The sequence below is a fragment of the Microcoleus sp. PH2017_12_PCY_D_A genome (assembly GCF_020738565.1).
Lineage (GTDB): Bacteria > Cyanobacteriota > Cyanobacteriia > Cyanobacteriales > Microcoleaceae > Microcoleus.
In genome coordinates this window covers 57,672-105,897 of the sequence record NZ_JAEQCI010000033.1, presented here as the reverse complement: position 1 = coordinate 105,897, position 48,226 = coordinate 57,672, and the positions used below count along the sequence as shown (strand labels likewise).

Sequence of the window (48,226 nt, the reverse complement as noted above, 5' to 3'; positions counted from 1 at the left end):
AACCAACCTACATAAATGCGGTTGTCGGTGCTGGTGACCCAGTTGCAAAACTGCGACCACAGGTTGGCGCTTTCGCGCTGCTGTAAGGTGGCTGTCATGTGTTTATGATTGCTGTATTTGGTTTTCAATGTTCGGATGATGTCTCTATTATTAACGGTATCGTTAAGGTTTGTAAAGGCCTGTAACGACAGCTTAACTGATGGGGGTCATTAGGAAAGCTGATGAAACGATAGAGAGTGCGATCGCCAGGGGTTTTGTTAAGAAAGTTGAGAGTTAGGGCTGCGGCCGATCGACCTATGATACATTTCTGAAACCTGAAAGCGGGAAAGTCCGGTGCAATTCCGGCGCTGTGCCGCAACTGTGAGAGTCAGAATGCCGATTTCAGGGCGCGTTTACTTGTAGGTTCCCTGCGTCGCACGGGGAAGGAGATTATTTGTTAGCTTTGACTGATTTACCGACTTGTCCGGGCTTATTTTACGGTTCCCGAGCCCGAGACGGCGTTTTATCGAGGATGCGGATTCCGGGGGGAATGTTAAATGTACAGCAGTGTTGGTCGATCGCCAATTTAGTCGATCGCTACAGTACCGGCTTTTTGCAAGTCACGAATCGCGCAAATTTGCAAATCCGAGAATTGCACTCGGAAATTCCCCCGTCAATTTGGCAAGATTTGCAAGAATTGGGATTAGCATCTCGCCGCGTTGAAGTTGACCCAATTCGCAATATAATGGCAAGCCCGACAGCAGGAATCGATCGCCAGCAGTTACTCGATACTCGCCCGTTAGTTGCAGCTTGGGATAATTACCTTCAAACCCATCCTGAGTTATCAGAACTTTCCGCTAAATTCAGCATTGGTTTTGATGGCGGAGAATTAGTTTCTATCCGCAATCTACGGAACGATATTTTATTAGCAGCAGAAAGGATATCGACAAATCCTGAAATATTTTTCCGACTGTATTTGAACAGCGATACAGGAATTCTTATCGAACAATCGCAATGTATTGCAGTATTAGCAAGCTTAACTAGCGCGTATCTTGAATATACTAAAAATTCGCCTAGAATTAATCGCAAAAAACCGCGTTTGCGTCATCTACTCGCTGATTGGGGGACTGAAAAATATCTAAAAAAAGTAGAGAAAAATTTGCCGTTTGCATTGCGGCGAGAGTCCAGGGAGCTTTCTGAAACAAACATCTCCCACAACTCTTGTGCAACAGGCATCCTGCCTGTCACTGACGCGATTTTCACCCTCGCGCCCAACGGCAATCTCGGCATTCATCCCCAGCGACAGTCCGATTTTTCATACATCGGCATTGCACTGCCCCTAGGCAAGCTAGAATCAAAGCAACTGAGAAATTTGGCAAATTTAGCCCAAAATCTAGCTAGCGGCACCCTCAGACTCACACCGTGGCAAAATCTGGTGATTTCCGACATTCCCAGCTCCCAGATTTTTGAGGTCAAACAGCAAATCGCCGATTTAGGATTGCACTCATCCGCAACTAATCTAGATTCCTGCTTAGTTGCGTGCGCCGGTAGCAGCGGCTGTGCGTCGGCGGCGACAGATACTCAAACTCACGCCCTAGAAATGGTGAGGGATTTAGCGCAAAAACTGACGATCGACCGATCGATTAACATACATTTCAGCGGCTGCGAAAAATCCTGCGCCCAACACCAGCCAATTGACATCACCCTAGTAGGAACCCAGATTCAGCAGGGATGCGAAACGATCGCAGCTTACAACATTTATGCAGGTAAAAAAGACTTGCCCTTTGGACGGCAAATCTTCCCAGCCGTTAGCGCAGCCCAGATGCCCCGCGCGATCGAGCGAATGCTGCGCGTCTACCAGCAGTTGCGAGAACCTCACGAGTCATTAGGTGAATTTTGCGATCGGTGGGCGATCGACAAATTGCAGAAATTACTTAGCCCAGTAACTCACAATTAAAAGCAAAAAACATCCCATAAAAACAGACAAAATGTCATCATTTCCCCTTCTCTTTCTTCCTTCGCGCCCTTCGCGCCTTCGCGGTTCATTTAAAAAAGCCATTTCATAAATCAAACAAACTTCCCATAGCAGTTGCAAATAAAGTTAAGTACAGTCTCCCAATTCCCAATTCCCGATTCCCAATTCCCAATTCCCAATTCCCAATTCCCAATTCCCAATTCCCAATTCCTAATTATCTTAATGATTGACTACATCCGAGACGGAACAGAAATATACAAAAAATCCTTCGCCACAATCCGCGCCGAAGCAGACTTATCAAACCTGCCATCAGACTTAGAAACAGTTGCAGTGCGACTAATTCACAGTTGCGGAATGATCGATATCGTTAAAGACTTAGCAGCTTCCCCCCTTGCAGCCACCCACGGGCGAAAAGCCCTCGCAGCAGGCGCGCCAATTCTCTGCGATGCCCGGATGATAGCCGAAGGCATCACCCGCAAACGCCTACCCGCAGACAATCCAGTGATTTGCACCCTCTGGCATCCTGAAGTCCCGGAGTTGGCGCGACAAATCGGCAATACTCGATCGGCAGCAGCACTCGATTTGTGGCTAGATAAGTTAGATGGTGCAGTTGTGGCGATCGGCAATGCCCCGACTGCTTTATTTCGGCTGCTGGAAATGCTGGATGCTGGAGCCCCGAAACCGGCCTTAATTCTGGGTTTCCCGGTAGGATTTGTGGGGGCGGCGGAATCCAAAGCCGAACTCGCTGCTAACAGTCGGGGAGTGCCATTTATCGCGCTACAGGGGCGGCGAGGTGGCAGTGCAATGGCAACAGCAGCCGTGAATGCGTTAGCTAAAGAGGACGAACTATGACTAAGACTACTGGTAAATTGTATGGATTGGGCATCGGCCCTGGGGATCCGGAATTGATCACTTTGAAAGCTTATCGGATTTTGCAATCGGTGCCGGTGATTGCGTATCCGGCGATGGAAAATGGTAAGGTGCTGGCGCGGGCGATCGTCGCAGATTACTTGCGCCCGGAGCAAATTGAGATTCCGATGCCGCTGCCTTTTAGCCCGACGCGATCGTCTCAACCGTATTACGATATTGCAGCAGAGAAAATTGCCGCCCACCTCAGCGAAGGGCGCGATGTGGCGGTTTTGTGCGAGGGCGAACCTTTTCTCTACGGCACGTTTATGTATTTGTTCAACCGTTTGTCGGGCAAATTTACTACCGAAGTTGTGCCGGGAATTTCTTCGACGATGGCGAGTGCGAGTGCGCTGGGAGTGCCACTGACTTACCGTAACGATGTGTTAAGCATTATGCCTGCGACGTTGGATGCCTCTGTTTTGCGCGATCGGCTGGCGGTTGTTGATGCTGCTGTGATTATTAAGCTGGGGAGGCACTTTGCGAAAGTCCGAGACGTGTTGATTGAGTTGGGACAGTTCGATCGCGCACTATATATAGAACGCGCAACTATGCCGAATCAGTGCATTCGGGCGATCGCAGATGTCGATCCTGCCGAAGTTCCCTACTGGGCATTGGTGATGATACCCAGCCAGCAAAAGTCTGTATCTTGACCTTATTCAACGTGAGTTCGGGATAAAGATTTGGGCCGTGAAAAGGGCCAACCCGGTAGGCTGAAAATGCTAAAGTCTCACCCTGTTTGCCGGATCGCACTTCTCAATACGCACCACCTGAATCCTTACACTTTTTTATCTGTGGAACAGGCATCCTGCCTGTTTTTCTGTGTGAATTATTCAACCAGCAACAGCAAACTCAACCCTAGCCGGAGCCAGACGATCGACCTAAAACAAGTATCCCGCTTCCAAGTACGATCGTGAGTTGTGATAGATTTGGTTTGTTGCAGGCTGAGGTGAAAAATTGGCCCTAACTAGCCTGTGGTTGTGGAACAGGCGTCCGGCCTGTGGTTGGCGGAGTCAATCTCAAATCTCAAATCTCAAACCTAAAATCGACATGACTTTGACAAATGATTGAAGTAGAACACTTAAGCAAAACTTACGGTTCGACGGCAGCGATCGCGGACGTGTCTTTTTCGGTCGAAGCAGGAGAAATTCTCGGGTTTTTGGGGCCCAACGGCGCCGGCAAAACCACAACCATGCGGATTTTGTCGGGATATTTGCCGGCATCGAGCGGTACAGCCCGCATCGCCGGCCTGGATGTTCACGAAAACTCGATGGCGGTGAGACAGCGCATCGGTTATCTGCCGGAAAACCCGCCGCTGTATCCAGAAATGACTGTGGAAGGGTTTCTGTTTTTTGTGGCGCGGATCAAGCAAGTACCTGCGGGCGATCGCGCGCGACGAGTTACTTCCGCGATCGAACGCTGCGGCCTGGTTGATAAACGCAAAGTTTTAATCCGCAAACTTTCTAAAGGATTTCGGCAACGAGTTGGTATTGCACAGGCGATCGTCCACGATCCCCCCGTCATTATCCTGGACGAACCAACCGTCGGCCTCGACCCGCGACAAATCATCGAAGTCCGCAACTTAATCAAAAGTCTTGCAGGCGAACACACTATTATCCTTTCTACCCACATTCTGCCCGAAGTCAGCATGACTTGCAGCCGCGTCACCATCATCAATCGCGGTCAAATCGTCGCCGCTGGTACTCCCGAACGTTTGATGGGAGAGTTCACCGCTGGGGAAGGTTACGAAGTCGAAGTTGAAGGTGAGGCGGATTTGGTTAACAGTCTGCTGTTGCCTTCTTTGGAAAATGTGCCGGGAGTTCGATCGATCGAATTGATTCCCAGCCAGCAATTTTTAGCCAGTCGCTACCGCCTGCTGGCCTCGTGCGAATCGGACGTGGAACCAGGACGAGAAATCGCCGCAGCTATTATCGCCTCAGGATTCGGACTCTGCGAAATGCGCCGCAATCGGGCTACTTTGGAAGATGTGTTTTTACGGCTGACAGCGGGCCAAAAGAAACCGGAAGAAAGTCTGGTTCACAGCGAACCGGAGGTCGATCGCAATCTGCAAACAGCGACAAAAATTCCAGATTCGATCGCGGATGCTCATCAATCGGAATCACCGCCGATCGCGGATGCTCATCAATTGGAAGCGCCACCGATTGTGGAAAATCTGCCAGTTTCAAATAGGCAAGAGTCGCCCTACGATGCTTGTTCAGCATCCGACGAACCAGTTGTAGAAACAGTAAAATCTTTCTATGATGCTCATTCAACATCCCACGAACCAGTTGTAGAAACAGTAGAGTCGATGGAGCTTGCTGAGCCAGAATCAGAACCAGTGGTAGAAACTGTGGAGTCGATGGAGCTTGCCGATCCAGAATCAGAACCAGTGGTAGAAACTGTGGAGTCGATGGAGCATTCTGAATCAGAATCAGAACCAGTGGTAGAAACTGTGGAGTCGATGGAGTATCACGAACCGGAACCGATTGTCGAAAATCTGGAATTTGCAGAAATCGAAGAGTCGATCGACAATTCTGAACCAGAATCAGAACCACTTGCAGAAACATCAGAGACAATCAATGATATAGAACCAGAAATGCAACCAGTTGCAGCATTTCTGCAAATTGTCGAAAGACAAGAGTCGATCGAGCTTTCTCAAGCAAAAGCCGAACCTGTTATCGAAACCGTAGAGTCGATCGAGTATGGTGAACCGGAACCGATTGTCGAAACAATAGAGTCGATCGAACATCATGAACCGGAACCGATTGTCGAAAATCTGCCTGTTGTCGAAACTGTAGAGTCGATCGAACATCATGAACCGGAACCGATTGTCGAAAATCTGCCTGTTGTCGAAAATGTAGAGTCGATCGAACATCCTCAACTAGAAGCCGAACCAGTTGTCGAAACCGTAGAGTCGATCGAGTATCGCGAACCGGAACCGATTGTCGAAAATCTGCCTGTTGTCGAAAATGTAGAGTCGATCGAGCTTTCTCAACCGGAACCTGTTGTCGAAATCGTAGAGTCGATCGAGCTTCCTCAACCCAAACCGGAACCTGTTGCCGAAACCGTAGAATCGATCGAGTATCGCGAACCGGAACCGATTGTCGAAAATCTGCCTGTTGTCGAAAATGTAGAGTCGATCGAACATCAAGCCGAACCTGTTGCCCAAATTGATCGAACATCAAGCCGAACCTGTTGCCCAAATTGTAGAGTCGATCGAGCATCCTCAACCCAAACCGGAACCTGTTGTCGAAACCGTAAAGTCGATCGAGCTTTCTCAAGCAAAAGCCGAACCTGTGACGCAACCTGTTGTCGAAATCGTAGAGTCGATCGAACATTCTCAACCAAAATCCGAACCTGTTGTCAAAAATCGGCAAGTTAAAAAAAGGCCACAAGCGAGTAGCGATGCTCAAGCAGAACAACCACCCGTTAACAGAAAGCGAAAAATAGAAAGAAAGCAACAACAGAGCAACGACAGCGAAACACGACCCGGAGGCGACTCAGAATGAAGCAATTACCAATACCCAATTACCCATTCCCAATTCCTAAATGTTAGTAATGATTAGTAATATCATCGCCATTTACCGCAAAGAACTGCAAAGCTATTTTGCATCACCATTTGCCTATGCTATCGCAGCAGTCTTTTGGCTGATCGCCGGCTACTTTTTAATCGCCATTCTCCTTGCCCCCGACGGCCTAATTCCTCAAATTACCCAGCGAGATAGAATGGGAATTACCGAACCTGCGATCGACATAGCCTATGAATTCCTGCAACTCTTCCTGCGAATCATGGGTTCCCTTTCACTGTTCGTACTACCAGCACTATCCATGGGACTTTACGCAGAAGAACGCAAGCGCGGCACCTTAGAACTTTTAGCCACATCGCCCTTAACCAACTGGGTCGTTGCTACCGGCAAACTCCTCGGCGTTTTAACATTTTATACCACAATGTTGCTGCCACTACTCTTCTGCGAGGCGATCGCCCTAAGTTCGTCAACGCCCCCCGTACCCTCCAGCGTCGTGCTGCTAGGACACGGCGGCCTAATCTTACTAGCGGCCGGAATATTGTCCCTCGGAATGTTTATTTCATCCCTTACAGACAGCACAATTTTATCCGCCATCCTCACCTTCGCTCTAGTCTTATTTCTGTGGGTAATCGATGCAGCCGCCGTCGGTATCGGCGGGCCCTTCGGAGCAGCATTAGGACAACTTTCACTCCTAACACATTACACTAATCTTGTCAAGGGAGTTTTTGATACTAGCAGTTTAATTATTTTTGCCAGTTACATCATTCTAGGAGTATTTCTCACAGCACAGTCGATCGATGCTTTGCGATATCAGCGTTCTTAAAAACAACGGGCATCGGGCATCGGGCATCGGGCATCGGGCATCGGGCATCGGGGATGGGGCATTAATCTGGCTACTGACTTATTCCTTCTTCCCTCTTCCCTCTTCCTTCTTCCCTCTTCCTTCTTCCCTCTTCCTTCTTCCCTCTTCCTTCTTCCCTCTTCCTTCTTCCCTCTTCCTTCTTCCCTCTTCCTTCTTCCTTCTTCCTTCAACATTCGGTTATATTTTCAGGGTAAATGATTCTACCAAGTAAATCAAACAATGAGATTTATCAATCCCAAAATCGACTTTGCGTTCAAAAAAATATTCAGTTCCAGCGACAGCAAATACATCCTCATTAATTTTTTAAACGCCATCCTTTATGAAGCACAGCCCGTCATTAAAGACTTAGAAATAATCGACTCCCAACCGGGAAATAAAACTTTCGGAGTCCCAGACACACACCTAGATGTCAAAGCCACAATCAACGGCGGCAGAATCGCCCTCATTGAAATCCAACTGCTCAACGTGCCTTCCTTCGAGAAAAGAGTTTTGTACAATGCAGCCAAAGCCTACAGCCTGCAATTAACAGGAGAAGAACGCTACGAAAGACTAAAAACAGTAACTTCCTTGAAAATTGCCAACTTTGAAATGTTTGAAAATCAGCCAGAATTTATGACGAGGTTTGTTTTCAAAGAAAAAGAGCAACAGTTTGATTGTCCAGATACTGAAATAGAATTAGTATTTGTCGAACTGCCAAAATTTAGCAAAGAATTAGCACAATTAGAAACAACCGCCGACAAATGGATTTACTTTCTCCAAAATGCCAGTATTCTGGAGACAGTCCCCGAAACACTGAGTGCTGTTCCCGAAATTCAGAAAGCTTTTAAAATTGCCAGCGAGGACAACTTCACTCAGGAAGAATTAAATGAATTGCAGAACCAAGAACTGTGGATTCAAGACCAGCAGATTGCCATAGATTTAGCAAGAGACCAGGTGACAAAAACCGCTCAACTCTCATTAATATTGCGTCAACTTGTGCGGCGTTTAGGCACAATCCAACCGGAACTAGAAAACTCCATCCGTCAATTAGGATTACAGGAATTAGAAGAATTAGGAGATGCCGTCCTGGATTTCAACAGTCTCTCAGATTTAACAGCCTGGTTGGAGCAGACTAATTCAATATAGAATAACATTCTTGAACCGGAGTTTGGTCACACAATATTTACCTTATGAAAATTACCAAAACAAATTGGAAATACGTTTTTTTGCTGGGCCCCCTTCTCACCGCAGCCGGGTTAACAGCAAGACTTGTATCCGCAGCATGGGAACCTCTGACAGTCGGTTTAGTTATTGCCGGAATAGTGACGATCGCACTTTGGCTGCTATCCTTGACTTACGAACAAGGCTTTTGGGGGCGGCGTTCCACTCAAGCGAGTACCAACGCGCTGATTGCTACCCTCGCAGTCTTTGTGATTCTGGGAGTAATTAACTTCATAGCATTTCGCTATCCCCTCCGCATCGACTTAACCGAAAGCCAACAATTTACCCTCGCCCCCCAGACTCAACAAATCCTGCGAAACCTGCAACAAACAGTCAAGGTTTGGGTATTTGACCCCATCCAAAATCCGCAAATTAAAGAATTGCTGCAAAGCTACAAACGCGAGGGAGGTGAAAAGTTTCAATACGAGTTTGTTGACCCCCAAGCCCAACCGGGAAAAATCCGGGAATTTAGCATTACCAGCATCGGAGAAGTTTACTTGCAGTCCGGTGACAAAAAACAGTTACTGCAAAAAAGTGGTACGGCTTTTGGTAGCGACCCAAATCAAGGCCTTTCAGAGATAAAACTTACCAATGGCTTAGAAGAAATTCTCAGCACTCGTACTCCTACAGTTTACTTTTTGCAAGGTAAAGGAGCTCGCCCGCTGAAAGAAGGTCAAGGCGGAATTCAGCAAGCTGAAAAAGCTCTGAAAGACAAATACTATAACGCTCAAACGCTGAATTTGACAGAACGCAAAGAAGTTCCCGAAGATGCAGATGCTTTAATTATTCCGGGTCAAGATAAACCTTTTTCCGATGCAGAAATTAAAGCATTAAAAGCTTATCTCGATCGCGGCGGCAGTTTATTGTTAATGGTAGACCCGGGAATTAATACGGGATTGGACAAATTTCTGCAAGAATGGGGGGTAAAACTAGACACCCGTTTGGCTATCGATGCTTCGGGTACTGGTCAAAGATTCGGCCTGGGTGCGACGGTTCCTACAGTCAGGCGTTACGGCGAACATCCGATTACTCAAAGTTTCGGTAGCGGTATTTCATTTTATCCGTTTGCACGCGCTTTGGAAACTTCGCCAGTAGCAGGGATAGAGGAAAAACCGCTGATTTGGACGAGTCAGGAAAGTTGGGCGGAAAGCGATTTGACGACTAAGAAATTGGAGTTCGATCCGAAGACCGATCGACAAGGCCCGTTATTATTAGGTGTGGCTTTGGTGCGATCGGGTTCTGACAGCACTCCGTTAAACCCCTCACCCTCACCAACTTCACCATCGCCAACAACTTCACCATCGCCAACAACTTCACCATCGCCAACAACTTCACCATCGCCGACAACTTCACCAACAAATTCACCATCGCCGACAACTTCACCAACAAATTCACCATCGCCAACAACCTCACCATCACCAACAACTTCGCCGAAACCTTCACCATCACCGACAACTTCGCCATCACCGACAACTTCGCCATCACCAACAACTTCACCATCACCGACAACTTCGCCATCACCGACAACTTCGCCATCACCGACAACTTCGCCATCACCGACAACTTCGCCATCACCAACAACTTCACCCGTAGCTTCCCCAATTAGCTATTCGGTGATTGTCTCCCAAGAAGCTACACCTCCAGCATTACCGACGACTTCCCCAACACCGACAACATCTCCGACAGCATCTCCTGAAAGTTCGCCCACACCAACACCAACAACATCTCCGACAGCATCTCCTGAAAGTTCGCCTACGCCAACACCGACAACATCTCCCACAGCATCTCCCAGTCCAACCACAACTCCTTCTGTGCTTTCAACTCCTACAAAAACATCGCGCATGATAGTAATTGGTACATCTCAATTTGTGACTAACGGTTGGTTTGACCAACAACTCAATAGCGACGTGTTTCTCAATTCAGTGAGTTGGTTGAGTAAACCAGACCAGCAAAGCTTTTCTATCAGCCCGAAAAAAGCTACCAACCGCCGCCTTAACATGAATGATGTCCAAATAGGATTGTTGGTTTTGGCTTGGCTGATTTGGCCTTTACTCGGACTGGGTATTGGTGGCGCTATTTGGTGGAAGAGAAGATAAGTTAGTTGTCAGTTGATTGTTTTCAGTTGTTACGCAAAACAGTTTTGATGCGCTAATCATAGTGGTAAGGTGCGCAGTGCGCACCCTACATAGGTCGGTTGTGCATAAGTCCTGACTAATAACAGACTGCCCTATGCCCTATGCCCTATGCCCTATGCCCTATGCCCGATTCCCAGTTATTATGAAATTGCAAAAAAATACATTTATATTGATAGCCGTTGCGCTGACGATGGCGGGGTTGGTTTCTTTGTACGAGACGCAAGTGTCCCCGAAACAGGAGGCGGCTAAGGACGAAAAACATAAAATTTTTACTTTCAAGTCCGATCGCGTACAATTCTTTACAGTCAAAACTCCGGAAAAAATCTTGACTTTTGAACGAGTTTATGCTCAGAAAGGAGGTAAGTCTAGCTGGGAAATGAAATTGCCGGTGCAAGCACACGCGAATCAGGCATCGGTGGATTTTTTGCTGGACAGGCTGGCAACAGGAAAGAGCGATCGCACTATAGATATTACTGCCGCTCAACTGCCAGAATTCGGCCTCGACCAACCGCAAGCCACAGTCACAGTCAAGCTGGACAACCAGGAAACTCACCGCCTAGTGTTAGGCAAAACAGACTTTAGCGGCCGCTTTTTGTACGCCCAAGCCAACCAGGCGGAAGCGCCACCTCAAAATAGGGCCCAAACTTTGCCAGTCCTGCTGGTACCTTTTGACTTTAAAAATGCCGTCCAGCGACCTTTGTCTGAGTGGAAAAAAGCAGAAACACCCAAACCAGAGAAGCGGCAAACACCTTCTCCCACGCCAAGTCCTGAGAATCAATAGATTGCTGGTCGATCCTTGATGCTGTAATACTCTCAATCTGCCTTTTATGAACAGGCTCTCCGGCCTGTTCCACAAAGAGTGAATTTTATTGTGGAACAGGCCGGAGAGCCTGTTGCTGATAATGGTGCGCTCTGAGATAAAATCTCAAGAACAAATTCTAAAACCTCTCAATTCCAACATTCCTCGCCTAAAATACAGGAAAGTTTAAGTTTAAACTGTATTAAAATAGCGTGCATTACCCCAGGAACGGGCGAATATGTTTCAGACAGCACTCAACCAAGGTACGACAGCAACGGATACAGCGCTTGACGTTGAACTCCGCAAGGTCTTTAAGGTATTTAATGGCGAAACCGCAGTCCGCGGAGTTGACCTCAGCATTCGTCAAGGAGAATTTTTTAGCATTCTCGGGCCTTCCGGCTGCGGTAAGACTACCACGCTGCGCTTAATCGCTGGCTTCGAGACTCCCTCGGCGGGGGAATTGATGATTCGCGGCCAGTCGATGACCAATACTCCAGCTTACCGCCGTCCGGTAAATACTGTGTTTCAAAGCTACGCCCTGTTCGGACACATGAATGTCTGGGACAATATCGCTTTTGGATTGCGGATTAAAAAGCTGGGGAAATCGGAAGTTGAAGAACGGGTACGGGAAGCTTTGCAATTGGTGAAAATGGAATCTTTCGCCAACAGGTTTCCGGGTCAAATGTCGGGCGGCCAGCAGCAGCGGGTGGCTTTGGCGAGAGCTCTGGTAAATCGACCGGCGGTTCTGTTGCTGGATGAGCCCCTGGGTGCTCTGGATTTGAAGTTGCGGAAGCAGATGCAGTTGGAATTGTCGAATTTGCATCAAGAGTTGGGTTTGACTTTTGTGATGGTGACTCACGATCAAGAAGAGGCGATGAGTCTTTCTAACCGGATTGCGGTGATGCACGAGGGCCGAATTGAGCAAATTGGTTCGCCTGAAGAAATTTATGAGTGCCCGCAGACGGCTTTTGTGGCGGATTTTATTGGGGATACGAATTTGTTTTCTGGTACGGTGGAGGCGATCGACCGATCGACTGTCACAGTTCGCACATCAGCCAATCTGAAAATAGTCGTTCAGCAGTCGGATATGTGGAATGGTGTCACCGGGGACTCTGTGATTGTTAGCGTCCGGCCTGAAAAAGTATATTTAAACCTCTACCAGCCGGAAGTTTCGGTCAACTGTTTTGAAGGGCGGCTCAAAAACATCATGTACATGGGCACCCACGTTCATTACGTGGTTGAGTTGTCCTCGGGCGATAAAATTACGGTGCGCCAGCCCAATAGTGGTGGCTCTTTCCCAGACCCGCACACGCCGATTTATGCTTACTGGGGAACTACTGATTGTCTCGCTTTGGGCGATCGATCCTAACGATGGAGAGGGGGAGAAAGGGAGAAAGGGAGAAAGGGAGAAAGGGAGAAAGGGAGAGGGGAGAGGGGAAGAATTCCCAATTACCAATTCCCAATTCCCAATTCCCAATTCCCAATTCCCAATTACCAATTCCCAATTCCCAATTCCCAATCCTCAATCCTCAATTCCCCAATCTAAAATCTAAAATCTAAAATCTAAAATCAAACTGTGCCTCCGACTAACGGGTTAGCCCTTTCCAGTTGCGGCTGGCGGCTTGCAGACGTACAATCTGCCCCTCCCGTCAAAGGTGCTGCCGACCAACTTTTCATCTATACTTGGGCGGGCTATACCGATAAAGCTTTGCTCGATCGCTTTGCTGAAAAAACCGGCATTCGCGTAGTCGCCGACGTGTTAGACTCCACGGAAACAATGCTGGCGAGACTTAAAGTCGGTGTTCCCCAGGTCTACAGCATCATTTACCCGTCAGACTACATGGTGATGCAGATGAAAAAACTCGGGATGCTAACTCAATTAGACCGATCGATCGTTGGCGGACTAGATCGGCTCAAAAAGCGGTTCCAAAACCCCGTTTACGACCCCGGAAACCGCTACAGCGTGCCTTTTAGTTGGGGGACAACTGGATTGATTTACAACAGCGAACAGTTCAAAGAACCTCCCGAAGATTGGAGTTATTTGTGGAAACGCAAACAGGAATTGGCAAGGCGAATGACTCTGCTAAACGACGTTAGAGAAGTAATGGGCGCGACGCTGCGGATGCTGGGTTATTCTCTCAATTCTACAAGCCAACAACAAGTTAAAAAAGCCTATGAAAAATTAGAAGAACTCAAATCGGCGATCGCTTCTTTTACCACAGATGCTTGGCGATCGCAAATGCTGACAGGAGAGTTGAAAGTAGCAATGTGCTACTCTTCTGATGCCAATGAAGTAATTGCAAACAACCCTAAATTTCGGTATATTGTGCCGAAAAGCGGATCTGCCCTGTGGACTGACACCTTAGTAATTCCTAATGGAGCACCAAATCCAGACGCAGCTTACAAATGGATTAATTTCATACTGCAAGCTGATGTTGCGGCTTCCCTAGTCCAACGATTAGGTTTTGCAACTCCTTTAGAAGATGCTTTTTATTTGCTGACTCCAAAAGTTCGCAAAAACAAAATTATTTTTCCTGCTGAGGCTACTTTAGAAAACTGCGAAGGCGTGGCACCCCTAGGAAAATTTGCAGATGTTTACGATCGTTACTGGACAAAACTAACCAGTATCTAATAGCATCAGTATTAATCTGCGTTTATCTGCGTTTGCTCGAACATCTAAAATCAGCTAATTCCTAAATCCCAAATCTAAAATCCCAATTAGAACTGTGCCTCCGACGGGTTAGCCCTTTCCAGTTGCGGCTGGCGGCTTGCAGACGTACAATCTGCCCCTCCCGTCAAAGGTGCTGCCGACCAACTTTTCATCTATACTTGGGCAGGCTATACCGATAAAGCTTTGCTCGATCGCTTTGCTGAAAAAACCGGCATTCGCGTAGTCGCCGACGTGTTTAGCTCCAACGAAGAGATGCTGGCTAGAGTTCAAGCCGGTGGCGGCCGCGCCTACAGCATCATTTACCCGTCTGACTACATGGTGGTTCAGATGACGGAACTGGGGCTGTTGACTCCATTAGACCACTCAATTTTGGGCGGACTCGATCGGCTAAAAAAACAGTTTCAAAACCCTGTATACGACCCGGGAAACCGCTACAGCGTGCCTTTGAGCTGGGGAACCACAGGCTTGATTTACAACAGCGAACAACTCAAAGAAGCTCCAGAAGATTGGAGTTATTTGTGGGAACACAAAAAAGAGTTAGCAAGGCGAATGACGCTAGCAAGCGATGTTCGAGAAGTCATGGGCGCTGCGTTGCGGATGCTGGGCTATTCTCTGAATTCTACTAACCCAGAGCAAGTTAAAAAAGCTTACGAAAAGTTGGTGGAACTCAAACCTGCGATCGCATCTTTTACCACAGATGCTTGGCGGCCGCAAATGCTGACAGGGGATTTGAAGGTAGCCATGTGTTATTCTTCTGATGCCAATGAAGTCATTTCAGATAACGAGAAATTGAAGTATGTCGTGCCCTCAAGCGGTTCTTCTCTGTGGACTGACACTTTAGTAATTCCCAAAGGTGCTCCCAATCCCGAAGCAGCTTATAAATGGATGAACTTTATGCTGCAAGCAGATGTCGCTGCTTCTTTGGTAGAGCGGCTCAGTTTTTCAACTCCTTCGGAAGATGCTTATAGTTTGCTGACGCCCGAAGTCCGAGAAAACGAGCTTCTTTTCCCTTCGGAAGCTGTTTTGAAAAATTGCGAAGGTGTGGCTCCCGTAGGGAAATTTATGGAAGTGTACGATCGCTATTGGACTAAATTAACCAGCGGTTAATCTTATTTATTGCCATAAATTTCATGTACATTTCGATTTACCGTGGGGTGGGGGCGGGTTTATGAGATTGTTTAATTGAGGCGATTATGGTTGGTGAACCCGCCCCGAGAAATCAAAAATAAACAATCAAAAGGGGCGGGTTTATGAGATTGTTTAATTGAGGCGATTATGGTTGGTAAACCCGCTCCGAGAAATCAAAAATCACAACTAAAAACAATTATTTATGGCTGTTTCAACTAAAACTCCCCCTCCCATTCCTCCCAATTCTTTGAAGGCTGAAAGCGTCCCCCCGTGGTCAAAGTGGGCTGGCCCGCTGGCATTGCTCGGCCCTTCAGGCTTGTTCCTGGTTTTATTATTAGTAATACCAACTCTGGTGATTTTTCAGCTTAGTTTGGTGCCGAATATTAAGCCGGGAGATTTGGTGAATCCTTCGGGAATCGCTAACTACCTGCGAGTGTTTGAGCCGCTGAATTTGCAGGTGATGGGTCGATCGCTCTTTTTCGCCACGGGAACGACTATTCTGTGTTTGCTGCTGGGATTTCCCGTCGCTTACTGGATCGCGCTCAATGTCTCGCCCAAGTGGCGGAATTTAACGTTATTGGGCTTTGTGTTGCCGCTGTGGACTTCTTCGCTGTTGCGATCCTATGCTTGGATTACAATTCTGCGTCCTACGGGCGTTCTCAACTCGCTCCTGGGACTTTTGGGCATACCTCCTCTAGAATTGTTAAATCAAAGTTCGGCTGTTCTAATCGGCATGGCTTACAGCTATTTGCCCTATATCGTGACAATTCTCTACGCTTCCTTGGAAAAGCTCGATCGCAGATTGCTAGAAGCATCTCAGGATTTGGGCGCCAATCCGGTAGAAACTTTCTGGAAAGTGACAGTACCGCAGACAATGCCGGGGATTGCCGCTGGTTCTTTGCTAGTATTTATTAGCTGTTTGGGCGATTTTGTCGATCCCGAGTTGCTCGGTGGAGCTTCCAGCATGACGGCGGCTCGTTTAATTTACAATCAGTTTTTGGGAGCGACTCAAAATTGGGGGCTGGGATCGGCTCTGAGTATGGTATTAATTTTTGCAGTGAGTATCGGAATTGCACTTTTACTCAAATATGGCGATCGTAATGCAGTTTAAGAAGAAGGAAGAAGGAAGAAGGAAGAGGGAAGAAGGAAGAGGGAAGAAGAAAGAAGGAAGAGGGAAAAAATAATTATAATTTTCCTAATTACCAATTCCCCAATTCCCCGATTACCAATTAGCAATTCCCCGATTACCAATTACCAATTACCAATTCCCGATTAACGAGATATGGAAAATACCGCCGACCATCCACAGGAGGAAATACAACCAGATATGTACTTAAAGCCTAAATTTAAGATTTCTTGGCAGGCCATATTTACCGTTTCGATGTTTTTTTATATGTACCTGCCCATCCTGGTACTCACATTTTACAGCTTTAACAAATCCCGTTTCAGCGCCGGGTGGGAAGGATTTACTTTAGATTGGTACGTTAAATTATTTAGCGATACGCGGATTTTAATCGCGCTGAGAAACAGTTTAACAGTCGCTGTTTGTGCAGTTGCCATCTCGGCGGTACTCGGCACTTTAATGGCCGTTGGTTTAGCCCGCTACCGCTTTCCCGGCAAAAGTTTATATCAGGGAGTTTCCTACTTGCCGATTATTATTCCAGATATTGCCAGCGCGGTGGCAACTCTGGTATTTTTAGCAGCGCTGGCTATTCCTCTGAGTTTGTGGACAATTGTTGCAGCTCACGTTGTGTTTTGTCTGGCTTACATCGCTCTCGCTGTTTCTACGAGATTGGCAGATTTAAACCCTTATTTAGAAGAAGCTGCCTTGGATTTGGGTGCAACGCCTGTCGAAGCTTTTGTTCAGGTTTTGCTACCTCAATTAATACCTGGAATTGTTTCTGGTTGTCTGCTATCTTTTGTCCTCAGCATGGACGATTTTTTGATTGCGAGTTTTACCGCAGGTAGCGGGACTACAACTCTGCCGATGGAGATTTTTAGCCGGATTCGGACTGGGGTGAAACCTGATATTAATGCTTTGAGCGTGCTGTTGATAGTAGGTTCGGGAGGATTGGCGTTTTTAGCGGAATATTTGCGCGGTAGGGGCGATCAAAAACGGGCTCATTAGTCATTAGTTGTAGGGTGCGTCGCCACAGAAAATTTCTAACTCAATATAGACAATTTCACAGCGACGCACCTGATAGCATCGAGAAAATATCTGGGTTAACCCGCATTAATCTGCGGTTTCCCTATAATTTTTAAGGGTTGAGAACGCCCGCCGATTGATATCATGTCCCTTATATTACGATAACAAAAACAGTTGGTTCGTAGTGCGGACTTCAGTCCGCAACAAGTGAGCGGACTGAAGTCCGCACTACGAACCTAACTTTACTTATTGTAGTGAATCTACTGAAGATGATATGACGATCGCAAACAATAACATTACCAAGGGCGGCGCTAACTCATTGTAAGGTGCGTCAGGAGGAAAATTATTAATCTGCCCGAGTCACATTCACACCTGACGCACCCTACAAAAGCTCATTAAATTTCCGCTCGGGAAGGTGGTAATTTCACCTTACTGGCCAAACCTACTGCTTCCAAGGCTTGAATTGTCATCCAAGTGAAATCAATTTCCCACCATTTCATACCGTGACGGGCAGAGTATTGATAAGCGTGGTGGTTGTTGTGCCAGCCTTCGCCGTAAGTCAAAACTGCAACCCACCAACAGTTAGTAGAACTATCTTCGGTTTCGTAGGTGCGGTAGCCAAATTTGTGAGTGGCGCTGTTGACAAACCACGTGCAGTGATATACCAAAACTAAGCGGGCAAAAATTACCCAAACTACAAATGACCAGCCTGCTACGAAGTACAGCAACACGCCAAAGACGATTTGCATCGGGAGAAAATATTTTTGCAAAAATTGGTAAAATCGATCGCTCGAAATGTCTTTTGTGCAGCGGGGAATTTCAGCGTGAGCGGGGCCTTTATACAGCATCCAGCCTAGGTGACTCCACCAAAAACCATTCTGGGCATTGTGAGGGTCGATCGCATTTTGGTCAGAGTGGGTGTGGTGCAAACGGTGCAGCCCAACCCAATCAATTATTCCTCCTTGACAGGCAAGGGCTCCGCAAAATGCTAGAAAGTATTCTACGAATTTTGGTGTCTGAAAACTGCGGTGGGTGAGCATCCGGTGCCATCCGAGAGTTATTCCCAAACCGCCGGTTATCCAGTGCATGAATACTGTTAAACCAACTGCTGTCCAATTGAAGTTACTCGGTAGCAGTGCGAACAAAGCGCCGATATGAAGTCCTGCTAAACTAATAACGTGCTTCCAATTGTATTGGAGTTTTTCTTGCGTTGCTATTGTCATTCTTTTGTTGATTTCTGATGAGATGCTAACCTGGCTTCACGCATAATAGTTTGGATTGAGCAGTGAACTTTTTTGCTGCACGCTTGCTCAAACGAATCAAAAATGAATGAATTATAGATTTTGGATGAGGATTGAAAAAGATTTACGGTTTAATTTTGAAAATAAAACTTTTGGCTGCCAAACAAAAATTTTTGTTCCCAAATCTATTATAACTGGTTATGGTGTTGGTTGGGTCGATCGCACAAGATGATTCAATCTCAGTTCAACCCAACCTTTACCGATCGCATGCAACAGGATTAGACATTGGTCAGTCGATTTTAGATTTTAGATTTTAGATTTTAGATTTACTCGCGCAGATGAATCTGGGAGTTTGAACTAGCCTCTAAAACCTTCAGATATCCACTCAGGAGCGTCGGCGGTGTACCCGTTTTTGGGCGGGTCACGAGCCAGTAGTCCAGAACAGATGACCGACAACCAATGACTAATTGCCGATCGCCCTATTTTTCTGCTAACTTCACTTTGGTTGCCAAACCCAGCGATTGCAGCAGTTGAATTGTCATCCAGGTCAAGTCGATTTCCCACCATTGGAGACCGTGACGAGCGGAGTATTGGAAAGCGTGGTGGTTGTTGTGCCAGCCTTCGCCGTAGGTGAGCAAAGCCACCCACCAGCAGTTAGTCGAACCATCGCCGGACTCGTAGGTGCGGTAGCCAAATTTGTGGGTAGCGCTGTTAACCAGCCAAGTGCAGTGGAACACCACCACGATCCGCATGAATACGCCCCAAACCACGAAAGACCAGCCGCCTAATAAATAAAGCAACACACCGAAGACAATTTGGATGGGTATAAAATATGCTTGGAGAAACTTGTATACTGGGTCGTCGCCGATGTCTTTGGTAAAGCGGGGGATTTCAACTCGGATCGGCAGATCCGAGAGCATCCAGCCCATGTGGCTCCACCAGAAGCCTTGATTGGAATCGTGGGGATCTGTTTCGGTGTCGGAATGGATGTGGTGTAACCGGTGCATTCCTACCCAGTCAATGGGGCCGCCTTCACAGGACAGGGTGCCGCAAATCACTAGGAAGTATTCGAGCCATTTCGGTGTTTGAAAACTGCGGTGCGTAACGAGACGGTGAAATCCGAGAGTAATTCCTAAACCACCTGTTACCCAGTGCAGGAATACTGCTAGCCCGACCGCAGACCAGCTAAAATTACCCGGCAGCAAAGCAAATAGAGCGCCGGTGTGCAGAAAGGCCATAAAGCCTATGACAGGCCAATCAGGAGAAGTTTTTTTGGAAGTTGCAATCGTCATGAATATCTTATGTTTACAAACTAGGGGCCGCATCTACGCCATAATGAACAGCGCGCACGCAAGTGGTGAGCGAGGTATAGATGAATAGCGTTTCACGGCTACAGGAAGCAGAACAGGCACTCTTTCAGATTTTTTCTGGTATTGACGCGACAGTCAAGCAAAATCTTCAACGAGTCTTAAAAGCTTTTCGCAGCCACCGGGTTGGAGTCCACCATTTTGCTGGGGTTACGGGTTACGGCCACGATGATTTAGGGCGGGAGACTTTGGACGGGGTATTTGCCGAAGTGGTAGGGGCCGAGGCGGCAGCGGTGCGGGTACAGTTTGTTTCGGGTACTCACGCGATCGCCTGTGCTCTTTTTGGCATCCTGCGTCCGGGTGACGAAATGTTGGCAGTGGCTGGTTCTCCCTACGATACTTTAGAAGAAGTGATCGGCTTGCGGGGGCAAGGTCAAGGTTCACTCATTGACTTCGGCATCCTTTACCGTGAGTTGCCTCTAACTCGCGAAGGAAGTGTGGATTGGCAGGCATTGAGCTGTGCTATTTCAGCAAAAACTCGCCTGGTTTTGATCCAGCGCTCTTGCGGTTATTCTTGGCGATCGAGTCTGTCTATTTCTGAGATTAAAAAAATCGTCACAATAGTCAAACATCAGAATCCTAACACAATTTGCTTTGTTGATAATTGTTACGGAGAGTTTGTTGATGATTGCGAACCTACTGCTGTGGGTGCGGATATGATGGCTGGTTCTTTGATCAAAAATCCGGGGGGTACGATCGTCCCTGCGGGCGGTTACGTGGCCGGGAGGGCAGATCTGGTAGAGGCGGCAACTTGTCGCTTGACAGCACCGGGAATCGGCAGCAGCGGGGGCGCAACTTTTGATTTAAACCGCTTGCTGTTTCAGGGTTTGTTCCTGGCCCCTGGGTTTGTGGGCGAGGCGATGAAGGGCAATCATTTGACGGCTTATGTTTTTTATAAGTTGGGCTATCGGGTGAATCCGATTCCTTTGGCGAGGCGCAGGGATGTGATTCAGGCGATCGAATTCGGTTCTGCTGATAAGTTAATTGCTTTCTGTCGGGCTGTGCAGCAAAATTCCCCGGTGGGTTCGTATTTAGATCCCGTGCCGGCGCCGATGCCGGGATACGAGAGTCAGTTGGTGATGGCTGGTGGTACTTTTATTGATGGCAGTACCTCGGAATTTTCAGCAGACGGGCCTCTGCGAGAACCCTATGTGGCTTTTTGTCAAGGGGGGACTCATTGGACTCATGTGTCGATCGCCCTTGAGGCTGCGATCGAGGCTGTGGGCCCAGCTAAGTAAGTCTGGTATAGCGAAGTGGTTTTTGAGTGATAGATTTCAGCTTAGCTAGTGGAGTAAGGTGCGCACTGCGCACCCTACAGATAGAGTGTGTGCGTCCAGGACTGTTATTTTTCCACTGCTGCGGGAGTGAAACGAATTTCTATCCGTCTCCTAGTTGGATCGGGACTACGATTGGTTCCGGCGTATTCTCCAGAAATTAGGAATAGTTGTGCTGCTGAATAAGCACGGAATTTTAAACCTTGTAACCGACCAGTTTTTTGTTGCAAATCTTGGAGATTTTTGACTACTGCTAAGGCCCGCATTAATCCTAAATCTGCATTAGAACCTGCTTTTAAGTTACTGACAGATTCATTACCACTAGCTACATTTTCTAACGTTTGATCTAAATTGCTAACAGGCTCTACTGTTTCTTGACCGTCAGTATGACCGATTATTTCTACAACATATCCGGGATATTGCTTGGCAAAAAGTTCAAGTTGGTTAACTACCTTATTGTCAATAAATAAACGCAGACCTTCTGGTAAATCGGCTCGTCCTGCATCGAATTTAAGAGGGCGATCTTGAAAATTATCGGAGTCTTTTATAATAATTAAAGGTGGCGATTTTAGGCTTTGTATTTGTCCTTGTAATTCTGTAATTTGATTATTTTTTCCCCGCTGTTCGCCCAGCAAATCTTCATATTTTTTTTCGAGCATGATAATTTTATTTTGAGTATTAACCAGTTCGTCGCTTGTATTTTCTGCTGTTGATTTTAAGAATACGGATTTCACTAAGGCTAGTAACAGGAATAAATTTATAATCATAAAGGCGTTAGACATCAAATCTGTGAAAGCTGGCCAGATATTGAGGTCTTCATGGGAATCTGCGGGACGGGCTCGGCGACGCATAATTTAAAGTTCTCAGTTGTGGTTAAAAAAATTACTCATTCGGTATATTCTCTGGAATTTATAGCTATCCCCAGGAATTTTGATCGCTGAGATGTTTATCAACAACCGGACTTTCTATCTTCTCTCTCAAAGTCTCTACCAACTCAGCAAGCTCAGATTTTATGTCACTGAGGTGATGGACGTATTGCTCAATACTTTCGGCGATCGCTTCCGATTGCTGCCTGTTACTATCAGCTTGATTGTTCATCGTTTCTGCAATGCTGCCAGCAAAAGAGTTAATACTTGCGACGATGGCTTGCGATTGTAGATTGTTATTCTCCGTTTGATGGCTAATAGTTTTAGTAATCCCGCCAGTCATAGAGTCAATCCCCAAATTAACCTGATTTGTATAGTTATTGATAGTCTGTACTAACTTTGTCAACTCAACTTGTACTTTATCCAAACTATCTACTCTAACTACAATCCTTTTCTGTAGTTTGTCAAGCGTTGTGACAGCAGACTCAAAACTCTGCGAGCCTTGCTGAAGTTTTGGAATAATCTGGCTTAGTGACTGTTGATTAGTTTGATGCAATCCTAACACTTGGACTGAACTCTGATTGAGCAGGCTGATTTCTTCTGTCACATTTACTAACTGTTTGCTAAAATCCTGGATTTGACTCAAGGTAATTCCCAGAGATTCAACAGTATCAGCTAAACTTGAAGTTGAGTTAGAAAAATTAATTTGTGTGGTAGCTAAATTAGCTGTAGCTATTGATAATTTCTCAGGAAAATCGCTATTTTCCAATGTGTTAGTCGCTTCTGTAAATCTACGCGCAGCTTCCTGAAATTCATGAGCACCCCTAGCAATTGTACCAGAAGCTTCCGCTAAACGACCGTAAACTTGTTCCGCTAAATTAGCAGCCTTAAGATTAGCTTTAATGATTTCTTCAATCTTTTCTTTTAGAGCAGATTCTACACCCTCACGGACAGTTTGACCAAATCTAGTTAAAAAGTTGTCAAATGTATCTGCCATGCCTTTAACTACTTTATCAAGGCGAGTTTGTCCCTGTATTTTTGGTTGATAAACATTATCCAAATAATCCTCTAAATAGCTAATTAACTGTGACTTAGCTAAACCAGTATTCCATAGAAAATTGACCACAGTCAAAGCAGAACTACAAAATACTGCTATCAGACTGGTAATAAAAGCAATTCCCATCCCTTGCAACGGTTTCTGCAATTCAGCAAATACTAAATCCTGATTAATATTTGTATTTCCCTGAAGTTGAGTAATTGTTTGACTCAGATTAGATAAATTAAGCGTAATCCCTAAAAAGGTACCTAATAAACCAAAAGATATCAACAGATTAGGTAAGATGCGACAAAAATAATCTATCGCATCGTAACCAAACTGCCTCCCCAAAAATACAATCTTCTGTTCACCATAAATTCCATCAATTAAAGCCGCTGAATTCACTTCTTCTAGATACTGACTAGCAGCTTTAAATCTACTTTCCAAATCTTCAACAATTCTCGGTTTCGAGCCTGCTTTGTTATCCTTCAGTAGCAATCTTACTTCTTTTGTCTTTTGCACTAAATTGCCATAAAGACTAATTCGTTGGAGTCCCGCAAATAAAGCAGGTAAAAACACCAGCAGTATAATCAGAACACGCAAGTACATTGGAACTAATTTTAACAATTTTAACAAGTCAAAAAACATAATCGATCAACTCCAGAATGAAAAATGCTAGATACCTGTGTTGTAAAAGGCGAGGTAAACCCGCCAGCCACAATTTTCATCAAATCGGATACTTATTTAAAATCTTTTGCCGCTCCTTTTCATACTCCTGATCGGTAATAATACCATCATTCACATCCTGTTTTAACAGCTCCAATTCTTGCCGTCTCTTAGCACGATTATCAACATAATCAGTAGGCTCATCAACTATTTCTGCCTGAATGACTTCCTGAGAATAACCGATTCCCGGAGGCGAAGTTTTAGGATTTTGTAAACCTTTAAATCTTTCAGCCATTCTTTTACGAAAACGATTGATAATCCCCTCCTTAGCAGGCATTTCAGTAGTTCCAGGAACCCCAACCACCGTAGCTTTGTAAGGATAATTAGGATGATTCTCCGGCAACTTATCTACAAAATCTACAAAATCCCGTAACTTCGGTAAATAGTCATCTTGCCAAAGATTAGGATTTTTTTCAATCCGAGCGATCGCTAGATCCAACAACCTCTTCAAAGCATCAGTCATATCCCGTCGATTAGCCAATTCTTCCAGTGCTTGATTCCAGACTGAACTAATCCCAGCATTAGAATTACAGTCCCGCAATTCGTCATAATACGAAAACTCCAACTGCTGGGTATTTGCATTTTTACCAATCAGATCGAAAGCCAAACAAGGATAAAGAATATCCTCTAATTCCTCCATAATAAGAGCATCAGGCGGAATAATGTCAGTAAACCGAGTTCGGTAGTCATTGTGTAGAAAAGAACTCTCAGAATTGAGCTCGCGAATGTAGGGATTTCGCATCTGTTCCAAACCGCTAATCAGTCTCAGAGGAAACCCCGCATACTCAGTCACAATTAAAATTTCATCCTCAGCTTGAGTAGGTTTCAGGACACTTTCTCCAATTCCTAAATCCCTTCCCAAAGTAAGTTTAAACTGCTGAACTTCAGACTCGTCAGTATCCTTAAAACCTACTAACTCACTTTTTTTCGCAGGACTATTACGGAAGTAGGGATCGCTCAAGTTTAAGCGTAGCAGTGGCTCAGATTCCTGTCTAATTTGTCCCAAACGAGTGGAACGATCCTGAATCGAATAATTTTGGATAAAACGCTTAATCACAGATTGAACAATCTGAGTGCTGCGAGAACCAAATAACTTGTCAACTGTCAAATCAATTTCCTTTTGCAGTTGTAATTGAGCAGTGCGATCGATCAAATAAGCAATCGAATCTTCCACTCCAGAAACTTTTGTAATCTCCTTGCTCACCAACACCAACTGAGAGCGCAAATCTTGCTCCGGTAGCAAGGTTTTATAACACTCCTCAATATCTTTATTGTCAAAAATTGCCTCGCCGCTCATTTCATCAAAATTCAATTGTCTTAAATCGCTTTCCTCCTTCTCATAGTCACTCTTCAGATTGCCTACCAAGCGGTTAAAACCAGCCAATTGAGTTGAATGTTCTAAAACGTGCTTCTGCAAATCTCCGACAATTTGCAGCACTTCCTGAGTTACCACTAAATCAAAGTTGTGCTTAATTAAATCGCAGACTTCCCGCACAACTCTTTTAGCTTCAGCTTGCACTTGCCGATTCTTGCTCCCCAAAATTGGGAAGTCAAATTTTTGCTCAATCTCGTCAATAATCTCTTCCGCATCTCGCCATTTTTTCTCCAAATCTTCCAGCTTGCGAGTTCCCCCAAATTTAGCAATCTCTTCCTCCAACTGAAGCTGATAACGATTCAAATCGGTTTGCAAAGCATCTAACCAATCGCGACTGCTTTTAATCGAAAATTTCACATTTCCCGGAGTCAACAAACCAGCTAAAAACTCATCGATATCATGCTTAAACTGTTCCGTAATCGTCGGACGAATTTGTAACAATCTTGTCAGCCAAATTCCCCTTGTAGTCTCAGTTTCCCCAGGCTGAGTTTTGCGAAACTGATCGCGAAACTCTCGCGGTAAAGTTTGCCTGATTCCGATGCGATCGTCCTTGCTTTGGCAATCATTTATTACTCTCTCTAACTTGGCATTTCTCCAAGTATTGAGCATACTGGCAAAAGTCTTATTGGATTCTTGCACTGCTGCTGCTAATTTGAGAGTAAAACCATCCCTATTAGCCAAATCGCTATGCCACCGATACTGAATTAAAAATTGATCGAGTGACGACTGCGGATCTGGGCTTTGTCCCTCTCCATTTAACCAGAATGTTACCAATTTTAAACTAATTCGAGTTAATGCAATTTGGACAATAATGTCGCGGGGAAAATAAATCGCCGCCAGTCCGAAAGTTAAATACCGCTGGATATTTGGTCGCGGATGGTCATCCCACTGAATCAAATGCTGCAAGAAATTATCCCGCATTCCCTTAACTACAGGCGCTAATTCTCCAGAAAAATCTAGTGCTATTTTATGAGCAATAACATTGCATAATTTGCGCTGTTCTAGAATCGAATACTCGCCCGCAGTTTGATTTGAAACTAAATAAGCATAGTCAAAAGGCGGCCGCGATTCCTGCACTAAAACTAAGTTTTGCATATCATAACAAGCCTCAAATTTAGTACCAGGAGTGGTGTAGTAATTCAGTTCCTTAAGTGCAGCATAAGTATTGGCACTCATATTAGAAGTATTGCCATATAACTGCGGACTAATCACCAAATATCCGACAATTTGAGCCCCTGCATCGCCGTAAGCTTGTCTGAGACTATAAGCAACATCTAAAAACATTCCGCTACCAGTGCCGCCGCATAGAGAACCCACGACAAAAATATTCAATCCTGGTTCAAGTCTTAAGCCAGATTTTAATAAATTTGCCTCGTGTCCTCGCGTCCGCCTTTCTGCGGTTTCTACCGCTGTTTTGATTTTTTGATAGTTATGGAAAAAAGCCAATCTGCCTACAGGTCTAATGCCTTTTGCTCCTTCTTCTACTGCTTTAATATTTCGCAGTAATTGGGGCGGAAACCAACGGGCAATATGGTCGTAAGGCCCTTGGCGGTCGTACTTGGAACGCCGTTCTAATCCCTGCACAAAGTTAGTTACTTCTGCTGATGTCATTGTCGCGCCTACTTTTTCAGAGTCGCGAAAACTGAGATCAACACCGTGATAGGTACTACCAGTTCGCAAACCCGATACTTGTGTTGCGGCCTTGTCGGTATCGATGTGAACAAAACTCACGATCGGCAACTGACTTAAATCTCCATAGCGATCTACGATTAAGCGGCGAATTCGCATTAATACATCTCTTCCTGTACCGCCTAAACCAATACAAATTGTCCTATTTATACCCCGAACTTGGCGATCGCTGCTTGTAGATTGAGTCATATTGCTCTCCTAAGTTATTTATTTTTTGACTTGAATCACAATTTCGTAATTTTGCTTGTTAAAAATAGGACAATTGAGCCTAATTCGACCAGTATTAGTTATCAACGTCCGTTGACTCACTTCTTTGCCATTCAAAAAAATAGTCGCCTGTTCAGTTGGTTCTAAATAAAGTTTTTCCCCTTTCCGCACTAAATAACCTCTAACTTCGGGCCCTGGAGTATCAATCGAATTGGTACAGCTAGATTCGTACTCGCCGATCGCAATTCTTTGATTATTTCCCAGATAGCATACTTGGTCATCCTCTTTCGCAGTAGCTCTCAAATCTACAGCCAGCTTCCATTTCCTTTGCAGGCGCCAGAACTTGATAGTAGTAGCTATAGCAGCAGCGAGGACAATTCCCGAAATTGATAGCGGCAACCATAACTGATTAAATAAATAAGCAGAAACTAGACAAGTTTCTCGCCCTCCCGGTGCCGGTGTACAAAACTCCTGTACATTAGGAGAAATATCAACAACACTTAATTCATATCCTTTATTATCCTTGGTCGTAATTGTATAGGATCTCTTCCGCAAAGGCAATACCTTAAACCAAGCTTGACGCTGTTGACTTGCTTGAGAATTCCCCTGCCGAAACGGACTATCTGCGGGTGTTTCTACCCAGTCATCTGAACTCGCTGGCGACTTAGTAGATAGTGGGGCATCAGTAGTCCAAACTACAGACTGAGGTTTAATTGGTTGATTCTGCCCCAAACGGCACTGATTAAGATTTGCAAGACCTTGATAAATGGTAAGTTCAGCCTGCTGAATATCGGTATTTTGAAGACTTAGATTTGGCTGAAAAGGAATAGCCTGCAAAATTAGGTCAATATCCTTTTTGCTATTAAATTTAATAGAACTTTCTGGTAGTAGAGGGTTGACACTGGGCGGCAGTGGATTTACTGTTGTTGCAAAAGGAACAATATAAACCGTATCTCCTGGTTGCAAACTATCCTCAACAATCTGACGCAAACGGATGCGACCTTCATCGTTAAGGCCAACACTCTCCGTCAAATCAATTGCTAAAACTACATCGCGACCTCCATGTAGAAGAGCCACCAATTCTAGACCTGTTTTTTGTAAAGGGACAAGAGGTTGCCCTGGAGTAACTGTCGGACAATAATCAGCCAAGGAAGTACAACCCTAAAGTTATTCAGAGTATTATAACCTGTTGTGCATATAAATATGGTGACACTCCACAAAAGAGAATAGGCAATAGGGAAAATAATATCTACAATTGAAATGTGTCACAGTTTACAAAATTAAATTCACCTAAACCATCTCGATCAACTTATGCCGATCGCCAAAATGCCTAAAATTTTATTCACGTCTTTGAGATAATACTCGCTTAAATCTATTTCTATTTCTTGCCCTTGCAGTTTCAGGAATTGCCAAATACTTCCCGTTGTTACAACTCCGTAAATTGCCTCAACTTCATTACCCGATCGCTCGTTAAATATTTTAGCAGCAACCATTTCAGCAGCACACTGCCCCAAACCTGCATTAATATTTTCTTTTTTGGCTTCGACAATCGTAATTACTGGGGCAGTAATTATAAAAACTTCTGGGGATTTGGTAACAATAAAATCACAAATTCCTTTTAACCCTTTAGCTTCGTCAACGGTGAAATCAACTCCAGAGAATAAATTTACTGACTCATTATTTTGTCTTTTCAATTCTACCAAAATAGGAGCTATGATGAGTTCCGATCGAGCTTTCTCGCTGTTGCTGCCGCGGACGATCGGCTGATAGTATTGCAAAGTATCTTTCAGCCATTGACTGCTTTCTACTTCAGGTGCGTCCGCAAAAATATTTAACCTTTCCAAGGTGGTTAGGTTAAAGTCTTTTTTGACCCTTTCTAAATTAAATTCGCTGTAAGCCATTGCGGTTACTTTGTACTATTTATTATAGGGAGTATTCACCATTAATTTTAACTCACATCTTGTACAAATGACTAATGATTCTTGGTTTGGTGCGTCGCTCATCGATTGTTTATTTTTTGAGAGATTCTTTGTGGCGACGCACTCTACGACTAATGACTAATGACTAATGACTAATGACTAATTACCCCATCAGCTAAATTTGTCACTAAACGCCCGTCTTCCATGTAGATAATGCGATCGGCAATATCGAGAATGCGATTGTCGTGCGTCACCAGCAAAATCGTGCAGCCTTGTTCCTTTGCTAGCTTCTGCATAATTTCCACCACATCTCGCCCGGATTGTTTGTCTAAAGCAGCAGTTGGTTCATCCGCTAAGACTATTTTAGGGCGGCTGACTAACGCGCGGGCGATCGCCACCCTTTGTTTTTGTCCTCCCGACAAATTTTCTGGGTAATAATTCACACGCTCCCCCAAACCAACAGCTTCCAACATTGATATTGACAAAGCATCCATATTCTGATTTAGCATTTCCTTGTGCAATTCCAAAGACATCCGCACATTTTGCTTAGCCGTCAAAAACGTCATCAAGTTATGCGCTTGAAAAATATAACCAATTTGCTTTCTCAGCTTGGTTAACTGATTTTTGCTAGCTCCGCGTATTTCTTCCCCCAGAATATTGAGACTGCCCTCTTGAGCCGAACGCAGGCCGCCTAACATCGTTAATAAAGTTGTTTTCCCCGAACCAGAGGGCCCCGTCATAATTACTATTTCCCCAGAGTTGATATCGAGATTAATGTCAAATAAAGCTTGTTTTTTCAGGGAACCTTTACCGAAGTAATGATTGAGATTTTTGACTGAGATTACAGCTTGATTTGTGATGGTTTGGTCGAAGTTTGCGGGAGAATTTAAGGTTTGCATGGTAATTTTTGGTGATTTATTTGACTGGTTATTCTTCAGTCGGCCCAGGCCGACTTTGTTTGTATAGACGCGGTTTCAACCGCCGAGTTTTATTCTTGAGTCGGCCTGGGCCGACTTTGTTTGTATAGACGCGGTTTCAACCGCCGAATTTTGTTCTTATGCTTCAGTCGGCCTGGGCCGACTTTGTTTGTATAGACGCGGTTTCAACCGCCGAGTTTTTCAGTCAGCGGAGGCCGACTTTGTTTGTGTAGGATCGGTTTCAACCGCCGAGTTTTATCTTCTAGAAAATGTCTGCCGGGTCTGCCGATCGCAATTTCCGCAAAGCCAGCGCCCCAGAACCAGTACACATCACGATCGTCAAACCCAACACAGTAGTCGCTCGATTTGCCGTCATCGCAATTGGCAGCAATGTCGCCGATTGCGCTAAGGAATACAGCCCGTTAGCCAAAACAATTCCCGGCATAAAGCCCAAGACAGCTAATAGCAATGCTTCCTGAACTAAGACACCGACTAAATAGCGATCGCTATATCCCATAGCTTTTAAAGTCGCGTACTCAGCCAAGTGATCCGAAACATCAGAGTAAAGAATTTGGTAAACAATAATCAAACCAACAACGAACCCGATAATTGTACCGAATCCGAAAATAAAGCCGATCGGAGTAGCATTTCCCCAATAAGCCTTTTCAATTTCCGCAAATTCTGCTAATGTCAGAACCTTGACATCATCCGGCAATATAGACTTGAGCATTGACTGAACTTTTAGGATATCTGCCCCAGGTTGCAACTGAATTAAACCCACATCAACTTCATCTGGTTTGCGTTCTGGAAATAAATTCATGAAAGTAGAATCGCTAGCAATCACATTGCCGTCAGCCACGAAGGAAGTACCCAGAGTAAATACTCCACCAACTCGAATATTCCGCTTATTCAGTTCAGTTTCGAGGGTAGATTGTTGGTTGAAAATCTTTGCAATCTCCCCATATTCAGGTCGAGAAGCTTGGTCAAATAACACTTGATTGAACATTTGAATTTGAGCCAAATTCTGATTGACATCGGGCAAATTAAATGTTATGTTTCCCGGGTCGATGCCAAAAATTAAAATTGCTCGCGTAGTGCGGTTTGTGGGATTTCGCCACTGTCCCATGCCAATATATAAAGAAGTCACTGACTTGACTCCTGCAACCCCTTGTGCTTGGTAAATTCGCTCTCTGTTGAACTGTTTTACCGCAGCAAAAGTTTCAAATTGAGGATTAATTAACACTAAATCTGTCTGTAGACTTTCGTGGGGTTTAACAGCAGAATCGAAGAGTGCATCTTGAAATCCTAATTGCACAAAAATCAGAATATCTGCAAAGGCAATTCCGGCGATAGCAACAGCAAGACGAGTTTTTTCTCTGGTTACTTGCAACCAAGCAAGGGGTGTTTTGCGAAACATAATATTTTGGGAATTGGGAATTGGGAATGGGGCATTGGGAATGGGGCCTTGGGCCTTGGGCCTTCGTTATTTATTGTTCATTATTTGAAGCTGTTTTTTGAAGTTGACGCTGGCGCATTAGGAGAAATAAAGGCAAACCTAGGGAAACACCCACCAGTAAATTACTCGCAATATAAATCCACAAGTTTTTCATTTTAAGACGCGAACCTTCGCTAAAAACAAAAATCCACAAAACCACCGAAGACACGATTACATCCATGCCAAAAAAACCGGAAATTTGATTCGCAAATAATTGTCCGAAGAAAGCGTTAATATTCAACCCTTTTTCTAAGAGAAACGGGATAAACTGGGAATAGGGCAAAGCAGTGCCAAGAATACAGAGAATTAAGTAGGCAATTTGAAGCATTGGGAAACCTCCACTTTGTTAATTTTCAATCGCTGTATTTGCGAGTTTACTCAGCATTACTGAACGCTTGAATATCAGATTGCATAATTAAGTTAATATTGCGAGAAATCTTGTCAATCTCCCAATCCCACCACCTAATTTGTAATAGTTGTGCAACCTCAGCATCGCTGAAACGCTGCTTAATTAAACCTGCGGGATTTCCGCCGACAACGGTGTAAGCAGAAACATCTTTGACTACAACAGATTTAGCAGCAATAATCGCACCGTCGCCGATTTTAACTCCCGGCATAATCACCGATTCGTAACCGATCCAAACATCATTGCCGATGACTGTATCGCCTTTACTTGGCAGTTCGATTAATAAATTCATCGCTGTTTCCCAGCCGTTCCCAAAGGCAGGAAATGGATAGGTAGAAATGCCGTCAAGTTTGTGATTTGCACCGTTCATGATAAATTTGACGTTGGTGGCGATCGCACAAAATTTACCAATAATTAATTTCTCACTCCCGTAATTGTAAAGTACGTTTCTCTCGAAGTTTTCAGGCTCGATCGGATCGTCGTAGTACGAGTAATCGCCGACAATAATATTGGGCGATTTCACAAAGTTTTTGATAAAGCAAACCCGGCGCTGGTCTACCATAGGATAAGGTCGGTTTGGATCGGGCCCAAATTCTGTCATAACTTTCAATTATCAAAGGTTCGTAGTGAGGACTTTAGTCCTTCAAAGGTTCGTAGTGAGGACTTTAGTCCTTCTGAATTGCCACTTGTACCTGCAAATTTGTCAATCCCGCAACTTGTTTGCTAGCTTCTGGATTCAGGTGAATTTTAACTTCCACAACTCGGCTGTCCAAGTTTTCTCCCGGCTGGTTGCTGAACACGTTTTGTTTGCTGACTTTTAACCCAATTTCTTTAACAGTTCCCGGCAATTCTCCTGAAAATGCTTGGCTGGTAACAGTTGCTTTTTGTCCCACCTTAATTTTGCTGATGTCAGTTTGGTAAACTTCGGCAACAACTACCATTTGCTGCGTTTCTCCTACGTCTGCAATCCCGTCATCGCTGATTTTTTCCCCGGCGCGGGTGTGAATTTTGAGGATTTTTCCGGCGTTGGGAGTGCGGATGTAAGCTTGATTTAATTCGGTTTGGGCGCGCTTGACTTGGGCGAGGGCGCTGTTGATTTCGGTTTGGGCTGCTTGCAAATCTACCGGGCGCACTTCGCCTATTTTGTCGAGAGTTGCTTGGGCTTCTTTTAGTTCTTCGCTGCCGCTGTTTTTGATGCGCTTAAGTGTTGCTTCGGCTTCTGCTAACTGCTGGATTGCTGTACTATTAATGCGGGCAAGATTGGCTTCGGCTTCGTTCAGTTGCTGGATTCCTGTACTGTTAATTCGACCCAGATTTGCTTCGCCTTCTTCAAGCTGCTGCTTTGCCGTATTGTTGATGCGGCCCAGATTGGCTTCGGCTTCTTTAAGTTCCTGGCGACTTGTTTCTAATGCCAGCCGTTTGCTGTCCATGACGGAGTTAGAAATTGCGCCTTCGGTAACAAGTTCTTTGTGCCGCAAATATTCGGTTTCGGCATTAGTAGACTCGGCTTTTAATTTGTTAATTGCGGCAGTTTGTGCTGTTTTTTCTCCTTGCCACTGTGCAGTTATGCGGCTAATTGTTGCTGTTTGTGCTTTTCTTTCTCCTTGCCACTGTGCGGTTATTCTGCTAATGGTTGCTTGCTGTGCGGTTTTTTCACCTTGCCACTGCGCTTGAATGCGATCGACTGTTGCTTGTTGCGCCGCCTGATTTCCTTGCAATTGGGCTTCTAGCTTGCCAATTGTCGCAGATTGTGCTGCAAGTTCTCCCGACTTGGCGCCTGCTTTTACCTTGGCTAAATTGGCTTCAGCAACTTTGACTTTTTCTTGGGCTTCTTCTAAAGCAGATTTTAGCCGATCGCCCGCATCCAAAATTGCGATCGACTGCCCTGCTTTCACGCGATCGCCCTCTTTGACTAAAAGCTTGGAAACGCGATCGCCATCCAACGCCTGCGACACCCCCAAACGAATCACTTCCCCCAGCGGTTCCAACCTTCCCAAAGCCGTAATTTTCCTGGGCGGCGGCGTTTCTACCGGCAAAGGTTCAGCATTTTTAGCCAAAGATCCAAACTGAGAAATGCCGTAAAAAGTTGTACCCACGCTAATAGCAGCGCCAGCAACTACCAATCCCGTTACCAATTTATTTTTAGGCTTGATGAAAAATTGAAAATTCATATTCCTCCTAAATCTGCGGTTGTTTTTTTTCTAAATAAGCCAGCAGCATTTCTTTTAATAAATTCGCTTGTTCCGCAAAAGATATTCTTTCGCCTTGATAAAACCTTCTTACCAGCAAGCCGTCAATAGAGTTGATGATAAATATAGCAATGGACGGATCGGAAACACCCAAGTAGCAACACACTGCTTCTTCGTAACGCTTTCCTGCTTGCTGAAGTGCTTGATTGTTGTCAATCTCTCTGCGAGTTTTATTCTGACAAAAATCAAAGATTATTAACAAACTTTTCATAATATAATCTTCATTTTTTGCCAGATAATTCATCATTTCTTGAATCCTTTCTCCTAGGGTGGGCGGATTTCCTAATTCTGCTAGTTCTTCTTCTTTGGTATCTTCATAGCTCAAGTATTCAATTAACTGCTCGAACAGACTTTCTTTGCTCGGAAAATAGTGGTAAAGCGTGCCTGTAGAAACTCCAATTCCCGAGGCAATTTCTCGCATTGTGACTGAGGAATAGCCTTTTTCGGCAAAAAGCTCAAAACTTTTGTTCAGCAGTTCTTTGCGGTACAATTCGCGGTCAACTATCTTTGGCATAGGTCGATCGATCTTCTGATTTTTGATTCTAGATCTTAGGTTATCGGAGATTTAAGGGCGATCGACCAAATATTCCTATATCGAACATCCGATATAGTATCACCCACTACAAAAGAGGCTTTTGGTGGCTGAGCTGGGAAAAACAAAGTATATCGAACAATTGTTATAATTAATGTTGCACAGACAAGCAAAGCTTGTCAAGGGGTGCAGTAAAATTATTTTTAGAGTCGATTTGTCGGGGCCAATTTAGCCCAAAATCCAAAACACCCCGCAATCAATCTCCGTCAGTCGATTTTAGATTTTAGATTTTAGATTTTAGAATTGGGAATGACAGATGACTATCATGGTTTTGATCCGATCTAGAGTAGCCTTCTTTTTTTAACTCTTAATTATGATGAAAGTACGAACCTACGAAATCGGCGACACTGAAAAAATTGTCAAACTGTTCTACGACACCGTGCACGAAGTAAATATCCGCGATTACACAACAGCCCAAGTAGATGCTTGGGCGCCAGCAAATACCGACATTCAAACGTGGATCCAAAGTTTAAGCAGTAAATTGACGTTCGTAGCAGCAGAGGGCGATAAAATCGCAGGTTTTGGACAATTAGAAATTAACGGCCATATCGATTGCTTCTACTGTCACAAACACTTTCAAAGACAAGGAATTGGGACGTTAATTTTAACACAAATCGAGTCAAAAGCCAAAGACTTAGAACTCAAAAAAATATTTACCGAAGCCAGCATTACAGCTCGACCTTTTTTTGAAACCCACGGATTTATGGTGATGAGAAAGCAAGAAGTAGAACGGAGAGGACAAAAATTCATCAACTTTGTAATGGAAAAAATTATATAAAAATCACCTTTTGTGTAAAATTAGATCGCAGAGTTGTGTGGAGGAGCTGTGATGGTTACGGAAGCGACAAATGTACTGGGCACAAAATTAGAAACTTGCTGCACATCGCCCATGACAGGCTATTATCGGGACGGCAAATGCAATACGGGCGGCGGCGATTTGGGGGTTCACACCGTTTGTGCAAAAGTGACTGAAGAGTTTTTGAAGTACACAAAAAGAATGGGAAACGATTTGAGTACCCCGGTTCCCGATTTTAAATTTCCGGGGTTGAAACCAGGGGATTGTTGGTGTTTGTGCGCTTCTCGCTGGAAGGAAGCTATGGATGCTGGATGTGCGCCACTTGTGGTTTTGTCGGCGACTCATGTTTTAACTTTGGAATACGTTTCTTTGCAGGAATTGAAGGAACACGCTGCTGATTTGTAGGAATGTGCGATCGCCATTTTCATACAAACTGTAGGGTGCGTCAGTTAGCGTTATTTGTTCAATAGACATCTCCAATAATTATTGTGGAACAGGCATCCTGCCTGTTCAAGACTTGCTTTTTTGGAGAGGTTTAATAATCCCACTGGAATTCATCATGATTCGATCGACTGCGCCCGATGATACGATCGCCCTAATCGCCCTAGCCGAAGCGACTGGCTTGTTCGAGTCCAATCAACTCGATGAAGTAGAAGAAATGCTGGCCGATTACTTCAGCGATAACAGCAATGGCGATCGCTTCTGGATTACCGATGACGACGGCGGGCCCGTGGGTGTCGCCTACTGCGAGCTCGAACGGATGACCGATCGCACCTGGAACCTGCAATTAATCGCCATCTTACCCGATCGCCAGGGACAAGGACGCGGTGCGACATTGCTGCGCTACATTGAACAAACCTTGATGGCGCGGGGCGGGCGTTTGTTGCTGGTGGAAACGTCGGGACTCCCGGAATTCGATCGGGTGCGATCGTTCTACCGCAAGTGCGGTTACGACGAAGAAGCGCGCATCCGCGACTTCTACAAAGCAGGTGATGACAAGATAGTTTACCGCAAGGCGATCGGCGCCGACTCGTAGACTCGTAGGGTGCGTCAGTAGCATTATTTGTTGAATAATCCAGGCGTTCTTTACTGACGCACCCTACAAGTTGTTTACAACTCTATCTAAAATCAACTCAGGAGGCAATAGTCAAATGGATCGACTAGAGCATTACCGTCAGTGCATTCAAAAGCTGCTAATTGAAGACAGCAAAATAGCACCAATTAACGGAGAAATTGAAGTTGAAACAATTTTTGATAAAGAAAACGATCGCTATCTAATCGTTGATTTAGGATGGGACACACACCGCCGCGTGTATAACTGTGTGTTTCATTTGGATATTAAAAATGGCAAAATCTGGATTCAGCGAAATCAAACAGACAGGCAGATTGCTGATGAATTGGTAGAAATGGGAATACCCAAAGAGGATATTGTGCTAGGAGTTCAGCCAACTTATGCGCGGGAATATACAGGATTTGGAATTGCATAATTTCAACCGCCCAAGGAGTAGTGCGCGTAAGTTAGCTATCACAAAAAAAATGGTTTGTAGTGAGGACTTTAGTCCGCATCCATTCCGAGGACTAAAGTCCTCACTACAAACATTGTTTATTAAGGGTAATGGACAGGGCACGATCTGACGCACCTACAAACTTAAACCTCTGGCAATTTATATTGTCCCACAATCCGCTTAGCATATTCCGGCACATGAGCCTCCAATTTCTCCGGGTGATTGCGCTTCACATACAAATAATTGCGAGTGAAATGAGAATCAATAGAAAAACGGGCATATTCCAAACCCTTCGGCCCAATTCTCTCAATAAAAACCCCCATCAACTTCGCCGCCCACATCGGCAAAGTCACGCCTTTCTCGTAAGCCGGAATACTTTGCTGAACCGCCTCTTTTCTATTTCCCTGAGACATCACCGGCTGAGTGTTTAGCTGATCCGCTACCAAGTCTAACATTTCTTGCCCAGTATCATTTCGCACCACAATCCACTGCCAGCCAAAAGGTGCGCCCATGTAGCCCACAACTAAATCAGCCAAGGAATTAACATAATCAAAACAGCTCAAACAAGAAGGAGCAAAAACATCTTTCAATTCTTTAGTATTCAGCCCAAAAAACGGCACTTTTTCTTCCGAACCATCTTCATGTTTGAAGTGAACGTTAAAGTCTTGCATAAACTCGTAAGAAACCACCGTTTCGGGAGAGCGGCTAGTCGTGTATAGGAATTTCTGCAAGCCCGCGCGGCTGACATTATCGACACAGGGAGTTCCGAGAACATAAAGCTTTTCTAAACCAAGTTCTTTCTCCACTGTTCGCAATGCTTGAATTTGACAGCCGACGCCAATGACTAACAGCCGCTTCATCCCCGATTTTTCGATTTGTTCCAATACTGAAAGGTTGGGAGAAAGGGTTGGTTTGTTGACTTTTGCTGCCAGAATTTCTTCGCGATTTCTAGCAATTATGGGCATCGGTTGAAAGCGGTCTTCTTTTGTGTTTTGGACGCACACAACGCCTTCAACAATGCCTTTTTCTAGCATTTCGATCGCAATTGAACTCACAATTCCCGTCCACTGAGCGCCCTCGATTGGTTCTTTTTTCTTAGCCGCCATCATATTTTGACTGACGCCGAAGTACCAATCGTCGGGATTGTCGAGGTTGCGCGATCGCCCGTGAATCTCCTCTTCCAGTTCTGCGATATGCTGAGTTAAGAAAGCGCAAGCTTCCTTGACATAATGGATATAATATGTGTCGCACAAACCGCACTCGCTGCAAAGTTCTTTAGCGGGGCGGCGGCTGCCCGGTTTCAGGGCTTTAGATTTCTGGTGTTTAGTGGAATCTATGGCGGTCATCTAAATTGCAGATTTTATGGAGAAACGGCTTTTGTTAGGATATCACACCCATTCTGGTGATTAAGTAGTCGCCCTAATTAAACGTAAAATGGCGTTGGTATTCAGAAACACCGAATAAAAGCGGACACGGGGGTACGCCCCCTGCAGAAACCGGGTTTCTCTATGTTATATTTTTGGGGATGAATATCCTTACTGCTTTAGTCCTCGCAGGCGGAGTTTGGGTGTTTGGCGTGGGAATTGTATTTGCCCGCAATCATTAGTATTTATCCGGATATAACGGGGTATTGCAGGAATCAACTGCAAAATAAAGGTATAAAAAAATGGTAAGATTGTTTGTGACAACAGCCGTCGCTGGCATCATGCTGAATATCGCAATTTCGAGCTTCGGATTTGCTGCTTTAATTCGCCCTGTTGTGGGTATGAATCAAACTGTTGTCGCCCTAGAAAGTATGTTGAACGCCACACAAAAGCCGGCGGCGATCGACTATGCGCGCTTGGGGATTGGCCCAGTTCGTTTGGGGATGTCTGTAGAAGAGGCAAAACGCAAGTTGGGAAAACCGCAGGGCGATGAAACTAAACCGGGTAGCAAGGCTATGGGTGGCAAGATTCGCACGCTAACCTACTCAAAATTGACGGTAGCAGCATGGAATGGCAAAGTTTATTTAATTTCTACTACCAATCCCAAGTACGTAACAATTAATGGTGTCAAGGTAGGAGATAAAACCCAAAAAGTTATTAAAACTTACAGTTACGGGTCGCAATCCGTGCAGGGTGGAGTCACTAAGTTGACTTACAGCAACGACCAAAAGGCTTCTAATTTGGTTTTGGAACTTAAGGGCGATCGCGTGCAAAAAATTATTGTCGGCACGCAGCTCAACTAAAATATTAAACAACAGTCCAAAAATCCCCGCCTACAGGTTCGCAGTCAGGACTTCAGTCCTTCTTGCTTCAGAGGATTTTCAGGTTTGCTCAAAACAAGTATTGAGCATCACGTGCAGTCAAGGTACGTAGTTGCGCTTCAGCGCTCTTTATATGTATCAAAGAGCGCTGAAGCGCAACTACGTACCTATAGATTAATTCCACACATATTGTCACATTGTTTTTCCCCATGGACTGTATTAAGTGAACCGTATTGCTTGATATATATCAAAGAGCGCTGAAGCGCAACTACGTACCTATAGATTAATTCCACACATAAAAAAATAAGGTGCGCAATGCGCACCCTACCAGAGAAATAAGGCGCGCAGCGCGCACCCTACTAATTAGCTGTTCTGGGGAACGGGAGCAGGAACGCTCGAACCGACAGAATTAGTCGGCGCGCCAGTCTTAGCCCGCTTCTTGATCAAGATTGGCTTGACGCTGTTTTCTCCAATCGGGGGATCTTCTTGTTGAGCGTAATCCGCGCCCATCCAAGCCGGACGGCTTTGATCGAAGGCCATTTGCAAAGCAGCAGCCGCGATCGCGTGGGAGTCGTATTCCTCAGACAACTGAGACACCAGAGGCAAGAAAGATGCCATCCGTTCGCCAGCCAAAGCTTCGCGAACCTTACCCTGCATCTTTTCCAACTGACGTGCTTCAATCTGCGCCCGTGTCGGAATGTTGCGTACCGTCAAGCTCGATCGCACGTGGCGTTCAATCAAGCGCAATTTGCGGCGATCGACCGGTTGAATCAGCGTGATCGCAGTTCCTTCGCGGCCGGCCCGGCCCGTGCGTCCGATCCGGTGAACGTAGCTTTCCACGCTATCGGGCAAATCGTAGTTAATAACGTGAGTCAAGTGATCCACATCCAAACCCCGAGCCGCAATATCAGTCGCCACTACCCAGCGGACTTGACATTGGCGGAACCGAGACAGCAAGCGTTCCCGCTGTGCCTGATTCAAATTACCGTGATACTCGTCAACGCTGTGACCTGCTGCTTGCAGTTGACTGGTAAGTTCCGCCGCCGACTGCCGAGTCCGCACAAAAATCAGTGCAGATTCTGGGTCTTCCATTTCTAGGATTGGCTGCAAAGCTCTTGCCTTCGACCAGCCGCGGGGAATCATGTACACACCTTGGCTGATGCGCTTCGGCGTTGCTTTTGGCTGTTCTACGGTGACGTTGACTGGGTTGTGCAAATGCCGCGCTACCAATTTCCGAATGGAAGGTTCCATCGTCGCCGAGAAAAATGCCGTTTGACGTTCTTTTGGTGCAGCATCCAAGATTCTTTCCACATCTTGGATAAAGCCCATGCTCAGCATTTCGTCAGCTTCGTCCAAAACCAGCCATTGTACCTTGTCTAGTTTCAGGCTGCCGCGGCTGAGCATATCCAATATGCGTCCGGGTGTGCCGACAACCACGTGAACGCCGCGCTTCAAACGCTGCATTTGGCGATCGATCGATTGACCGCCGTAAACCGTCAGAACTTGCAGAGAGCGACCAATTTTTACCGGGCCGTCGTTGCTGATGCCGCTCAAATCGCGGATAGCTTCAGTTACCTGCATCGCCAATTCGCGAGTCGGCGTCAGCACCAATGCTTGCACCGCAGTTACATCTAAATCAATCCGCTCCAAGATGGGCAACGAGAATGCTGCCGTTTTGCCCGTTCCTGTTTGGGCTTGACCCACAACATCGCGACCTGCTAGCAGGTGAGGAATGGCTTGTACTTGGATGGGAGTAGGTTCTGTAAAGCCGAGTGTTTCCAGATGGAGAACGAGTTCTTCGGAAAGACCCAAGCCTTCAAACAATAAATTCATTAATGCTCCTAATAACGAGTCTTAGCCTTCTAAGTTGCCCAACTCGGATGCGGATTTCTGCTCGGCGGCAGGAACTCATTATGAGTTCTGTATGGTGCTGCGCCTGCGCGCACCTTTTTAAATAGCAATCGAGTATAGGGCAGCTCCGTCGATGGTGACTAATTTACCGATTCGACAGCCGTCTTTGATTTTCTGACATCACCGATACCAACCGCGAGCGGTGGGGCGATCGGCTTCCAACATTCTTCAAACAGTACATTGGACTTCCTTTGAGGTACTTGCAAGCTTTCCCTACGCCGGCATTTTATAGTGAGGATGATGACCAGCCCCACTTTACTACCTATATAGTAGTTAGAGTTTTGTTAGTTCAGGCGCTATCCCGCAATCCGTCGCCTGCGGGATTCAACAGGGTATGTAGCGACCGTCAGTCGATTTTAGATTTTAGATTTTAGATTTTAGATTTACTCCACAGATGAATCTGGGGGGTCTTAACTAGCGTCTAAAATTTTCAATCTCTCCACTCCTGGCGTCGGTGGCTTTTATCCGTTTTTGGACTACCGTTACCGCCTATCCATCTCAACACTCTTTCGGGATACCGTTGTGGTGTAGGGCGGACAGCGAAGCAATCTCAAATTTTCCCCGCTTATTTCTGGCTTGTTATCATCATAACTCTTTACATTCAGAAACAAAACATTAAATTCGTTAAAATTCTCCGATCGTTCTGTAGAGATAACCGCACCCCGACGGGGCGGGTCGATTGCCACCAGAGGGGGTAAAAAAGTTTACAGCCCCTTTTCTACATATCTTTGCACAATCTTGCACAAATGGTTACTTTTCTTGCACAATCTGCTAATCATTTTTGGCTGGTGTCCGGTTTTTTTCGCGACACCGCCTCAGACGACATTTGCAGCAACACTTAGATTTTACCCGCTCACAGACGGATACTTGCTTTCCGAAACGAGCCTCAGAGTCGATCCCAAAGTTTTAGACTAAAATTCCAGATCCCAGATTCACTGCGCTGCAAGTCAATTCTTTAATCTAAAATCCAAAATCTAAAGTCTAAAATCGACTTTACCGTAGAGGTCGTAGACATCTGAACTCGTAATCTTTACAGGTACGATCGACCCCAGCCGCGCTTCTCCTGTCACATAGACGAGTCCATCTACTTCTGGGGAAAATCGGGCGGATCTACCAATCAACTCGCCTGTCTCTGGCTGTTCTTGTTCTATCAGGACATCAACTACCTGACCGACAGACTCTTGATTCTTTTTCAATGATATAGGTTGTTGTGCTGCCATTACCGCATTGCGCCGCATTTCCATTATTTCTGCTGGTATTTGCTGGGGCAAATTGAAGGCTGGGGTGCCTTCTTCGGGCGAAAATACGAAAACTCCAACGTGATCGAATTCGTGGCGCTTGACAAATTCCAGCAAGTGTGCTGCGTGTTCGTCTGTTTCGCCGGGGAAGCCGACAATAAAAGTTGTCCGCATCACGGCGCCCGGAATTGCTGCTTTGAGCCGATCGACTATCGCATCATTAATTCCAGCTTGAAAAGGCCGGTTCATCGCCCGCAGAATTTCTGGGTGCGAATGTTGCAGGGGTAAATCCAAATAGGGCAAAACGTTGGGCGTTTCGCAGATTGCCGCCACAACTTGGGGAGTCAAACCTGTAGGATAGGCGTAGTGCATCCGAATCCAAGGCACATCTACTTTACCCAAAGCCCGAAGCAGTTCGGCTAGCTTCGGTTCGCCGTAGATATCTTTGCCGTAGTTAGTGGTAATTTGGGAAATTAAGATAATTTCTTTGACACCTTCGGCAGCTAATTGCTTAGCTTCGGCGACAATTGATTCGATCGTCCGCGATCGTTGATTTCCGCGCAAGTGCGGGATAATGCAAAATGCACAGCGGTAGTCGCAGCCTTCTGCTATCCGCAGATAGGCCACACCTTCGGATGTCGTGCGGTAGCGGGGAGTAGTTTCGTCAGCGATGTAAGTAGGTTCCTTCGAGACGAGGGAAACTCGATCGCCCTTTTCCACCTGCTGCATCACATCGACGATTTTATGATAGTCGCCCGTGCCGACAATTGCGACTGCTTCCGGCAATTCATCCAGCAATTCCTGTTGAAAATGCTGTGCCATGCAGCCAGTGATGACTACTTTTTTATTAGCTTCCGCCAATTCTACCAAGGTGCGGACTGACTCTTCTCGCGCAGCTTGGATAAAACTGCAAGTATTGACTACAACATAATCGGCTAATTCTTCATTAGAATCGACTTGATAGCCCGCTTGAGCCAGCAAGCCGATCATGTGTTCGGTATCGATGCGATTTTTTTCGCAGCCCAGGTGCGTAAATGCGATCGTTGGCTTCGTTGCCATGCAGTAATATTTGCTGTTGCGCTATTTCTAAGAACGTTTTATAGTATCACACAATTTGACAAGTTGCAATGTGTAGGTAAAATCTCTGAACAGCTTGTACTCCATTTGATATCCTTTTGATACCCGATCGTCGCATTCGTTCTATCTCGGCTCGGCTAGAGGCAGACCTGCTCGAAAAATCTGCTCAGCAGTCAACCTCAACTCTGGGAACGCCAGCGACTCAACTGTGTCATCTCCCCGAAACTGGCTGATTTGATATTCCCCGTCAACCAACTGGTAAACCGAGATAGTAGGTTGTTTCGGATTGCCAATGAAGCGTCTGCCGCCCAAAGCAGCATAATCCACAACCCAATATTCCGAGATACCCAATCTTTCATAATCAGCTACTTTAACCAGGTAATCATCTTGCCAGTTCGTACTGACGGCCTCTAGAGCCAGTCGTACCGAAGACCCCTTCGTGATGATGGATTCTTTTTTCCAGCGTGGCTCGTTGACAAGTGCGGTTCTATCTAGGACAATTACGTCGGGCTGATAACCTGCTTCGTCACGGACGGGCTTGAGCAGACAGTCACCTGGAATTGAGTAAGGCAATTGCAGTCGCCTGATTTCAAAATTGATTTCACTGGATATAAAACCCGTAACTTCCGAATGGTCGCCGGTTCCTAAAGGCATTTCAACAATTACTCCATTATGTAGTTCGTACTTATGGACAGAGTTCTCTGGATACCAAGCAACGAACTCATCAAACGTGATTGTTTTGGATATGGTTTGGATCATGTTGTGGTTTCCTCTGTCTAGCGATTAGTATGCGAAAAGCTCAAAGATTACACAAGTCCTTGTGCTAAAATAGCACAAGGACTTGACAACGGAATTGTTATAACTTATTTATTTGGGATTTCAGGTAAGGCATTTTGCAGCATACTTTCAAAAAAAGTATCCAGAGAAATTCCTGATGCTTTGGCCATAGCCGAAAGCACGCTTATTTCGGCAAAAGAACAGAACAGCCCCGCTTCTAAGAACCAAGGTTGTCCATCGGGGTCGATGCGAAAATCAAATAAACTGTAGTGGCGACAGCCCAAAGCGATGTGGCATTTTCTGGCCTGGGCCCAAACTCTCTCCGTAATCGGATCGCTCTTATCAACTGCCCACGGCTTGGTACTATTTTTAGTGGAACAATCCAAGCTACCATCGTCATTTTGTTTGAGCTTGTCGGCATAACTCCGAATCGGTTGGGTATCAGGATCTACAGGATACTCTTGCAGCGGCAAGCAGACTAGCGAGCCCGCTTGGACAATAATCCCACAGCGAACTTCTCTACCCAATTCAATGAATTTTTCTACTAGAATCTCATCTGAATGAGTCAATACTGTCTGCAAAGCCGCATCATAGTCAGCAGCATTTTTAACCAAAGTCACTCCAATGGAATTATCACCATAGAGCGGCTTGAGGACGATCGGCAAATCAATCTCAGGTCGATCGCCCCCCGCCCGGACAACTTCTCCCTGCGGCACCCTTACTCCAGCGGCTGCTACTACTGCCTTAGTCTTCGCTTTATCAGCTACCAGCGCCATCAACTCTGCCGTATTACCAACATAAGGAATACTCAGCATATCGAACAAGCTGCGGTATTGAGTCATGCCGGGGATGCAAAACATCTGCGGTACCATTACGTCAATCTTTAGCTCTGTCAGCACCTGTACAGCGCCCGCTAGAGACATGGGATTAGCGGCTGCGATCGCACCTTCATCGAGAGATGTGGGAAAACGCCATTGACCATCGGGAGAAATATAGGCAATATGAAATTCATAAAGTGCTGAATTAGCAGTATTTTTCAGACAATTTTCGGCAAAAAGCCGCGATAAATTACAGTAAAAATCGCTAACTGCCGAGCCGACTAGATGCAAAACCCGCAATAATGACATACTCACTCTCCCCCTATTTCCACAAGTTCGCCAATATTAAAATCAATCCGAATCCACTCATTCGGCTTCTGTAAATCTCCCCATAACAACAAGGGAATGTGCCAATGATGCACCATCAAAAACGGCAGCGGATCGTCCCACTCGAAGATGGCATCTTTGCCTTGAGCGATAATTTGTAACCGCTCATAAACTAGCTTGGGCGACCACAAATGAGTCACCAATCGCCAAATTTCATGGTAAATCCAGTAAGTCGGGCGACTAGATGCCAAAGGCTGCACTGTCTGTGGTAAAGGGTCGGTTTCCAAATAAGCTTTTGCCACATCGGGATGGTCGTAAAACACCGTAATGGCTGAATGGGTGCGCGGGTTGCATTCGATCGCGTAAATCTCTCCATCATCCGCCGCCTCCATGAAATCAAAGGAAACTTGTCCAGTTAGATTGAGACTTTTGGCAAACTGACGAATCCACTTTTCGATATCCGGGCGATCGACATGCTGGTAATTTATCTGAAACGCCGACGATTTGCAACAACAATGCAACTGAAGATGACCATTACGAACTGTACTGTGAGTGCAGTATTCTTGCCCTGGAATATACTCTTGCATAATCCAAGGTGTACTCTCCGAAATTGGTAAAGATTTGACAAACGCGGCAGTTTCTGCCTTAGTTGCACAGGGTAACTTCGTCAGGTTTAACCTGCGAATAGAATCGTAGGGAATACTTTTGATAATATATGGACGCTGTGCATCAGTAAAATCAAAGTCGATTACTTGCTGCGGATTAGTAATCCGGTAGGACTTCGGAACTCGCAGCCCCAACGCTTCGGCGGCTTTTGCCAACTCATATTTATTATCCAAACGTTCCAGAGTTTCGAGATCTAGCTGCATTACCGTACAGTGAGGAGAAAGTACGCTTTTGGCTTTGGCATCGTAGTAACTTCCGCCTGCGCTACTGACAGGAACGAAAACATCAACTTTCTCTTGTTGGACAATTTTTAAGAGTGCATGAGCGTATTCCTCTGTCTGGGGATTTGGTACTGTGTAAAAGCGATCGACTGCCCAAGAGTAACGATGACCTGTCAGCCAGTATTTGTGGGTTTCTACCAAAATTACCCGATGACCGGCCTTATGGAACGATCGGGCTAGCTGTAATGCTTTGGTCCTCTTGCCGCCGCCGACCAAAATCGTTTGGGGAGAGTCCGCGATCGTTCGAGACTGAAACGGTTTGATGATGATGGATCTCAGTAGGGCGATCGCTGTTAAAGCGAGATTCAGGGGCAGTACCAATAGCAGCAAAATTAAGGTTGCTATGGTTTTGACTGCTTGGAAGCTCTTAGAAGGCGCCTTTGTTTCCTGTTCAGATGGCATCGCTGCTGTTGAAACTGTTTCGATCATAATTTTTTACTAAGTAAATACTCTAAGAAAGCGGTGGTTTTTGAATCATTAAACCGCTGTTGAAGCGAAGCCGGCGCAGAGTCTCCAGAACAGAGAGATGAATCATGCCTTCTGGAAGCGCGGATTTGATATGACGCACGGGTGGTTAAAAACCGGGTTTTTTGACATCGGACTTCGTTACAGCCCGCCTGGGCAAAAAACCCGGTTTTTTTGGTTTTGACGCCTAAGTTTTGTTCTACTAAACGCGCCGAATTAAAGTCAATCCATCTCTCGCCGTCAGAGAATCGCTTACTGCTTCGTAAAACTTACCCAAACTTAACTAAAGCCATCTTTAGCCAAAATTCAGAACTCACTTCCTGCGCTGTTGGGTGGTCGGCCATCCCAAGATAAGCAGGCTATCCCCCAATAGCCTTGGGTTCCCAATTTAAAATATTCTTGCCTGGCATTTAAATCGCTGTCTATCAACACGCCGCAAGCCGGACAATTATAAATCCTTTCGGCTAAAGGCATATCTTTTTTATGCCCGCAACTGGCACAAATCTTAGAACTGGGAAACCATCGATCTATCAGCACTAAGCTCGCTCCATACATTTTGCACTTGTACTCTAGCTGTCGCCTGAATTCGTAAAAACCTAAGTCAGATATTGCCCGAGCTAACTTGTGATTTGCCAGCCAGCCTCTAACATTCAAGTCTTCAATCTTAATTAGCTTGAAAGTTTTAGCCAAATAAGTTGTCAACTTGTGAAGGAAGTCTTTACGAATGCAGGCTATCGTCCGCGCGAGCCTGCGGAGCTTGCTGTAAGTTTTGCGCTGGTTGTTTGAGCCTTTTATTTGCCGATGAGCCTTTCCCTGCAACCGCGCCAGCTTGGTTTTCGCTTGCTTTAGAGGTTTTGGCGCATCAAATACTTGAGAGTTTGATAGGGTGACAAAAGATTTAACACCTACGTCAATTCCTACAGAACCTTCAGGTTGTTGGACTGGCAAACCTTGGGCATCAACACAAAAAGAAACTCTCCCAGCGATTTCCTTCTTTTGAAATGGTAAAAGTTTGAGATACAAACCCATGCGGCAGTGGCTCGTGAAGCCGAAAAGTCCCCAAAGTAGGAATCTTGATGCTGTTGCCAGATTTTAGTAGAACTTTTCCATTAGAAGAATCAACCGTGAATGATTGCCCGTCTCGGCGGCTGGCAAATTTTGGATGGGCGGCTTTTCCCAAGCGATACCGACTGAACGCTTCTTTCAAGTCAATCAAAGCGTTTTGGTAAACACGAGAAGACAACTGGTTCATCCAAGCGCATTCAGGTTGTTTCTTGACGTGATTGGTAAGAACTTTCTTGACGTAGTTGATGACCTTTGAGTCTGAAAACTCACCTGCACCGTACATTTGGACTCGCAAGCTCAAACCCATGTTAAATACTACAGGCCGAAATCCTGCGTGCTTTGCCATCAAGGTTGCTTCCCTATTATTC

General features: G+C 45.4%; 40 protein-coding genes, 2 pseudogenes and 1 riboswitch. Of the genes and pseudogenes, 20 read left to right on the top strand and 22 right to left on the bottom strand.

Annotation, left to right across the window (positions count from 1 at the left end; all coding sequences use genetic code 11):
- Window positions 1-293: 293 nt before the first annotated feature.
- Window positions 294-399: riboswitch (cobalamin riboswitch) on the top strand.
- 34 nt (window positions 400-433) lie between these two features.
- The 6 genes and pseudogenes from cobG (at window position 434) to JGK39_RS10430 (ending at window position 7,210) form a co-directional block, all read left to right on the top strand.
- The gene (cobG, locus tag JGK39_RS10455; RefSeq protein WP_293262093.1) at window positions 434-1,936 is read left to right on the top strand and encodes a precorrin-3B synthase; all 1,503 of its coding nucleotides are present in this window, start codon (window positions 434-436) and stop codon (window positions 1,934-1,936) included.
- Window positions 1,937-2,176: 240 nt separating this feature from the next.
- A complete protein-coding gene (locus JGK39_RS10450) occupies window positions 2,177-2,806 on the top strand; it encodes a precorrin-8X methylmutase (RefSeq protein WP_293262102.1) in 630 nt (209 codons plus the stop codon).
- A complete protein-coding gene (locus JGK39_RS10445; protein ID WP_293262096.1) occupies window positions 2,803-3,513 on the top strand; it encodes a precorrin-2 C(20)-methyltransferase in 711 nt (236 codons plus the stop codon). The genes JGK39_RS10450 and JGK39_RS10445 overlap by 4 nt, the downstream gene beginning before the upstream one ends.
- Window positions 3,514-3,579: 66 nt before the next feature.
- Complete coding sequence (locus tag JGK39_RS10440; RefSeq protein ID WP_293262099.1) at window positions 3,580-3,777, top strand: hypothetical protein; 198 nt, start codon at window positions 3,580-3,582, stop codon at window positions 3,775-3,777.
- Between the two features lie 146 nt (window positions 3,778-3,923).
- Window positions 3,924-4,874: pseudogene (locus JGK39_RS10435) on the top strand (ABC transporter ATP-binding protein); the annotation flags it as partial.
- Window positions 4,875-6,409: 1,535 nt separating this feature from the next.
- Entirely contained in the window at window positions 6,410-7,210 is an 801-nt protein-coding gene (locus tag JGK39_RS10430) for an ABC transporter permease subunit (RefSeq protein ID WP_293252942.1), read from the top strand.
- Here JGK39_RS10430 and JGK39_RS10425 read toward each other — a convergent pair.
- Window positions 7,207-7,422: a hypothetical protein gene (locus JGK39_RS10425; RefSeq protein ID WP_293252945.1), complete on the bottom strand. Its 216-nt coding sequence runs from the start codon at window positions 7,420-7,422 to the stop codon at window positions 7,207-7,209. The genes JGK39_RS10430 and JGK39_RS10425 overlap by 4 nt on opposite strands.
- Before the next feature lie 46 nt (window positions 7,423-7,468).
- On the opposite strand from JGK39_RS10425, the gene JGK39_RS10420 reads away from it, so the two are divergent.
- From JGK39_RS10420 to JGK39_RS10385, 8 genes and pseudogenes are all read left to right on the top strand, one after another.
- Window positions 7,469-8,374, top strand: a complete 906-nt coding sequence (locus JGK39_RS10420; RefSeq protein WP_293252948.1) for an Rpn family recombination-promoting nuclease/putative transposase — start codon at window positions 7,469-7,471, stop codon at window positions 8,372-8,374.
- 44 nt (window positions 8,375-8,418) lie between these two features.
- Complete coding sequence (locus tag JGK39_RS10415) at window positions 8,419-10,545, top strand: Gldg family protein (protein WP_293252951.1); 2,127 nt, start codon at window positions 8,419-8,421, stop codon at window positions 10,543-10,545.
- A gap of 181 nt (window positions 10,546-10,726) precedes the next feature.
- On the top strand, window positions 10,727-11,365 hold the full coding sequence (locus tag JGK39_RS10410; RefSeq protein WP_293252954.1) for a DUF4340 domain-containing protein: 639 nt from the start codon (window positions 10,727-10,729) through the stop codon (window positions 11,363-11,365).
- Window positions 11,366-11,621: 256 nt separating this feature from the next.
- Window positions 11,622-12,752 carry an ABC transporter ATP-binding protein gene (locus JGK39_RS10405; RefSeq protein WP_293252957.1) on the top strand — a complete coding sequence of 377 codons (1,131 nt, stop codon included), beginning with the start codon at window positions 11,622-11,624 and terminating at the stop codon, window positions 12,750-12,752.
- 207 nt (window positions 12,753-12,959) lie between these two features.
- On the top strand, window positions 12,960-14,015 hold the full coding sequence (locus tag JGK39_RS10400; RefSeq protein ID WP_293322149.1) for a spermidine/putrescine ABC transporter substrate-binding protein: 1,056 nt from the start codon (window positions 12,960-12,962) through the stop codon (window positions 14,013-14,015).
- A gap of 105 nt (window positions 14,016-14,120) precedes the next feature.
- Window positions 14,121-15,161 (top strand): annotated as a pseudogene (locus JGK39_RS10395) (spermidine/putrescine ABC transporter substrate-binding protein); the annotation flags it as partial.
- 223 nt (window positions 15,162-15,384) lie between these two features.
- Window positions 15,385-16,293: an ABC transporter permease gene (locus tag JGK39_RS10390; protein ID WP_293295479.1), complete on the top strand. Its 909-nt coding sequence runs from the start codon at window positions 15,385-15,387 to the stop codon at window positions 16,291-16,293.
- Window positions 16,294-16,464: 171 nt separating this feature from the next.
- The gene (locus JGK39_RS10385; RefSeq protein WP_293252964.1) at window positions 16,465-17,310 is read left to right on the top strand and encodes an ABC transporter permease; all 846 of its coding nucleotides are present in this window, start codon (window positions 16,465-16,467) and stop codon (window positions 17,308-17,310) included.
- A 413-nt stretch (window positions 17,311-17,723) separates the two neighbouring features.
- Here the strand turns inward: JGK39_RS10385 and JGK39_RS10380 are convergent, their stop codons facing one another.
- The gene (locus JGK39_RS10380) at window positions 17,724-18,551 is read right to left on the bottom strand and encodes a fatty acid desaturase (protein ID WP_293252967.1); all 828 of its coding nucleotides are present in this window, start codon (window positions 18,549-18,551) and stop codon (window positions 17,724-17,726) included.
- Window positions 18,552-19,048: 497 nt separating this feature from the next.
- On the bottom strand, window positions 19,049-19,861 hold the full coding sequence (locus JGK39_RS10375) for an acyl-CoA desaturase (protein ID WP_293252970.1): 813 nt from the start codon (window positions 19,859-19,861) through the stop codon (window positions 19,049-19,051).
- 80 nt (window positions 19,862-19,941) lie between these two features.
- On the opposite strand from JGK39_RS10375, the gene JGK39_RS10370 reads away from it, so the two are divergent.
- Window positions 19,942-21,174, top strand: a complete 1,233-nt coding sequence (locus JGK39_RS10370; protein WP_293252973.1) for a methionine gamma-lyase family protein — start codon at window positions 19,942-19,944, stop codon at window positions 21,172-21,174.
- A 104-nt stretch (window positions 21,175-21,278) separates the two neighbouring features.
- On the opposite strand, the gene JGK39_RS10365 is transcribed toward JGK39_RS10370, so the two are convergent.
- From JGK39_RS10365 to JGK39_RS10315, 11 genes are all read right to left on the bottom strand, one after another.
- The gene (locus tag JGK39_RS10365; RefSeq protein WP_293295477.1) at window positions 21,279-22,061 is read right to left on the bottom strand and encodes a hypothetical protein; all 783 of its coding nucleotides are present in this window, start codon (window positions 22,059-22,061) and stop codon (window positions 21,279-21,281) included.
- A 64-nt stretch (window positions 22,062-22,125) separates the two neighbouring features.
- Window positions 22,126-23,760, bottom strand: coding sequence for a P-loop NTPase fold protein (locus JGK39_RS10360; protein WP_293252979.1), 1,635 nt, complete (start codon window positions 23,758-23,760; stop codon window positions 22,126-22,128).
- Between the two features lie 79 nt (window positions 23,761-23,839).
- Complete coding sequence (locus tag JGK39_RS10355; protein WP_293252982.1) at window positions 23,840-27,091, bottom strand: tubulin-like doman-containing protein; 3,252 nt, start codon at window positions 27,089-27,091, stop codon at window positions 23,840-23,842.
- 18 nt (window positions 27,092-27,109) lie between these two features.
- Window positions 27,110-28,186, bottom strand: a complete 1,077-nt coding sequence (locus tag JGK39_RS10350; RefSeq protein WP_293252985.1) for a VWA domain-containing protein — start codon at window positions 28,184-28,186, stop codon at window positions 27,110-27,112.
- Window positions 28,187-28,413: 227 nt separating this feature from the next.
- On the bottom strand, window positions 28,414-29,010 hold the full coding sequence (locus JGK39_RS10345) for a hypothetical protein (protein ID WP_293252988.1): 597 nt from the start codon (window positions 29,008-29,010) through the stop codon (window positions 28,414-28,416).
- Between the two features lie 170 nt (window positions 29,011-29,180).
- On the bottom strand, window positions 29,181-29,927 hold the full coding sequence (locus JGK39_RS10340) for a DevA family ABC transporter ATP-binding protein (RefSeq protein WP_293252991.1): 747 nt from the start codon (window positions 29,925-29,927) through the stop codon (window positions 29,181-29,183).
- Between the two features lie 280 nt (window positions 29,928-30,207).
- Window positions 30,208-31,362 carry an ABC transporter permease DevC gene (gene devC / locus JGK39_RS10335; protein ID WP_293252994.1) on the bottom strand — a complete coding sequence of 385 codons (1,155 nt, stop codon included), beginning with the start codon at window positions 31,360-31,362 and terminating at the stop codon, window positions 30,208-30,210.
- Window positions 31,363-31,432: 70 nt separating this feature from the next.
- Entirely contained in the window at window positions 31,433-31,768 is a 336-nt protein-coding gene (locus JGK39_RS10330; protein ID WP_293252997.1) for a DUF2834 domain-containing protein, read from the bottom strand.
- 46 nt (window positions 31,769-31,814) lie between these two features.
- Window positions 31,815-32,447, bottom strand: coding sequence for a Vat family streptogramin A O-acetyltransferase (locus tag JGK39_RS10325; protein ID WP_293295475.1), 633 nt, complete (start codon window positions 32,445-32,447; stop codon window positions 31,815-31,817).
- Window positions 32,448-32,511: 64 nt separating this feature from the next.
- Window positions 32,512-34,017: an efflux RND transporter periplasmic adaptor subunit gene (locus JGK39_RS10320; RefSeq protein WP_293253003.1), complete on the bottom strand. Its 1,506-nt coding sequence runs from the start codon at window positions 34,015-34,017 to the stop codon at window positions 32,512-32,514.
- Window positions 34,018-34,024: 7 nt separating this feature from the next.
- The gene (locus JGK39_RS10315) at window positions 34,025-34,609 is read right to left on the bottom strand and encodes a TetR/AcrR family transcriptional regulator (protein WP_293253006.1); all 585 of its coding nucleotides are present in this window, start codon (window positions 34,607-34,609) and stop codon (window positions 34,025-34,027) included.
- Window positions 34,610-35,000: 391 nt separating this feature from the next.
- Between JGK39_RS10315 and JGK39_RS10310 the strand changes: the two genes are divergently transcribed.
- The 4 genes from JGK39_RS10310 (at window position 35,001) to JGK39_RS10295 (ending at window position 36,970) form a co-directional block, all read left to right on the top strand.
- The gene (locus JGK39_RS10310; protein WP_293253009.1) at window positions 35,001-35,465 is read left to right on the top strand and encodes a GNAT family N-acetyltransferase; all 465 of its coding nucleotides are present in this window, start codon (window positions 35,001-35,003) and stop codon (window positions 35,463-35,465) included.
- Between the two features lie 51 nt (window positions 35,466-35,516).
- Window positions 35,517-35,888, top strand: coding sequence for a DUF2237 domain-containing protein (locus tag JGK39_RS10305; protein ID WP_293253012.1), 372 nt, complete (start codon window positions 35,517-35,519; stop codon window positions 35,886-35,888).
- Window positions 35,889-36,042: 154 nt separating this feature from the next.
- Window positions 36,043-36,519: a GNAT family N-acetyltransferase gene (locus tag JGK39_RS10300; protein ID WP_293253015.1), complete on the top strand. Its 477-nt coding sequence runs from the start codon at window positions 36,043-36,045 to the stop codon at window positions 36,517-36,519.
- A 115-nt stretch (window positions 36,520-36,634) separates the two neighbouring features.
- Entirely contained in the window at window positions 36,635-36,970 is a 336-nt protein-coding gene (locus JGK39_RS10295; RefSeq protein WP_293253017.1) for a XisI protein, read from the top strand.
- Between the two features lie 161 nt (window positions 36,971-37,131).
- Here the strand turns inward: JGK39_RS10295 and JGK39_RS10290 are convergent, their stop codons facing one another.
- The gene (locus tag JGK39_RS10290) at window positions 37,132-38,334 is read right to left on the bottom strand and encodes a Coenzyme F420 hydrogenase/dehydrogenase, beta subunit C-terminal domain (protein ID WP_293253020.1); all 1,203 of its coding nucleotides are present in this window, start codon (window positions 38,332-38,334) and stop codon (window positions 37,132-37,134) included.
- Window positions 38,335-38,669: 335 nt separating this feature from the next.
- Between JGK39_RS10290 and JGK39_RS10285 the strand changes: the two genes are divergently transcribed.
- Window positions 38,670-39,215, top strand: a complete 546-nt coding sequence (locus JGK39_RS10285; protein WP_293253023.1) for a hypothetical protein — start codon at window positions 38,670-38,672, stop codon at window positions 39,213-39,215.
- Window positions 39,216-39,596: 381 nt separating this feature from the next.
- Here the strand turns inward: JGK39_RS10285 and JGK39_RS10280 are convergent, their stop codons facing one another.
- The 7 genes from JGK39_RS10280 to JGK39_RS10250 form a co-directional block, all read right to left on the bottom strand.
- Complete coding sequence (locus tag JGK39_RS10280) at window positions 39,597-41,066, bottom strand: DEAD/DEAH box helicase (RefSeq protein ID WP_293253026.1); 1,470 nt, start codon at window positions 41,064-41,066, stop codon at window positions 39,597-39,599.
- A gap of 1,052 nt (window positions 41,067-42,118) precedes the next feature.
- Window positions 42,119-43,441: a 30S ribosomal protein S12 methylthiotransferase RimO gene (rimO, locus tag JGK39_RS10275; RefSeq protein WP_293253029.1), complete on the bottom strand. Its 1,323-nt coding sequence runs from the start codon at window positions 43,439-43,441 to the stop codon at window positions 42,119-42,121.
- A 141-nt stretch (window positions 43,442-43,582) separates the two neighbouring features.
- Window positions 43,583-44,218: a Uma2 family endonuclease gene (locus JGK39_RS10270; RefSeq protein ID WP_293253031.1), complete on the bottom strand. Its 636-nt coding sequence runs from the start codon at window positions 44,216-44,218 to the stop codon at window positions 43,583-43,585.
- A gap of 104 nt (window positions 44,219-44,322) precedes the next feature.
- Window positions 44,323-45,363: a D-alanine--D-alanine ligase gene (locus tag JGK39_RS10265; RefSeq protein WP_293295474.1), complete on the bottom strand. Its 1,041-nt coding sequence runs from the start codon at window positions 45,361-45,363 to the stop codon at window positions 44,323-44,325.
- A 2-nt stretch (window positions 45,364-45,365) separates the two neighbouring features.
- Entirely contained in the window at window positions 45,366-46,757 is a 1,392-nt protein-coding gene (locus JGK39_RS10260) for an ATP-grasp domain-containing protein (protein WP_293253037.1), read from the bottom strand.
- Window positions 46,758-47,099: 342 nt separating this feature from the next.
- Window positions 47,100-47,822: an RNA-guided endonuclease TnpB family protein gene (locus tag JGK39_RS10255; RefSeq protein ID WP_293295472.1), complete on the bottom strand. Its 723-nt coding sequence runs from the start codon at window positions 47,820-47,822 to the stop codon at window positions 47,100-47,102.
- Window positions 47,752-48,204 carry a hypothetical protein gene (locus JGK39_RS10250; protein WP_293253043.1) on the bottom strand — a complete coding sequence of 151 codons (453 nt, stop codon included), beginning with the start codon at window positions 48,202-48,204 and terminating at the stop codon, window positions 47,752-47,754. The genes JGK39_RS10255 and JGK39_RS10250 overlap by 71 nt, the downstream gene beginning before the upstream one ends.
- Window positions 48,205-48,226 lie beyond the last annotated feature (22 nt).

Excerpts from the sequence above, each read along its gene's own strand:
- JGK39_RS10450 (WP_293262102.1), top strand. The coding sequence starts at position 2,177 with ATGATTGACTACATCCGAGACGGAACAGAAATATACAAAAAATCCTTC.
- JGK39_RS10445 (WP_293262096.1), top strand. The coding sequence starts at position 2,803 with ATGACTAAGACTACTGGTAAATTGTATGGATTGGGCATCGGCCCTGGG.
- JGK39_RS10440 (WP_293262099.1), top strand. The coding sequence starts at position 3,580 with ATGCTAAAGTCTCACCCTGTTTGCCGGATCGCACTTCTCAATACGCAC.
- JGK39_RS10430 (WP_293252942.1), top strand. The coding sequence starts at position 6,410 with ATGTTAGTAATGATTAGTAATATCATCGCCATTTACCGCAAAGAACTG.
- JGK39_RS10425 (WP_293252945.1), bottom strand. The coding sequence starts at position 7,422 with ATGTTGAAGGAAGAAGGAAGAAGGAAGAGGGAAGAAGGAAGAGGGAAG.
- JGK39_RS10420 (WP_293252948.1), top strand. The coding sequence starts at position 7,469 with ATGAGATTTATCAATCCCAAAATCGACTTTGCGTTCAAAAAAATATTC.
- JGK39_RS10415 (WP_293252951.1), top strand. The coding sequence starts at position 8,419 with ATGAAAATTACCAAAACAAATTGGAAATACGTTTTTTTGCTGGGCCCC.
- JGK39_RS10410 (WP_293252954.1), top strand. The coding sequence starts at position 10,727 with ATGAAATTGCAAAAAAATACATTTATATTGATAGCCGTTGCGCTGACG.
- JGK39_RS10405 (WP_293252957.1), top strand. The coding sequence starts at position 11,622 with ATGTTTCAGACAGCACTCAACCAAGGTACGACAGCAACGGATACAGCG.
- JGK39_RS10390 (WP_293295479.1), top strand. The coding sequence starts at position 15,385 with ATGGCTGTTTCAACTAAAACTCCCCCTCCCATTCCTCCCAATTCTTTG.
- JGK39_RS10385 (WP_293252964.1), top strand. The coding sequence starts at position 16,465 with ATGGAAAATACCGCCGACCATCCACAGGAGGAAATACAACCAGATATG.
- JGK39_RS10380 (WP_293252967.1), bottom strand. The coding sequence starts at position 18,551 with ATGACAATAGCAACGCAAGAAAAACTCCAATACAATTGGAAGCACGTT.
- JGK39_RS10375 (WP_293252970.1), bottom strand. The coding sequence starts at position 19,861 with ATGACGATTGCAACTTCCAAAAAAACTTCTCCTGATTGGCCTGTCATA.
- JGK39_RS10370 (WP_293252973.1), top strand. The coding sequence starts at position 19,942 with ATGAATAGCGTTTCACGGCTACAGGAAGCAGAACAGGCACTCTTTCAG.
- JGK39_RS10365 (WP_293295477.1), bottom strand. The coding sequence starts at position 22,061 with ATGCGTCGCCGAGCCCGTCCCGCAGATTCCCATGAAGACCTCAATATC.
- JGK39_RS10360 (WP_293252979.1), bottom strand. The coding sequence starts at position 23,760 with ATGTTTTTTGACTTGTTAAAATTGTTAAAATTAGTTCCAATGTACTTG.
- JGK39_RS10355 (WP_293252982.1), bottom strand. The coding sequence starts at position 27,091 with ATGACTCAATCTACAAGCAGCGATCGCCAAGTTCGGGGTATAAATAGG.
- JGK39_RS10345 (WP_293252988.1), bottom strand. The coding sequence starts at position 29,010 with ATGGCTTACAGCGAATTTAATTTAGAAAGGGTCAAAAAAGACTTTAAC.
- JGK39_RS10340 (WP_293252991.1), bottom strand. The coding sequence starts at position 29,927 with ATGCAAACCTTAAATTCTCCCGCAAACTTCGACCAAACCATCACAAAT.
- devC (WP_293252994.1), bottom strand. The coding sequence starts at position 31,362 with ATGTTTCGCAAAACACCCCTTGCTTGGTTGCAAGTAACCAGAGAAAAA.
- JGK39_RS10330 (WP_293252997.1), bottom strand. The coding sequence starts at position 31,768 with ATGCTTCAAATTGCCTACTTAATTCTCTGTATTCTTGGCACTGCTTTG.
- JGK39_RS10325 (WP_293295475.1), bottom strand. The coding sequence starts at position 32,447 with ATGACAGAATTTGGGCCCGATCCAAACCGACCTTATCCTATGGTAGAC.
- JGK39_RS10320 (WP_293253003.1), bottom strand. The coding sequence starts at position 34,017 with ATGAATTTTCAATTTTTCATCAAGCCTAAAAATAAATTGGTAACGGGA.
- JGK39_RS10315 (WP_293253006.1), bottom strand. The coding sequence starts at position 34,609 with ATGCCAAAGATAGTTGACCGCGAATTGTACCGCAAAGAACTGCTGAAC.
- JGK39_RS10310 (WP_293253009.1), top strand. The coding sequence starts at position 35,001 with ATGATGAAAGTACGAACCTACGAAATCGGCGACACTGAAAAAATTGTC.
- JGK39_RS10305 (WP_293253012.1), top strand. The coding sequence starts at position 35,517 with ATGGTTACGGAAGCGACAAATGTACTGGGCACAAAATTAGAAACTTGC.
- JGK39_RS10300 (WP_293253015.1), top strand. The coding sequence starts at position 36,043 with ATGATTCGATCGACTGCGCCCGATGATACGATCGCCCTAATCGCCCTA.
- JGK39_RS10295 (WP_293253017.1), top strand. The coding sequence starts at position 36,635 with ATGGATCGACTAGAGCATTACCGTCAGTGCATTCAAAAGCTGCTAATT.
- JGK39_RS10290 (WP_293253020.1), bottom strand. The coding sequence starts at position 38,334 with ATGACCGCCATAGATTCCACTAAACACCAGAAATCTAAAGCCCTGAAA.
- JGK39_RS10280 (WP_293253026.1), bottom strand. The coding sequence starts at position 41,066 with ATGAATTTATTGTTTGAAGGCTTGGGTCTTTCCGAAGAACTCGTTCTC.
- rimO (WP_293253029.1), bottom strand. The coding sequence starts at position 43,441 with ATGGCAACGAAGCCAACGATCGCATTTACGCACCTGGGCTGCGAAAAA.
- JGK39_RS10270 (WP_293253031.1), bottom strand. The coding sequence starts at position 44,218 with ATGATCCAAACCATATCCAAAACAATCACGTTTGATGAGTTCGTTGCT.
- JGK39_RS10265 (WP_293295474.1), bottom strand. The coding sequence starts at position 45,363 with ATGTCATTATTGCGGGTTTTGCATCTAGTCGGCTCGGCAGTTAGCGAT.
- JGK39_RS10260 (WP_293253037.1), bottom strand. The coding sequence starts at position 46,757 with ATGATCGAAACAGTTTCAACAGCAGCGATGCCATCTGAACAGGAAACA.
- JGK39_RS10255 (WP_293295472.1), bottom strand. The coding sequence starts at position 47,822 with ATGGGTTTGTATCTCAAACTTTTACCATTTCAAAAGAAGGAAATCGCT.
- JGK39_RS10250 (WP_293253043.1), bottom strand. The coding sequence starts at position 48,204 with ATGGCAAAGCACGCAGGATTTCGGCCTGTAGTATTTAACATGGGTTTG.